This is a genomic window from Frankia gtarii (genome assembly GCF_025403375.1).
In the GTDB taxonomy this organism is placed as follows: domain Bacteria; phylum Actinomycetota; class Actinomycetes; order Frankiales; family Frankiaceae; genus Frankia; species Frankia gtarii.
Genome location: NZ_JAMPTM010000022.1, coordinates 1 through 44,859 on the forward strand (window position 1 = coordinate 1; position 44,859 = coordinate 44,859).

Sequence of the window (44,859 nt, forward strand, 5' to 3'; positions counted from 1 at the left end):
GACCTGGACGCCGGCCCGGGGCCGGCGTCCAGGTCGGAAATGAGGGGCGCGGCGCGGCGGTGAGCCGGTAGAAGGTTGAGTCATGCCGTCTCTCGAACCGGTGGAGATCACCGCCGGCCGCCTCCATCTACGCCCCTGGCGCCCCTACGACGTCGACGCCGTCCACCAGGCCTGCCAGGATCCGGAGATCCCCCGGTGGACGAGGTTGCCCACCCCGTACGGACGCCACCACGCCGAGGACTTCGTCACCCGAGAGGCCCCCCGGACCTGGGCAGACGGGACCGGAGCCGCGTTCGCGGTGGTCGACGCGATGACCGAGCAACTGCTGGCCTCGGTCGCACTGCTTCGGATAACCGCCCTCGGCGACGCCGAGATCGGCTACTGGTGTGCGGCTCCGGCGCGCGGCCAGGGCGTGATGTCACAGGCGGTGGCGACGCTGACCCGGTGGGCCTTCGGGGCGCTGGGACTGGCCCGGATCGAATGGCGGGCCGCGGTGGGCAACGTCGCTTCCCTCCGGGTGGCCGAGAAGAACGGATACACCTTGGAGGGAACCCTGCGACACGCCCTGGTGGTGGGCGGCGGCCGGCGGGTCGACTGCTGGGTGGGCTCGCGGCTCCCGGGCGACCCGCCCCCGCCCGGGGACCCACGGCGAGGACTCAGGTGATTTCGAGAAGTTTCTCCCGCACCGCGTAGACCACCGCCTCCATCCTGGAATGCAACTGCAGCTTCTCCAGGATGTTGCGGATGTGGTTCTTGACGGTGTTCTCGCTGATGTAGAGCTGCTTGGCGATGTCGCGGTTGTTCATGCCCTTGGCGACGAGACGCAGCACCTCCATCTCCCGGTCGGTGAGCCGGGGGGTGGGTAGCTGCGGCCGGTCGTCCTTGTTCTTGATCATCGCCGCGAACTCGCTGAGCAGCTTCGACGCCATCGACGGGCTGATCAGGCTCTGCCCGCCGTAGACGGCGCGAATGTCCGCGGCGACCTCGTCGATGGAGATCTCCTTGAGCAGGTAGCCCATGGCCCCTGCCTTGATCGCGTCGTAGAGGTCGGCCTCCTCGTCACTGATCGTCAGCATGACGATCTTTGCGCTCGGCACCGACTCCTTGATGGCGCTCGTGGCGTCGATCCCGCCGCGGCGCGGCATCCGCACGTCCATGAGCACGATGTCGGGAGCCATCTCCTTCGCCATGATCACGGCCTCGGACCCGTCCGCAGCCTCCCCGACGACCTCGATGTCGACCTCCTGGCCCAGCACCATCTCCAACCCGCGCCGGAACAGAGCATGGTCGTCGACGATGAGCACCCGGATGGGGTTCGCCTCCGATGGCGTCGGCAGCACCTCCTCAGAGCGCTGCTCCTCCACCGTCATCTGACCTCCTAAGGACCATTTTCACCCGGGTCACGCCACCCCGCGCGACTACACGCGGGGTGGCGTGCCGTGCACTCCGACACCCGAGGCAAATGGTCCCACGTCAGCCGGTCGACGTGACCTGCAGATCGTCTAAAGAGCGGCCGAGCTCGCGAACGCGCCGCGATCCTGCACCGATCGGCTCACCTCACGGTGCGCGTCCAGTGACGCGGCGACCGCCGCCCCGGCCGAGCCCGCGAGCCTGATCACGCCGTAGTCGTAGCCGACGCGGCGGTAGACGACGCTGGGCAGGCCGAGGTCGACGTCCAGGAAGAGGTAAAAATCATGCCCGACCAGCTCCATGTTGGACAGGGCATCCTCGAGCGTCATCGCGTCGGCCTCGTGCGTCTTCTCCCGCACGACCAGCGGTGCCTGGTCCGCCGCCTCTCCCTGGCCGGCTGGGCTGCCGGCGGCGGCGAGCGCGTCGGCGGGGGCCGCGACGACCGGGCGCGCCGAACTTCCCGCGGACGGTTGCGCCTCGGCGGCGGGACGCAGGTCGGCCGGCCGAGTGCCCTCGAGGGGCATCAGGCTCTCCAGGGGCACGGAAGTGATGCCGGCCGGCTTGGCGCCGGCGTGGTTGGCGTGGTGGCGGACCCGCCGGTCGGCAGCGCGACGCAGGCGCTCGGCAAGCTTGCCGGTGGCCAGATCGAGGGCGGCGTAGCAGTCGGCGGCGGCGGCCTCGGCCCGGATCACCGGACCCCGCGAGTACACGGTGAGTTCGACCCGGTCGCAGACATGAGACAGCCGGGGGTTGTGTTCCTTCGACAGCTCGACGTCGACACTGATGATGTTCGAGTCCAGCCGCTCCAACTTGGCGAGCTTGGCCTCGACATGGTTGCGGAACCGTTCCGAAACCACGGTGTGCCTGCCCTTGACCACGATGTCCACGCGATCCACCTCCCGTTCGCCATTCCCGGCGACGCGGCTTGCGCCAGCGGCCAGCCGTGCGCCGGCGAGTTGCGGCGTCTCCCGGGATACGCCCGGCCTTGGGCCGAGACGATCCACGGACGCCCTGTCCACGGTTGTCGCACCTTCCGTCGTGCCGTTTGCGGTCAGTCGCCCGCGTTCGGCTCCTTCCCCTCTGCGGCGGTCCTACTCCGCCCGTCAGCCCAGCATCCACACGACACGTGCGCTACGCCGACAGGCACGAGGACCCGCCACCGCCCGTTCCTTCGCCCCTTGCGAGCAGACCCGGACGGTGCGTACCGGCAGTTTCACCCCGACGGGCCGTGGATCGCGGGTAGGGCGGCTTTTCCGCGCGTCGGATCGACCACGGCGACCACGGCGACCGCAGCGGTGCGCACGGAGGCGGCCCGCAGCGCCCGCACCGCCTCGGCCACCGTCGCCCCAGTCGTCAGCACGTCGTCGATGACGATGACCCGCGCGCCCGCCGGTAATGCCGCGCGCCGAGCCGCCCGCGCAGGATTGGCCAGCTCGAAGGCGCCGGCGAGGTTCGCCGCCCGCGCCGTGGCACCCAGCCCGGCCTGGTCGGCGAGCCGGCGCACCGCCCGCAGCACAGGCGCGACATGCACCCGGTGACCGTGGCGGCGCAGCACAGCGGCTGCTGCGGAACACAGCAGGGCGAGATGATCGAAGCCGCGCCGGCGACGGGCCGCCGCGGTCGAGGGGACCGGCACAAGCACGACCGCAGGCGCGGGTGGCGACGGGACCCAGACGCCGGTGGGCCCACCCGAGGCGGCCGGGAGCGCCCGCGCGACCGCACGGGCCAGTGCGGCCCCCAGCGGCCGGGCGGCATCCACCCGGCCGCGCTCCTTGTAGGCCAACAGCAGCGACCGGACCCGGCCACCGTAGTGAGCCGCCGCCAGGCACGGCGGCAGCCCCCGCCGCCGCGGGGTGGCCATGGGACCCGCGACGGCGAGGAAGGCTGGACCGCGCAGCTCCGCGGCGCATGCCCGGCACACCGACGCCCCGCGACCACCGCAGCCGGCGCAGGACAGCGGCACGATCAGGTCGGCGAGGATCGCCAGGTTCCGGGCGAGCAGGGGCAGGAATGCGCGGGCCATGAAGGGAAGGATCACCGTCGACCGAGGCATTCGCCAGCCCCCGCGGCCGATCTGTGGACAACGCACCCCGCGAATTGCGCGCGGGGTGTGGACACGCATGGACACCCACGCATGGACACCCACGGGTGGCCGAGCCGAGATGCCCGGGCCCAGCGGCATCGGCATCGGCATCGGCATCGGCATCGGCATCGGCATCGGCATCGGCATCGGCAGGTCATCGCACGGCGGCCCGGCGCAGTCTGAGACGATCGGCGCCGGGCGGATCATCCCCCTGAGACGGACCGTGCGAGGTGCAGCCGATCGGAAGCACATCCGGGCAGCCGATTCCGACCGCATCCGGCACCATTCGCGTGCCGGCCTCGGCGCACCCGTCCCAGGGACGGAAACCGGACAACAGCAGAGCAGCCCCGCTCGGCGTCCGTCCCCGGGCAGATCCCTGACCGGAAAAACCTGGAGCCCCGCGCTCTCCACGAGCGACCGTGAGACGTGAGCGACCGCAGGACCGTTGAACGACTGCAGGACCGTTGAACGACCGCAGGATTTCGAACGACCGCAGGACCGATGAGCGGCGCCCGGCCCAGGAGCGACGCCCGAACGACGAGTGGAGACACATCGATGACCGACGGACCCGGCTGGGCCACGCCCGGCACATCGTCGCCCCCGGGCGACGGTTCCGCCGGGCCGTCGTGGGGCACGCCGCAGCCTCACGACGGGTGGGGGCGTCCCGACCAGCCCGTCGACCAGCCGTCGGTGCTTCCCGGCGCGCCCCCGCAGGGCGGGCCGGGGGGATGGCGCGGACCCCCGGCCGGTCCACCGGGACCGTGGCGCTGGGGGGCGGCGGCGCCCAGGCCGGGGATCATCCCGCTGCGTCCGCTGGCACTCGGCGAGATCCTGGACGGCACCTTCGCCACGATCCGCGAGAACCCGGGCGCGACCATCGGGGTGACGCTCGCGTCCGCGACCGTCGTCGAGACGATCTCGACGGTGGTACGGATCAGCACGGAGCACGCCTCGACGACGGTGTCGGTGCTGAGCACCCTCGCGACCGTCGCGCTCGACCTCGTTCTCGGGCTGTTCCTGTCCGGCGTGCTCAGTGTGGTCGTGAGCGAGGCGACGCTGGGCAGCCGCATCGGCCCGATCGAGGCCGTCCGACGGGTCGCCCCGCGTCTCGGCGGCCTGTTCGCCCTCACGATCATCGTTACGGCGGCGGTGGCACTCGGGCTGGTCGCTCTGCTCGTCGGCGCCGTCGTCGTGGGCGTCTATCTGGGGCTGTCGACGCCCGCGTACGTCCTCGAGGGCGGCGGAGTGCGCCATGCCCTGCGCCGGTCGGTGACGATCGTGCGCGGCTCCTGGTGGCGGACGCTGGGCATCCTCGTTCTCACAGCGCTCGTCGCGTTCATGCTCAGTGGGGTCATCGCCTTCGTCACCGCGGTGATCCTGGGGTCGTCGTCGATGTTCGGCGACTTCGGCGACGGCGACCTCACGGTGACCGGCCACATCGTCGAGGGGCTCGGCAACCTGCTGGCCACGACGATCTCGACGCCGATCGTCTCCGGCACGGTCGTGCTGCTGTACATCGATCTACGGATCCGGCGGGAGGGGTTGGACATCGCCCTCGCCGAGGCCGCACGGGCCCGCGCGGCCGGGGTGAGGACGCCCGGATGACACTGGGCGGTCCGGTCACCCGCGACGGTGCCCGGGAGGAGGCGCGCCGCGAGCTGTCGGACCGCGTCTACGGCGACAGCGGGTCGCACTGGTGGAACCGGCTGCTCAGCTGGATCGGCGACCGGGTCGCCGACCTGTTCGACTGGGTACTGCCGCACAGCGGAACCGGCGGCGGCTCGCGCGGGCTCGGAGTCCTCGCGCTCGTGGCGGTACTCGTCGTCGGGGCGATCGCGGTGCGATGGTGGCTGGGTCCGGTCCGGCGGACCGCGCGGGCGCGGCAGACGGCCGCGGACGACCTGTCCAGCCCGCTGACCGCCGCGCAGCTGCGGGTCGAGGCCGACCGGCACGCGGCCGACGAGAACTACGCGCGGGCGGTGCGCTCCCGGCTGCGGGCGATCGTGCGGATGCTCGAGGAGAAGGGCGTGCTCGATCCGCGCCCCGGGCGCACCGCCGGTGAGCTTGTCGCCGAGGTCGCCCGGATCGCCCCGGCCGCCGACCGCGGTCCGGGTGGTCCGGGTGGTCCGGGTGGTCCGGGTGGTCCGGACGGCTCCGGCCATGCCTCGGGCGGCGGGCAGGCTGCCCTGGCCGCCGCGGTAGAGATCTTCAGCGAGATCTGGTACGGCGGGCGCCCGGCCACCGCCGCCGGGTACCAGGCGCTCGTCGATGCGGACACCGCGCTGTCTCACCTGCGGCGCGGCATGGGTGGGCGAGACAGCGCGGCGGGCAGCCTCGCGGTGCCGGCATGACGGCCAGCGGCACCCTGGCCCCCGGCGGCACCAGCGCGGATGGCGTTTCGCCCAGCGCGGTGCGTAGCGGCCCTCGGCCGCCGGCGGTGCGTCGCGGGGTCCTCGTGGTGGCCGTCGTCGGCGCCCTGCTGCTTGGCTTCCTGCTGGTCACCGCCCTGGTCACCCGCCCGGCCGGACGGCCGGCGCTGGACCCGGCATCGGCCGAGTCCGACGGGACCCGCGCGTTGGCCCAGATTTTGCGCTCCCGCGGCGTGGTGGTGTCCCCCGCGGACGCCGTGCCCGCGGGGTCGGCCGGCCAGCAGGACACTCTCGTCGTCGTCCGCCCCGGACGGCTGACCCACGATGCGCTCACCGGTCTGCTCGGTCGCGTCTGGCGGGGCTCCGACGTCGTGCTGGTGGCACCGGGCGACGCCGTACTGGACGCGCTTGACGTGGGCGTCGTCACAGCCGACCGGCAGCCGGCGGACGGCGGGTCCGACCCGCGTTGCGCGATGCCCGAGGCGGCGGCGGCAGGCAGCGTCACGATCGGCGGGAGTCGCGCCTTTACCCGGGCCGACGATGGTGATCTTGGCGACATGAAGTTGACTCTGTGCTACGGCGATCCACCCGGCGCGGCCCAGCTTGCGGTGCTCACCCCCGGCCGGGCCGCAGCGGGGCCCGCGGCCGGGCGGCTGGTTCTGCTCGGCTCCGCGGACTTCCTCACCAATCAGGAGCTGGCCCACTCGGGCAACGCGGCGCTCGCTCTCGGCCTGCTCGCCCGGCATCCCACGCTGTCCTGGATCACCCCGGCCGCGGATGCCAACGGCGGGGTCGGTACCCGCAGCGTGGCCGAGCTGCTGCCCGCCGGGTTTCGCTGGGCCTGCCTGCAGGCCGGAGTCGTGCTGGTGCTGCTGGCGCTGTGGCGGGGGCGGCGGCTGGGACCGCCGGTGCCCGAGCCGCTGCCCGTGATCGTGCGGGCCGCGGAGACGGTGGAGGGTCGCGGCCGGCTCTACGCCGCCGCGCACGCCCGCGACCGGGCCGCCGATGCGCTGCGGGCCGGCACCCGGGTTCGGCTGGCGGAACGCATCGGGCTGCCGGCATTCGCCGGACCAGGCGGGGCACCCGGACCCGATCCCGTAGCCCTCGTGGCCTCCATCAGCGAACGGGCCGGGCGGTCACCCTCGGAAATCGGATCGCTCCTGTACGGTTCGGGCATGCCGCCGCAGACCACCGGCGTGCCCAGCCCGATCGGGCGGGCCCGGGACCGCTACCAGTCGCGCCGCCTCCCGCCGGACGTATCCCGGCCGCCAGCGCAGGCGGCGGACGGCGGGCCCGGCCCCCGCCGCGGCACCGGCCGGCCGGGCGAGCGGGATGCCGCGCTGCTCGCTCTGGCCCGGGCGCTCGACGAACTCGACCGACAGGTAGGTGGACGGTGACCTCCCGCAACATCGACGCGGAGCTGACCGCCACGGCGGCACAGCCCGCCCAGGTGCCCGGGGAGCCCACCAGCCCGGTACCCGCTGTACCACCGGCCCGGGATGACGCGCCGGCCGACGAGACCGCGCCGGCCGACGAGACTCTGCGCCGGCCGGGTTCCGCACCGACGAAGCAGATCCCCCCGGCCCCACCGGCTCCACCAGTGCCGGTGGCCGCCCGGCCGGCCGCCCGGCCGGCCGGTCGGCCCGCACCGCCCGACGCCGACACGGCACGCCGGGCGCTGATCGCGTTGCGCGGTGAGGTCGCCAAGGCCGTGGTCGGCCAGGACGCCGCCGTCAGCGGGCTCGTCGTCGCCCTGCTCTGCCGCGGGCACGCGCTACTCGAGGGCGTGCCGGGTGTGGCGAAGACGCTGCTCGTGCGCACCCTGGCGACCGCGCTGTCACTGGACACCAAGCGGCTGCAGTTCACCCCGGATCTGATGCCGGGAGACGTCACCGGCTCGCTCGTCTACGACAACCGCAGCTCGGCGTTCACCTTCCGCGAGGGGCCGGTCTTCACGAACCTGCTGATCGCCGACGAGATCAACCGGACCCCACCGAAGACCCAGGCCGCCCTGCTGGAGGTGATGGAGGAACGGCAGGTCAGTGTGGAGGGAACGCCCCGACCGCTGCCCACCCCCTTCGCCGTCCTGGCGACCCAGAATCCCGTCGAGCACGAGGGCACCTACCCGCTGCCCGAGGCGCAGCTCGACCGTTTTCTGGTAAAGGTGACGCTGCCGCTGCCACCGCGCGACGACGAGATCCGGGTGCTGGCCCACCACGCCGGCGGCTTCGACCCGACAAATCTGGCCGCGGCCGGCGTGCGTCCGGTCGCGGGCCCGGCGGAGCTGGCCGCGGCGCGGGCCGCGGTGCTCGCCGTCGCGGTGCACCCGGAGGTGCTGGCTTACATCGTCGACCTGGCGCGGGCGACCCGGGTGGCGCCGAGCGTGCAGCTCGGGGTGTCGCCGCGTGGGGCCACCGCGCTCCTGGCGACCACCCGGGCCTGGGCATGGCTGTCCGGGCGCGGCTACGCGACCCCCGACGACGTCAAGGCCCTGGCCCGGGCGACGCTGCGGCACCGGATCAGCCTGCGGCCCGAGGCCGAGCTCGACGGCGTCACCGCGGACGTGGTCCTGGAACAGGTGCTGGCCACCGTCCCGGTGCCCCGGTAGGACCAGTGGCGATCACTGGCCGCGCCGTCGCGCTGGCCCTACTCGGGGTGCTGGTCGTCCTGCTCTCCCCGGCGCCCGGCCTGACGATGCTGCTCGTCGACCTGGTGGTCGTGGGGCTCGTCGCGATCGACCTCACGCTGGCCGGCGGGGTCCGCACCCTGGAGTTCACCCGGTCGGGGCCGACCTCCGCCCGGCTCGACCAGCCGGTCCCCCTCGTGCTCGGGATCGCCAACGACGGCGCCCGGACCGTGCACGCCCGGGTGCGCGATGCCTGGCCGCCGTCCGCGGGCGCCCGGCCGCGGGTGCACCGGGTGGTCGTCCCCGCCGGGGAACGGCGCTTCCTGGAGACGACGTTGTACCCGACGCGGCGCGGCGACCGAGAGCCCTTCCGGATCACGGTGCGTTCCCTCGGCCCGCTGGGCCTCGCCGGCCGGCAGGGCCGCCACCACTGCCCGTGGCGGGTCCGGGTGCTGCCGCCGTTCACGTCGCGCCGGCACCTGCCCGCGGCGCTCGCCCGGCTGCGGGAGATCGAGGGTGAGGTCGCGATCCGCGGGGCCGGCGCGGGCTCGGAGTTCGACAGCCTGCGCGACTATGTGATCGGCGACGACGTCCGTCTGATCGACTGGCGGGGCACCGCGCGGCGCGGGGCGGTCGTGGTCCGGACCTTCCGGCCGGAGCGGGACCGGCGGGTGGTCTGCGTCCTCGACACCGGGCGCACCTCCGCCGGGCGGGTCGGCGACGTCCCCCGGCTGGACCATGCGCTCGACGCCGCGCTACTACTCACCGCGGTCGCGCTGCGGGCCGGCGACCGGGTCGGCCTCATCGCGCATGACAGTGCGCCCCGGGTGACGCTGCCCGGTTCGCACGACCACGCGTTCCTGGCTCGGATGACCGACGCCATGGCCCGGCTGGAGCCTGCCATCGTCGAGGCGGACCACGCCGGGATCGTCTCGACGGTGTTGCGGGAGACCTCGCGCCGCTCCCTGGTCGTGCTGTTCACCGAGCTGGTGCCGGCCGTGATCGAGGAGGGTCTGCTGCCGGCGCTGGGCACGTTGACGGCCCGGCACACCGTCGTCGTGGCGGCGCTGCGCGACCCTCGCGTCGACGAACTGGCCGCCGGCCGCGACGACGTCCGCTCCGTGTATGCCGCCGCAGCGGCCGAACAGACTTTGATGCGCCGCCGCGAGCTCACCGAGACGCTGCGCCGCCACGGCGTCGAGGTCGTCGACGCACCACCCGCCGGCCACGCCGCCGCCGTCGCCGACGCCTACCTCACCCTGAAGTCCCTCGGCCGACTTTGACCCACCCCGAGCCGCCGGAATCACCGGAACCGCCGCGGCGAGTGGGTGCCGCCGGAACCGCTGCGGCGGGCGCCGTCAGGTCGCGGGGACGGGGGTCAGCGCGATGACGGGGATCTTCCGGCCGGCCTTCACTTCGTACTCGGCGAAGGCCGGGTAGTTCGCGGCGTGCCGGGCATAGATGGTGTCACGTTCGGCGCCGGTGACCTCGTCGACGCGCACGGCCAGGGTTCGGGTGTCGATCTCGATCTTCGCCTCGGGATACGCCTTCAGGTTGTGATACCAGGCCGGATCCCTGGGCGCCCCGGCGTACGAGGCGAACACCAGGTATCGGTCGCCGTCCTCGACGTACACCACCGGATTGATCCGCGGGTTGCCGCTGCGGGCCCCGGTGGTGTGCAGCAGCAGGATCGGCGTTCCCGCGAACGGACCACCGGGGTGCCCCTGGGTCGCCCGGAAGTCGGCGATGATCCGGGCGTTGAAGTCGTCGGTGTCTGCCATGGGCGGACACTCCTCTCCTCGGGCTACAGGCCGAGCCCAGACGGTATACGAGAGCCCGACATCGACCTTCGCCGTGGCTCAGGCAGGCAGGACCGCGACGGTTGACTCCTGGATGGGCACGCCGGGCACGCCGGTCGCCACCGGGGGCAGCGTCGGGTAGTCCAGATAGCCGCGGTCGTCGCCGCCGTAGAAGGTGTCCCGGTCGGCCGGGTTGAACGGTCCGCCGGCCGCGAGCCGGGCGGGCAGGTCCGGGTTGGCGAGGAACTCAGCCCCGAAGCTGAGCAGGTCGGTGGTGCCGTCCTCGACGAGGGGAAGGTCCGCGGGCCCGGTCGGCCGGTCACCCGTGGCCGGGTTGAGGATCAGCGTGCCGCCGAAGCCGTGGCGCAGCTGCGCGGTCAGCGCCCGCTCGGCGTTCTCGGCGATGTGCAGGTAGGCCAGGCCGAGCGGGCGCACCGCGTCCACCAGCGCGGTGTAGGTGGCGGGCACGTCGTCGACGACCATGTCGTTGAAGCTGCCGCCGGGCGAGATCCGCAGTCCGACCCGGTTCGCGCCGATCGCCTCGACCACGGCCCGGGTGACCTCGACGGCAAACCGGATCCGGCCGGCGACCGAACCGCCCCAGCCGTCGGTGCGGCGGTTGGCGTTCGTGGCCAGGAACTGGTTGATGAGGTAGCCGTTCGCGCCGTGCACCTCGACGCCGTCGAAGCCGGCGGCGACCGCGTTGCGGGCCGCCGCGGCGAACTCCGCGACGAGCTCGGGAATCTGCTCCTCGGTCAGTTCGGCCGGGGTCTCGAAGTCCGCCACGCCCGCGCCGGTGAACACCTGGCCGGCGGGGCGGACCGCGGACGGGGCGACCGGGACCGCACCCTCGGGCAGCAGGCTCGGGTGGCTGATCCGCCCGGCGTGCATGAGCTGGGCGAAGATCACCCCGCCGGCGTCGTGGACGGCAGCGGTGACCGCCCGCCACGCCTGGACCTGCTCGGCGCTGTGCAGGCCGGGGGTGTTCGGGTAGCCCTGGCCGACGGCGGAAGGCTGGATACCCTCGGTGATGATCAGCCCGGCGCTGGCCCGCTGGGCGTAGTAGGTCGCCATCGACGGCGTGGGGGTGGTACCGGGGCCGAACGCCCGGTTGCGGGTCATCGGCGCCATGGCGATGCGATTCGCCAGACGCAGGCCGGCCAGATCGATCGGATCGAAGGCGGTGGTCACCGGACTTCCTCTCGTCGCCGTCACGCCCCCGCCGAGCGCGGTCGCGGACTACCTGTCCGAACGGCAATCCTGCCGACGACCCTTCCCCGCCGGGCGGAATGTGGCCCGCGGCACAGGCAGGCACCGTCGACCCACGTCGGGCACCTCCTACCGCGGCTGAGGCCGCCGGCCGCGGTAGGAGACACCATGCGACGCCCGGGAATTGTCGGAGCCGCTGGCTACGATGCCGCCATGCTTGATCACATTGGTGTCCAGGTGGCCGACGTCGAGGCGTCGGTCGCCTTCTACCTGCGAACCTTCAAGGCCATCGGCATCCGCGAGGCGAAGCGCTTCCCAGTCGGCGATTCCGTGGTGGTCGGCCTGTCCGGGCCGGACGGGTTTTCGTCGTTCTGGCTCAGCCCGGCGGCCGGCACCGAGACGCGGGAGCTGCACGTGGCCTTTCGTGCCCCGGACCGGGCGGCCGTCGACGCGGTGCACGAAGCCGCGGTGCGCGACGGCGTCGAGGTGCTGCACGCGCCGCGCGTCTGGCCCGAGTACCACCCCACCTACTACGGCGTCTTCCTGCGCGACCCCGACGGCCACAACGTCGAGGCCGTTCATCACGGGTTCTAGGCACGCGGAGGATCGGCGATGGCCACCACCACTGCCCGCACCGAGATCCTGGACATCTCCGTCGAGGTGACGGGGCCCGCCGACGGGCCGCCGGTGGTGCTGCTGCACGGCTGGCCGGACGCCGCCCGCGGCTGGCGCGGCGTGCAGGCCGGGCTGAACGGGCAGGGGTGGCGCACGATCGTCCCGGACCTGCGGGGCAGCGGGGCGACCGGGTTCCGCCACCCCGGCACGCCGCGCGACGGCCAGGCCGTCGCCCTGGCCCAGGACGCACTCGACCTCGCCGACGCCCTCGGGCTGGAGCGGATCGCCGTGGTCGGCCACGACTGGGGCGCCCGCGTCGCCTACACCCTCGCCGCCCTGGTCCCGCAGCGCCTCACCGCCATCGCCGCGCTCGCCCTGGCCTACCAGCCGCGCGGGAGCTTCACCATGCCGGGCTTCGAGCAGGCCAGGGCGTTCTGGTACCAGTGGTTGATGTTCGTCGACGCCGGAGCGCAGACGGTCCGCGCCAACCCCGTCGGCTTCGCCCGCATCCAGTGGGACACCTGGAGCCCGCCCGGCTGGTTCGACGACGACGAGTTCGCCGCCACCGCGCCGGCGTTCACCAATCCGGACTGGGCGGCGATCACTCTGAACGCCTACCGGGCGCGGTTCCGCGCGGACGAGCCGCGGGACGCCCGCTACGACGACCTGCGCCGCCGCCTCGCCGAGGTCGAACGGATCGAGGTGCCCACCCTGATGATCCAGGGCGGCGACGACCGCTGCGACGAACCGGCCGCGTCCGCGGGCCAGGCGGGGTACTTCACCGGCGGGTACCGCCGGGTCGTCCTCGACGGGGTCGGCCACTTTCCCCACCGCGAGGCCACGGCGGCCGTGGCGGAGCTGGTCGGCGACCATCTCCGGGCGGCGGACGGCCGCGCGCAGGCCCCCGGGCCGGGCTAGCCCTCGTCGGCCGGGGCGAGCAGTCGGGCGGGGAAGCCGCCGCGGCTGATCGGCCCCCACCGCTCGATCCGCAGCCGGAGAAGCACCTTCTCCTGGCGGCGCATCGCCTCGCGGTACTCGTCCCAGTCGGGATGCTCGCCGCTGATGCAGCGGAAGTACTCCACCAGCTCCTCGACCGCGGCGGGCTGGTCCACCACCGTGATCGTGCCGTCGACCTGAACCCAGTCGCCGCTGAACTCGTCGGACAGCACGCACATCGACGCCCGCGGGTCGCGGCGCGCATTGCGGGTCTTCGCCCGCTCCGGGTAGGTCGACACGACGACGTCGCCCGCGGTGTCGACTCCCATCGTCACCGGGGACAGCTGCGGGCCGCCGTCGCGGCGAGTGGTGACGAGGATGCCGCGGTGGCGGGGGCGGACGAAGTCGAGCAGGCCCGCGCGGTCGACGCTGACATCCCTGGCTGCGGTCGGACTCATCCTGGCAGCCTATTGCCGTCCTGGCGGCGTGGTACGGCCGGGGAAAGCGGGTGCGGCCACCGGCGGTGGGTTCAGACCACGGGGGCCAGGTCGACACCGCCGTGGGCGGTATCAAGGTCGGCCGTCTCACCGGCCGCGGCCGCGCGGGCCCCGAAGCCCCAGATGTAGGCGATGAAGCCGGCCCAGGCCAGCGCGCCGATCCCGATCCGGACCGCCGTCGGCAGTCCAGAGGGCGTCACGAACGCCTCGATGAAGCCGGAGACCGCCAGGGCCAGCGCGCTACCGAGCGTGATCGGCACCGCCGCCCGCCCCTCCGCGGCCAGCGCCTCGACACGGCGCCGCGGGCCCGGCGCGATGATCGACCAGCCCAGCCGCAGCCCCACCGCGCCCGCGAGGAACACGACCGTGAGCTCCAGCAGGCCGTGCGGGAGGATCAGGCTCCAGAACTGGCCGCTCTGCCCGCAGCTGGCCATGTACCCGCCGACCACCCCGGTGTTCAGCGCGTTCACCAGCAGCACCAGCAGGGTCGGCAGGCCGAGCAGCGCGCCGGTGGCGACCTCCGTCGCGGATACCCAGGCGTTGTTCGTCCAGACCTGGCCGGCGAACGAGGAGGCCGGGTTCTCCGTGTAGTAGGACGCGAAGTCGGAGCGGCACAGCTCGGCGACGGCGCTCGGTGTGTGCAGGTTGGCCTGCGCGTCGGCGTCGTGGAAAATCCACAACCCGGCGGCCAGCGCGACCAGCAGCGACCCGAACGCCGTGACGATCACCCACCACCGGCGCTCGTAGACGGCGAGCGGGAACGTCACGGCGAAGAACCGGCCGACGACATGCCAGCCGGGGTCGGGGGCCCCGGCGACCACCGCGCGGGCGCGAGTCACCAGATTGGTGAGGTCGTCGACGAGGCTGGTGTCGTAGGAGCGGGTGCGGATCACCGACAGGTGGGTCGCGGTCCGCTGGTAGAGCTCGACCAGCTCGTCGAGCTCGTCGGCGCTCATCCGGCGCGGCCGGCCAGCCCGGTCGACGAGCCGGCCGAGGCGGATCCACTCCGGACGGTGCACGGCGACGAACGCATCGAGATCCATCAAAGACCTCCGGAGGGGACTAACGCCTTCAGGCGTCGGGGGGACCCGGTACGGATCCGTACCGGTTGGACCAGCAACGCTGGTATAGCCAGCTGCATGTTCCGTCGGGTGATGGTCGGTGTGGGTGGCGCCTACGACCTCGACTGTCACGTCGTGTGGTGCCCGCAGTACCGCCCGCCCCGTCCTGGCCGGCGCCGTCCGGGATCGCTGCGACGAGCCGGTCCGTGCCGAGTGCGCCGAGCACGAGTGGCTGGTTGTCGCGTTGGGGATCGAACACGATCGGATCGGTGGTGGCTACCACCAGCCGGGTCCGCTCGTCCGGTCCCCATCCGCCCAGCCGGGCTTCCGCCGCCCACCACAGGGTGGTGTGTCCGTCGCGGAAACGGCGGACGACCGGCGTCCAGACTCCCGGGCGCGCCGAGCCGCCCCAGGGCAACACGCCGGCGGCGTCGGTCGGGGTGCGCGCGTCGCGGCCGGACGCCCAGCTACCCCGGTGCGGGCGCAGGGCCAGCACGAACGGCAGACCCGCGGCCCGCAGCTCGGTGCGCAACGCATCGTTGTCGCCGTAGGCGCAGTCGGCCGCCACCGCCCGAAACATCACCCCGGCCTCCTGCGCGTGGCGGGCCAGGGCGACGGCGAGCTGTGGTTTCGTGCGGAAGTCCGGGTCGTTGTTCCCTCGGGGAAAATGATGGGCCGGGGTGTACGGGCGGGCGTGCAGCGGATAGTAAAGCCGTTCATCCGCCCACACCGTACTGACGCTGACGACAGCGTTGTCGGTTTTCCCCAGCCGGCCCAGCCACTGGCGGCCTACGTGCGTTGGCTGTCTCGGGGTCCCACACCGATTCCGACAGGAAGAACTGCAGCCGTTGGACCGCCGGGTGCTGCGCACCGAGGCCGGGTTCGGCGCCAGCCAGGCAGGTCAGCGTCTTGTTCCAGTCGCGGGCGGCGAGCAGACCGGTGAGGTACTCCCGGAAGCCCCGTCGCTGCGCGACCGCGGAGAACAGGTCATCGAACCGGGCCGCGTAATCCTCCAACGGGCCCGGTGCGGGTGGGCAGGGCAGGTGTCTGGTCATCATCGGCTCCTTCCCCACGAACAGCCGACGATCAAGGAAGACCCACCACAACCTTGATCTAAAAAACTACCGGTAGTCCGGGCCTGCGCGGTAAGCAACGGCAGTGTGCCAATGCGGGCCGTTCTGCCACCGCTGGCGGGCGCCGGACCCGCTCCGGATCACCCGGACGGGCCGCCCTGGGTACCCGACAGACACCATATGGTGAGATCCGCACGCACATCGAGATCCCGGGGGCCCCATGGACCAGGTCGTCCGGAGCGGCCCCCCGGGGACGGGGCACGCCGGCATGGCGCCGGGCGCGGAGTCGATCATCGCCGGCGAGGCGGTCGCCATCGACCTGCGGGTGGCCCGGCTTGGTTCGCGTCTGGTCGCCGGGCTGATCGACCTGCTCGCCCAGCTCTACATCCTGTACGTTCTCGGCGCCCTCGTCGTGCTCGTCGTGCGGCCCGACGACGACGCGCTGGTCGCCACGATCTTCCTACTGATCTACGTCACCATGGTGCTGGGCTACCCGGTGGCGTGCGAGACGCTGAGCCGTGGGCGAACCCTCGGCAAGATGGCGTTGGGCCTGCGGGTGGTTCGCGACGACGGCGGGCCCATCCGGTTCCGGCATGCCCTCGCCCGCGGGCTCATCGGCGCGATCATCGAACGCCCCGGGATGCTGCTCGGCCTGCCCGCCATCATCAGCATGATCGCCTCACGGCGCGGCAAGCGCCTGGGGGACGTGTTCGCCGGGACGGTCGTGCTGCAGGTGAGTGTGCCGCGCACGGTCGGCGCCGCGCCGTTCGTCCCGCCGCCGCTGCTCGGATGGGCGGCCCTGCTCGACCTGACCGGACTCGACGACAGCCTCGCCCTGCGCGCCCGGCAGTTCCTGAGCCGTTCCCACGCCCTGTCACCGCAGGCGCTGGACCGCCTCGGGCGAGGCCTGGTCAACGAGGTGCGCGCGGTCGTCACGCCGCCGCCACCCCCCGGCACGCCGGGTTGGGCCTACCTGTCGGCGGTGCTCGCGGAGCGCACCCGCCGGGCCTACGCACGGCTCGCCGGGCAGCGCCGGTCGTGACCCCCGCACTCGGCTTCGAGGCGCAGACGGCTCGCCGGCCGTGGCACCTGGGGGGATCCGTCCGGCCCGCCGGATTCGGGCCATCGGACCCCCACGCCCTTGACGGTCGCTAAACAATCCGAGGCGTACCGCTCACACCTGGCCCGCCGGCTCACCCGGACGGGAAACGCTCGTCTACCGTTACCAGCGGTATAGGACCGTCCATGCCAACTGCCGTGAATCGGCGCCCGTCCACAGCCAGGTTCGCTTCGCCCGAACTGCTCCGTCAGCCCGCGAGCGCCCGGTGCCGATGAGCGACCAAGCACCGGGTCACGCATGCTGGTTGAGGTCCCACGAAGATCCCGGCGGTTCCGCCGGCCCACCGAGGGGGTGACGTCGACGTCTGGCGGACGGGAGTCGAGCACTCCATCCCGACCCAGCCCGCCCGCACCCGCGGGTGGCTCGTCGCGAGGGGGATCCACCGGGGTACCGCCCCGCGCCGACGGCACGCCCCGCGGGGTCGCGGCCGAACGCGCAGCCACCCCGCCACGAGCAGCGGCGGGCGAGGCCGGGCCGGCGGGCAAGCCTGGACCGACGGGCAAGCCTGGACCGACGGGCAGGTCTGGACCGACGGGCAAGGCGGTGCCGACGGGCAAGGCGGTGCCGCGAGGCGCGGCGGGACCGGCAGCCAAGGCCGGGCCGGCTGCCGCCGGCGCGCAGATCCGTGAAGGCGCGGCGACCCGCTCGGAGCCGGCCGCAACGCGCTCGACCACGACCACTCCGACGGCGACGACCGACCGCCCGGCGACCGACGAAGCCCCGGTGACACCGGCCGGCACCGCCACCAACGGGCAGGACCGGGCCGCAGTCGGGCCGGGGCGCGGCGACACCCTCGACTCCCAAACGCCGGCCGCAGGCGCGGCGGGCGGCGGGCCGGGGGCTCGCGTCCTGCCGCGGCCGCCGGTGGACCGCCGCCGTGTGCTGAAGAAGATGGCGCTGACGGCGAGTGCCCTCGGCGTGGTCCTCGCCCTCCTGTCGCTGCCGTTCGTCGGGGCAGTGGGCCTGTTCGCCAAGGGCAGCGCGGACCACTTCCTCGGGCTGCCGAACGAGCTCATCACCCCGCCGCTGCCGCAGAGCTCGACGATTCTTGCCTCCGACGGCTCGGTGATCGCGACGCTGCGGGGGGCCGAGAACCGCATCGTCGTCCCGGGCAGCGACATCCCGAAGATCATGCGGGAGGCGATCGTCTCCATCGAGGACGCCCGTTTCTACGAGCACGGCGGGGTCGACCCGCAGGGCGTCGTCCGGGCGGCGCTGCGCAACAGCGAGGCCGGCGGGGTGGCCCAGGGCGGGTCCACGCTGACCCAGCAGTACGTCAAGAACGTACTGCTGCAGAACGCGCGCACGACCCAGGAACGTGAGGTGGCCGCCGGCGACTCGCTGGACCGCAAGATCCAGGAGCTCCGCTACGCCCTCGACATCGAAAAGCGCTTCTCCAAGGACGAAATTCTGGAGCGCTACCTGAACATCGCCTACTTCGGCGACGGCGCGTACGGCATCGGCACGGCCGCCGAGCACTACTTCGGGGTGCCCATCTCCCGGGTCACCCTCGAGCAGGCAGCCCTGCTCGCCGGGCTGGTGCAGAGCCCGTCGCGGTACAACCCGGCCGCGCACCCGCAGGCGGCGACGGTCCGGCGTAACACCGTGCTCGCCAAGATGGCCGAGAACAAGTACATCTCGCCGACGCAGGCAGATGCGGCGGAGCAGATGCCCCTGAACGTGGTGCCGGCCCCGCCGCCGGCCGCGGACTCCTGCGAGACGTCGACCGCGCCCTTCTTCTGCGACTACGTCCGTTCACAGCTACGGGCGAGCCCGGCGCTCGGCACCACCGTCGAGGAACGCAACCGACGCATCTACGAGGGCGGTCTGGTGATCCGCACCACCCTGGATCCGCTGGTCCAGGAGGCGGCGCAGGACGCGGTGAGCTCGACGATCGCCCCGGACAACCGGGTGTCCGCGACCGAGGTGGTCATCCAGCCCGGCACCGGCAACATTCTCGCGATGGCGGTCAACCGGGTGTACGGGTCGAACGCCGGCCTGAACCAGACGGTGGTGCCGCTGCCCACGAACGCGACGTTCCAGCCCGGGTCGACGTTCAAGACGTTCGTGCTCGCCGCCGCGATCGAACAGGGCTACGGCACGTCGACGGCCTTCTACTCACCGGCCTGCTACGTCAGCCCGAAGTTCCCGCTGGACCGCGGCGAGGGCGACTGCGCCAAGGGCTTCTCGAACTCCGACCCGGCCGAGGCGGGCATCTACGACATCCCCCGCGGCACCTGGGACTCGGTGAACACCTTCTACGTGCAGCTCGCGGAGAAGACCGGCATCGGCCCGGTGCTGGAGATGGCCAAGCGGCTCGGCGTCGTCCCACCGAAGGCCGACAAGATCGGGCCGACGGATGGTGCGACCGCCATCGGCGGCGGCCAGTACATGTACGTCTCGCCGCTGCAGATGGCCGACGCCTACGCGACGATCGCCGGCGGCGGCCTGCGCTGTGCCCCCCGGTTCGCCACCGGAGCCATGGACTCCAGCAAGGACCCGATCGACATCGCCCGCCCGCCGCAGTGCGAGCAGGTGCTGGCGAAGGGCGTCGCCGACACGGTGACCAGCGTGCTGGCCGGCGTTCCGATCAACGGCACCGGGACCAACGCCGCGATCGGTCGGCCGTCGGCCGGTAAGACCGGCACCACCGACGAGTACTCCGCGGCCTGGTACGTCGGCTTCACCCCCCAGATGACCGCGGCCGTGTCCGTCGGCGACCCCACCGGCGCCGAGACTCACCCGCTGCGCGGCGTCGTCGCGGACGGCCGGACCTGGCCACGGGTCTTCGGCGGTGACCTACCGGCCATCATCTGGGGCAAGTCGATGCGGGCGGCGTTGGCCAACCAGCCGGTGGTCGCGCTACCCGGCGCCGACCCGACCGTGGCCCGTGGCACCAAGGGCGGCCTGCAGAACACCCCGCCGCCTCCACCGCCCGCGCCGTCGCCGGCCCCAGGCCTCGGGGACACCCTCCAGAACCTCGGCCAGCAGCTCCTACCCGGCGTGTTCGGCCAGCCGCAGGCGCGCAACGCCCCGCTTGGCAGCCAGAACGGCGGGCAACCGACCACCCCGAACGGCGGCCAGCCGAACGGGGGCCAGCCGAACGGGGGCCAGAACGGTCAGAACGGCGGCCAGCCGAACGGCGGCCAGCCGAACGGCGGTCAGAACTAGGGGGCCGGGAGGCGACGGCCGCTGAGCCGGCGGGGGCACGGTGGCCGCGCGGCCGCAGCGGCGGCCCCAGGCGAGGTCGGGGCGGCGTGAGCCGGGCGACTCACCGGTGGTCGGTCGCCTCCACGAGGACGAGCGCGACGTCGCCGGCGGCCCCGTGGGCCGCGGCGAGCAGACCGTCCGCGACGTCGCCGATGGACCGTCGGACCCGCCGCGGCCCGGTGCCGCCGAAGCCATGCGCCGCCGCGACGGTGCCCGCGAGGGTGGTGAGGCTGACCTCGATCGGCTCCGAGCGCCGTTCCACCAGACCGTCGGTGAACAACAGCAGCCGGCTGCCCGGGGGAAGGGGCATGGTGTCCGCGACCTGGGCGCCGGCCTCGATGCCGAGCAGCACGCCGGCGCCGCCCTCCCAGTAGGACAGCCGGTCCGGTCCGGTCCGATCAGCAGCGGCGGCAGGTGCCCGGCGTTGACGATCGACACCCGGGAGCGGTCGGGCGGGAAGGCCAGGATGCACACTGTCGCCGTCGCCTCGGGATGGGACAGCAGCATCAGCCGGTTCAGCCGGTCCAGCACCGCCGCCGGCCGGTGGCCGTCGAACGCGTAGGCCCGCAGCGCGTAGCGCAGCTCGGCCATGATGATCGCCGCCCCCAGCGAGTGGCCCTGGACGTCGCCGATGACGATGAAGGCGTCACCGTCGGGGGTGTCGAAGGCGTCGAAGAAGTCCCCGCGGACCTCCGCCTGGGCGGCGGAGGCGTGGTAGCGCGCCGCCACCCGCAGGCCGGCGAGGTCGGGCAGGGTCGCCGGCAGCAGGCTGCGCTGCAGAGTGAGCGCGATGCGGTGTTCCTCGGCGTAACGGCGGGACTGCCGTAACAGCGCGCCGACGGTGGACAGGAACTCGCGCGGCTCGATGGGGTCGACGAGATAGGCGTCGGCGCCCTCGTCCAGCCCGATGCTGCGGTCGGCGGCGTCGACGGCGATCGCGGAGACGTGCAGCACCGGGACGCCGGCGGACGCGCGTTCCCGCTTGATCCGCCGGCAGACCTCGACGCCGCTCAGGTCGGGCAGGTGCACGTCGAGCACGACCAGGTCGGGCGGATGGTCGTGCATCTCGCGCAGCGCCCCTTCACCGGAGGCCGCCTCGAACACTTCATAGCCAACCCGACGCAGCCAGCTACCGAGCACGTAACGCTTGCTGACGCTGTCGTCCACCACCAGGACACGGGCGCGTTCGACGGTCACGGCCGCAGGGCGTCCACTCGGGCGAGCACGGCGTCGATGGCCCGCTGGCTCAGGGTCAGCTTCGCCAGGACGGCGACAGCCGATCCGGGACCGCGCCCCCGGCGCGCGTCATGATCACTCCAGGTGACGATGACGACCGGGATGTCGCGCAACGCCGGGTCGGCGCCCATCGCCGCGATCACCTCGCCGCCGTCCATCCTCGGCAGCATCAGGTCAAGGAAGACGATGTCGGGCGGGTCCGCGCGCACACTCGCGAGGGCCTCGTGGCCGTCGCCGGCCTCCAGGATGCGCTCCGCCCGGTCGACCAGCAGCCGGCGCATCGTCACCCGGAACGCGGGGTCGTCGTCGACCACGAGGACAGTGCCCACCCGGACAGCCGCCTCGTCGGTCGTGAGCGGCGAGTCCGCGCGTTCCTCAAGGTCGTTCTGCGAGAAGGCGCCCGAGTCCCGGGGCAGTGTCACCGTGAACGTCGAGCCCTGACCGAGCTCGCTGACCAGGTCCAGGCGCCCGCCCAGCAGCTCGCATACCCGGCACGCGTAGGGCAGGCCGAGCCCCGTACCGTCGCGCCCCCATGGCTAGCCTGCTGCCTGCGGCGGACCGGCCACCACCACCGAGGCGTCGTCGCGGCGCAGACCCGCGTCGCGCAGGATCGTCGCCGCGACGAGCAGCGGGTCGTGGCTGGCGACACCGGGATGGTCGGCGAGGTTCCAGCGGGAGCCGACCCCGTCGCTGTGCAGGACGACGAGCGCGTCCGGCGGCAGGGGGTGACGCGTCTCGGACAGGCCCCGAGCCTGATGACCGGCGATGCCCGGCCGACTGAGCAGGCCCGCACGTCGCACCCCGCCGAGGATCACCCCGGCGACGTTGCCGAGCCCGGCGAACCGCAGAACCTCCGCGGCCGGCTCCAGCACCGCGACCGCGACGGCCGCGCCGCGGGTATGGGAGATCCCCTGGTGGATCCGGCGCACGAGCTCCACCGGCCCGCTCGGCGGGTCGGTGGCCGCCAGGAAGATCCGCACCGCCTCGCCGGCCGCCCTCGCGGCGAGCTCCCCGTGCCCGAGCCCGTCGCACAGCAGCAGCGCGAGCCCGGTGTCGGTGGCGCGCACGGCGTAGGCGTCGCCACAGACGGTCTCGCCGGTGATCGGGCGGGTCAGGCCGCCGGCCCGTCGGGCGCCGGGCCCGCCGCGCGGGAGACCGGGCGAACCGGCACGGTTCGTCGGACGAAAGGTGACGACCATGGCCGTCCCGCGGCCCGGGGTCGAATGGATGTCCAGTTCGTCGGAGAGCCGGGCGATCGCCCCGAGCCCGACACCCAGGGTTCCCGCGGACGTCGCCCCGTCGCGCATCGCCGCCGAGACGTCGGCCATGCCCGGTCCGCTGTCGATCGCGACGAACTGGACCGCGGCGGTCGGACCGTCCGCGGTCGGGCCGGTCCGCCCGCTGTCCCAACGCAGCACCCGCAGGAGCAGGCGGCCGTCGTCGGAGTGGCGGACCAGGTTGGTCATCGTCTCGGTGACGGCGATGCCGAGCTCCGCACCGCGGGTCGGGGGGAAACCCAGTCGATCGGCCAGGCTGACGGCCGCCCGCCGGGCGGCCCCGGCCGAGGAGGCATCCGCCGCGCCGAACCATGCGACGTCCTCCGCCCACGGGAACGCACCGGACGCAGTCAGCGCGACCACTTCACGACCCGCACGGTGGTGCCCACCCCCGGACTGCTGTCGATCGTGAACTCGTCGACGAGCCGCCGGCTGCCCGTCAGGCCAAGACCGAGACCGGAACCGCTGGTCCACCCCTCGGTCAGGGCCAGGCCGAGGTCGGGGATGCCCGGCCCCGTGTCGGTGAACACCGCTCGCACCCCGTGGCGCCGACCGTTGTCGACGATGTCGATCATCATTTCGCCGCCACCGCCGTAGACCAGCGTGTTGCGCGCCAGCTCGCTCGCCGCCGTCACCATCTTCGTCTGATCCACCAGGGACAGCTTCGCCGCGACGGCGAGGGCGCGCACCACCTGGCGGACGCGGCGGACGCGGACGACGTCGGACTCGGTCACGATGGGATGGCGCTGCGGGTCCGTGCCCGTCATCTCACGACCGGGCAGGCTCCCACCAGGGTTACCGATCACCCGTCCGGCCCCCGTCGCCGCGACCTGCGGCGCCGGTCGCGGCCGGTTCTGCGCCACCGCGCCCTGCCTGCGCCGCGGCATATCCGGCGAGCATGTCGGGCTCCCCGTCCCCGTCGTCGTCGTCGATCTCGTCCTCGTCCGACCGGCTCACCCGGACCTCGGCACCGAGCAGGGTGAGCCCGTGCTCCAGGGTCAACGCGGTGCGCACCCCGGGCATGTACAGCCCGAGCTCGACGAGGGTGATCGCGACGGCGGGACGCATCCCGACGACGACGGTCTCGGCGTCGAGCAGCCGAGACAGCGACGCGATCGTCGACAGCATGCGGCCGATGAAGCTGTCGACGATCTCCAGCGCCGAGATGTCGATCAGAACGCCGCGGGCGCCGGTCGCCACGATCCGCTCGGACAGGTCGTCCTGCAGGTCGAGGGCGAGCTGATCGTGCAGATCCACCTGGATCGACACGAGCAGCAGGTTTCCCATCTTCAGGATGGGGATGCGATCCATCAGCGGCTCTCGGCCCCGGCCGCGCGGCGGACGAAGCGGAACCCGTCCCGGCGCAGCGCGAGCGCCTCGGCCAGCGTGGCCTTGGTGACGATCTCCCCGAACTCGATGCCGAGGCTCACCACCGTCTGGGCGATCTGCGGGCGAATACCGGAGATGATGCAGTCCGCCCCCATCAGTTGGGCGGCCATCACGGTCTTCAACAGGTGCTGGGCGACCTGGGTGTCGACCGCGCCGACCCCGGTGATGTCAATGATGGCGTGCCGGGAGCCGGTGCTGACGAGCGCCTCCAGCAGGCTCTCCATCACCATCTGGGTGCGGGCGGAGTCCAGGGTGCCCACCAGCGGGACAGCCAGCACTCCCTCCCACAGCTTGATCACCGGGGTGGACAGCTCCAGCAGCTGGTTGGACTGCTCGACGATGACCTGATCCCGAGTCCTGACGTACGTCTCGAAGGTGAACAGGCCGAGTTCGTCGACGAACGCCGGAATCTCGGCCCATCCGTATCGGATGGAACGGCACGAAACGGTCTTTTAGCTCGGTGTGGGGACTACCGACCGAGATCGCGGGCCGCAGGTACCTGGGCCGGGTCGAGCCCGAGCACCAGCGCAAGATACACGGCCGTGAAGTCGAACAGGCCGATCAGGGAGGCCAGCCGCTCCAGCGGGCCGGACCCCTCGGTACGCAGCTCGGTGACGCCGACCCCACGCTCGGCGGCGACGGCGACGGCGACCTCCGCCTGGCGGGTGACCTCGGCCCGCTCGGCGTCGGGGTCGCGCAGCAGGATCAGTCGCAGCCGGGTCGACTTCTCCTCCTCGGCCCGGTCGCGGAAGAAGTTCTCGAGTTCGTCCCCGCCGCCCGAGTCGGCGACGCCCAGACCGGCACCAAAGGGGCCGTCGAACAGCGCCACCTGATGATGGCCGGGATGCGGCAACGCGCCGACGAGAACCGGATACTTCGCGTTCGTCGCGAACTGGGCGGCGGCGTGCTCGGCCGCGACCGCCGTCACCACCGAGGTACCCCAGATCACCGGCAGCGCGCCGGCCAGCTCCAGGGCCAGGGTCTTCGCCGGGTTGACGAAGGACTCACTCGACGACCGGCAGCGGGTCGCCACCTCCTCCAGCCGGGCGGCGGCGGCCTCGACGGCGTCATCGCCGAGCCGGACGACGCCCAGGGCCTGGGCGGCGACAAGCAGCGGCACCGCCAGCGACCAGAGCATGGCCCGGGCCGGCCGCTGCCCGACGAGCGGGACGAACGACGCCCCGGCGAGCGCGGCCAGGTGGGCGAGCGGGGTGTCCGCCGGCGCGACGACACCGATCCGCGCGCCGCGCCGATGAGCCTCCTCCACGACGGAGCACGTCTCCGTCGAGGTGCCGGAGGCGGACACGGCGAGGACGACGTCGGACACGCCGACCCAACCCGGCAGACCGTGGGCGTGGTGGCCGATGACCGGAACGGGGCCCGCCGGCCCGGCGACCGCGGCCAGGATGCCGGCGGCCAGCGATGAGCCGCCGACCCCGGCGACAAGGACCGCGCGTGGTCGGCCGTCGGCGCCCAGCCGCGCCACCCCCGCCTCCTGGGCGAGAACGGCACTCTGGCGCACCTGCAGAGCCGCCGAGGCGATGTGCGGCAGCAGCGCCGCGGCGTCGCCGGTGTCGATCCGGGCCGTGTCGTCGAGGATTGCCTCGTCGAGGTACACGCCGACGCCGCGGGGTGTCAGCTCGACGCCGACGCGGCCCGGCCGGAGAACGGCACGGCCTCGTCGAGCAGCATCACCGGAATGTCGTCCCGGACCGGGAAGGCCAGGTCGCAGGCGAGACAGACCAGCACCGGAGCACCGTTCAGCTCGTCGGAGCGCAGCTCACCGTGCTTGCTGCACGGGCAGGCGAGAATCTCCAGCAGCAGCGGGTCGAGACTCATCAGGATTCCCTTCCGCCCCGGACGCGCACGAGGACCTCGTCGCGCAGCCGGCGCATCGTGGCCACGTCGGGGCCCTCGACGTTGAGCCGCAGCAGCGGCTCGGTATTGGATGAACGCAGGTTGAACCAGGACCCGTCCGCGAACGAGACGGTAAGACCGTCGAGATGGTCGACATCGGCGGCGTGCGGGGCGTAGGCCTTCTCGACCGCCTGCATCGCGGCGACGGCATCCGCCACCTCGGAGTTGATCTCGCCGGAGGCGCTGTAGCGGGCGTAGCCGGCGAGCAGGTCGGACAGCGGCCGCTGCTGGCCGCCGAGCGCGGCGAGCACGTGCAGCGCGGCGAGCATGCCGGAGTCCGCCCGCCAGAAGTTCCGGAAGTAGAAGTGGCCGGAGTGCTCGCCACCGAAGATCGCGCCGGTGCGAGCCATCTCGGCCTTGATGAACGAGTGACCCACGCGGGTGCGGACCGGAACCCCGCCGCGCTCGATGACGAGCTCGGGCACGCCCCGGCTGACGATGACGTTATGGATGATCGTCCCGCCCGGTTCGTGGGCGAGCTCGCGATCAGCCACCAGCGCCGTGATGGTCGACGGGGACACGATTTCCCCACGCTCGTCGACGACGAAGCAGCGGTCGGCGTCGCCGTCGAAGGCGAGCCCGAGGTCGGCCCCGGAGCTGCGGACCGCGGCCTGCAGGTCGCGCAGGTTCGCCGGCTCGATCGGGTTGGCCTCGTGGTTCGGGAAGGAGCCGTCCAGCTCAAAGTAGAGCGGGATCACGGTCAGCGGCAGGCCGGCGAAGGTCGCCGGGACGGTCAGCCCGCCCATGCCGTTGCCGGCGTCGACCGCGACGGTGAGCGGCCGGATGCCGGCCAGGTCGACCAGAGTGTGCAGGTAGCGCACATAATCGGCGAGGAGGTCACGTGTGGTGACCGCGCCGACGCGGCCGGAGACTGCGGGCACTCCGTCCTCGACCATCGCCCGGATCTCGGCGAGCCCGGTCTCCTGGCCGATCGGCGCCGCACCCGCCCGGCACAGCTTGATGCCGTTGTACTTCGCCGGGTTGTGCGAGGCGGTGAACATCGCGCCGGGGATGTCGAGCGAGCCGGCGGCGAAGTAGAGCAGGTCCGTCGAGCCGAGGCCGGCGGCGATCACGTCGGCGCCCTGGCTGGCCGCACCCTCGGCGAAGGCCGCGGCCAGCGGGATGGACGACTCGCGCATGTCGTGGGCGGTGACGATCCGCTCCGCGTCGAGCAGCCGCACGAACGCGGCGCCGGTGCACCGGGCGATCTCGGCGTCGAACTCTGCCGGCACGACACCCCGGACGTCGTACGCCTTGAAGATCCGCGACAGGTCGCGCATCCGGTCCCCACCCTTCTGGCTGGTGTCCCCCGCACCGGGCGAACGATCCCCCCGGGGCCCGCACGGCACCACTGCGGCCGCACTCGGTCGACCCTATCCGCCGGGTCCGACAGACCCTGGACCGCGTCCGAACAAGCCCACGCGGGACACATCGCGCCGCTCCCGCCACCTCCGGGGCCGGCCCGACGGCCACCCGGTCCCGGGGGTGGGTGGCCGGGGCCGGCACCACTCACGGGAGCAGGGACGCCGGGTCCGCCTCAGGAAGGGCTGGGCACCGCCCGCAGGTGACCGCGACGGCCCCCCGGAGGCACCTGAGGGCCGCCCTGAGAGCCCTGGGGGCCCGGGGGAGGCTCGGGACCACGCCGAGGCGTCTCGGGACCACGCCGGGAGGCCTCGCGCACGGCGTCCGCCAGCGCCTCCAGGTCATCCCCGGCAACCTCACGGCCACCCTCACGCGACGCTTCGGCCTCGAGCCGGACGACCGCCCAGCCGAGCGGCACGGTGAGCCGATCGGCGTGCGGGCCGCACAGGTCGTACGAGTGCGGCTCGACGTACGGGGACAGCGGGCCCAGTACGGCTGTCGACTCGGCGTAGGCATACGTGAGCGTGGCGACCGCGGCTGCGGAACAGGCCGAGCGGGAGCAGCGCCGAGGCTTCACGTTCCGGACGGTAGCCCCCGGAACGGGCGACGGCCACCACCTATCGTCGTGTCGCGTGACGCGAGGCTGAATAGTCACGCGTTGTCGACCATATCGTTGCGCCGCGCGTCCGAACTCCGGCGTGGCAACGGCATCCGACGCGACATCGAGATCATCAAGATCGTGGAACCTCCTCGGGCTGGGAGGGAAAACCGGGGTCAGTCGCCGGGACGGTGGGGTGTTGGTGGGGCGACCGGATCGCTACGGCCGCCGGGGCCGATCGCCCGGCGATCGGCGGGCGCGCGACACCCCGAATAGTGCCGGGGTGGACACGCGCCCGTCGATCGCCGGCCGGAGCCCCTGCCACGAACGCTACGCTCACAGGGTGACCGAGCTCGAGCGGTTCCCGGCGGCGGCCCGCCCGATTCCCCCGCGCCGGCGCCGCGATCGCCGGGGTCGGGGCATCCGCGGGGCGCTGCTCCCGTCCGACGTGCCCGCCTACGCCACCCGCGGGGATCGCTTCGACGACTTCGTGCTGGACGCCGTCGAGCATCTCGACCATCGATGGTCCGCGGAGCTGTCCGACGTCGAGTTCGCCGTCGAGGACGTGCCACCGGTGGCGGTGGCCGACACGGAGATCCCGCTCGCCCGGTACCAGCCAGCCACCGGAAAGGGCCGCTCGAGCACTCCCCGCCGCATTGTGGTATATCGCCGGCCCATTGAGGCCAGAGCGGTGGACAACGAGGACCTGGCCGAACTCGTGCTGGACGCGATCATCCACGAGGTGGCCGAAATGATGGGGGTCGATCCAGCCGTGATCGACCCGGAAGGCCACGGCTGGGGCGAGGAGGAGTAGGCCGCCCACCGCCCGCACCAGACGGCGGCCACCGCCCGCGCCCCGGGAGCACGACCCCACCCAGGGAACACGCCCGTCCGAGGGAGACCGTGACCAGGAACCCCGCGTCCACGCAGCCCGCCGGCGAATCCTCCGGTGCGGGCCCACAGGTGCCGGTGGGGTCCCCCCGCCTGCTCGCGCTGCACGGTGCCGAGCAGCCCTACGCGTGGGGGTCGGCGACGGCCATCCCCGAGCTGCTCGGCACCCCCGCGGCCGGTGGTCCGGTCGCGGAGTTGTGGCTCGGGACCCATCCGGTGGCACCGGCGCTCGTCGAGGCGGACGGCGCCCGCCGCCCGGCCGCCGACCTCGTCGGCCCGCTGCCGTTCCTGCTCAAGGTCCTGGCGGCGGACAAGGCGCTGTCGCTGCAGGTACATCCCGACCGGGCGCAGGCCGCCGCGGGCTTCGACGCGGACGACGCCGCCGGCCTCGCCGTCGACGATTCCCACCGGCGCTACCGCGACCGCAACCACAAGCCCGAGCTCATCGTCGCCCTGTCGCCGTTCCGGGCGCTCGCGGGAGTCCGGGATCCGGCGCGCACGCTCGCGGTCGCGGACGGGCTGGGGACCCCGGCACTGGTGGCCGCCTTCCGCCCCCTCGCCGACGATCCTGCCGCCGGCGCGGCCACGGTGCTGCGAACCCTGCTGACCATGCCCGCCGGCCCCGCCGGGGAGCTGATCGACGCGCTCGTCGCGGCGGCCGAGCGGCTGCGCCGCGCGTGCGGCCGGGGCTCGGCCGGTGGCGGGAGCCACGGCGGACCGGCTCTCGACAACCCGCGCGATGGCGGCGAGGACGACCTCGCTCGGGCGGCGGACCTGATCGGGCGGCTCGCGGCAGCGCACCCGGGCGACGTCGGCATCGCCGCGGCGTTGCTGCTCAACGACGTGACCCTGCGCCCCGGCGAAGGGCTGTTCCAGCCGGCCCGGATGCTGCACGCCTACGTCGCCGGGCTCGGCATCGAAATCATGGCCACCTCGGACAACGTGCTGCGCGGCGGACTGACTCCCAAGCACATCGACGTCGACGAGCTGCTGCGGATCTTCGACCCCAGGCCGAGCGACGCACCGGTCCAGACCCCCCGCACCATCGCGACCTCTCCCGGCGGGCTGCTGCGCGGCTGGGACGTCCCCGTCGCCGACTTCGCCCTCACCGAGGCCGTGTGCACCGGCGGCGGCGGTGTGTCGGTGGGCTGCCCGACGGTGCTGCTCGCGGTCGAAGGACGGGTCAAGGTCACCGCGACGGCTGACGACGGGACCGTCGTCGCCCCGCTGGAGCTGCGCCGCGGCGGATCGATGCTGGTCACGGGCCGCGCCGCGGTCACGCTGACCGGTGCCGGCCGGGTCTTCCTCGCCGCACCGGGCCACTGACCGACAGCTCGCCGCCGCTACTCAGGGTCCGCCGACGGCGGGCCCCTCAGCGGTAGGGCAGGGCCGGGTCGGCCACAGCCGGCGGGGCGTCGAGCAGCCGAGGCGCTCCCTCCAGCGGGACGACCGCGGACAGGATTTTCGGCAGCACCAGCGGGGGCGCGGCCTGCCCGCTGCCGACGCCGGCGCCGGCTGGCGCGTCCTGAGGCGGCGCGGCGGACGGGACCAGTGCCTGCTCGGTGTCCACGGCCCCGGCCGGGCCCGGTGGCTGGGCGGTGCCGACGACCGCGGTCGCGACCAGCGGTCCGCCAACCGCGACGAGGCGTCCCCCGGCCGGTCGCGACGGCCCGCGGACCAAGGCGACCGTCCCGGCCCGCAGCCACACGGGATCACCGTCGAGCCAGGCCGTCACCGGCCCGGCCGGCGCGGCGAGCACGACGGCCCCGGCGGCTCCCGCCGGCGGCGACGGCACACCAACCGCCGCGTCGGGCGCGGTGCCGGCGCCGGCGGTGGGTCCGGCCGCGTCGGACAGCCCGATGCCCCGACCGAACGCATCCAGACCGCGGCGTCCCGACGCGGCGTCGAGCCGAACGGCGCCCGCCCAGGTCGACACGCCAGCCCAGCCCGAGGCCACGCCCAGCTCGGCGACCACCGGGGCGGCATCTGTGACCGACTCGACGAGAACCGCCGACGCCCCGCCCGGTGGCAGCGGCACCGGCATGGTGATCGCGCCGGTGGTCGGCACCCGCACCGCTTCCAGACCCACCGGGGTGTGCCGGCCGGACGCGGTCAACACGCTGACGCGCACGGTGGCCGCCCGGTCGGGCGCGGCAAGCACCAGGCGCGCCGCCGGGCCGGGTGGTCCCGCCGGGACGACCACCCCGCCGAGTAGCAACCGGCGGGCCGGCGGGGCGGTCACCGGCACGAGTCGGGGTGCGGTGAAAGGGCCGCCGATGCTCGACCGATCCACCATCCAGGCGAGCACCCGACCGGAACGCACCTCGACGGCGAGTGCCGTCACGGCGGCCTCCGGCGCGAGCGCGGCGAGCCGGCGGGTCACCGCGTGCCCGGGCGGCACGGAGATGTCCTGCGGCGCGGTGGCCGTGCCGTCCGTGAACACCCGCACACCGACCTGCGCGGGCTGATCGGCCAGGTTCGACAGGATCACGATCGGGTCGCGGCCGGCCATGGTCGACGGTCCGGCGAACCAGCTACTGGCCTGCGGCGGGGTGCAGCGCGCCCGCACCGGGCCCGCGCCGTCGCCGGTTCCCGTGACGATTGCGGACAGACCCGGCGCCGAGGTGCCCCGGGCGGACACGAGCAACGAGCCGCGGTCACCCCTCGTTGCGGCGGACGGCAGGGTCAGCGCCGCGCCGCCGAGCCGGGTGCGCAGCTCGGCGGGCCGGGTGGCGACCCGTACCCGACCGTCGGCCGTCCCTGCGGTGCGCACGGCGAGGTCGAGGGGGCCGGCCAGCACGGGGTCGCGAGCACCGAACGGCGTCGTCGTCAGCTCCGGGCAGGCCAGCAGCGCGGCCGACACCGGCCAGTTACCGGCCGGAGCGGGGCTGACGCCCTCGTCGGCGAGGAAGGCCCCGCCGATCCCAACGACGGCCACCGACACGAGCACGCGAGCGGCGGCGCGGCGGCGCAGCGGCGACCTGGCGGCGCTGGGCCCACCGGGTGGGGACGTCATGGGGCCTCCTCCACCGATCCCGATCCCGATCCGCGACCGGTGCGACCGGCGCGGCCGAGGTCACGCCCGGACGGGCCCGCGGTGGGTGGCACGTCGGTGTCCAGTGGAGAGCGACGCGGCCGGCGCGCGATCGCAATGCCCGACAGCAGCAGCGCGCCGAGCGCCGCGGCCTGCGCGAGCACCAGCTCGTGTGCGCGACCGTCGTCGCGGTGAAGACGAACCGTGCCGCCCTGCGCGGGTAGGCGGAAGCCTGCCGCCCAGCCCCAGGCGGCGAACGGCCGCAGCGGTCGGCCGTTCAGCCAGGCGCGCCAACCGGCCCCGGCCGGCGCCGCGAGAATCAGGTCCCGTTGCGGGGCCCGCGCGGCGCCGGACAGGGCCGCAACACGGCCGCCAGGCGGCAACCGGCGGGCCGTGGTCGGGGCCGCCGGCAGCGGCTCGACCACCGGCGTTACCGGCGTCACCGGCGTCACCGGCGGCGTGGAACTCCCGGTGGGATCCGGTGGAGCCGTCCGCGGCTGGAGGTCCGAGTCCACGACGAAGGCCGGCGGGACGGCGGCGGTGGCTCGACGGGACGCTGGCGTCGGCGCCGTCTGGTCGGAAGTCGCCGGGCGCCAGAGCAGCACGCCCGGACGGGCCCGGTCCCGCAACAGCGACGGGGTCGCATCGAGGCGGGTGACTAGGTCCGCCGGCGCGTCCATGGCGGGAACGGCGATCGCGGCGACGCCGAGCAGCGGCAGCCAGCCGGCCGCCTGGTCACCGCCGACCGCCAGATCGGCGACGACGTCGGCGAGGAAGGTGGCCGCCCGTCGAGGCGGGCGAGCCTGGCCGGCCGGGAAGCGGGGACCGTCGGCTGCGGCGAGGATGTACCGGATCAGGCCGGACCGATCGGACCGGTACAGGACGAGGAGGCTGGACCCGGCCGGCTCGGTCCGGGTCTCGGCCTGCACCGCCCGCACCATCGCCGACGGGCCGGTGCCCGACCAGGGGACCTCGGTCGCGGTGACCTCGGTGGCCGCTCCCCCGCCGTCGTCTCCCCCGGCGTCATCGGCGGCCCCGGCCAGGTCCAGGGAGCCGGCCCGGTCCGCAGGGATAGCGGAATCCCGGCTCCAGGCGGTCGGGCTGGCGCGCCACCCCGGGCCCACGGCGAGATGACCGGCGGCGAGCCCGGCGGAGCCGGCGAGGATCAGCGCCGTCACCGGGAAGGCGACGATCCGGGTCAGCCGGCCGGTGCCCGGGCCCGCCCCGACCCTGGGGGCTTCTCCCCGACGACGCGGGGCGCGGACCGGACGGCACGCGCTTGCCGCCGCGAGCAGGGCACCGCCGAGGGCCAGGCCGTACTGCGGGCCGGCCCACCAGCCCTCGCCGCCCGCGATCCGCTGGTCTGCGTCCCCGGCGAGGCGCGCGGTGAGCAGTACGGCGAGCAGACCCAGTGCGGCCAACGACCAGCCGATCCGGCCGGCCCGGTCCGACCCGTCCCGACCGGACCATCGGCCCAGCAGCCAGCAGATCAGGCAGCCGGCCAGGAATCCGACCACGGCGGCCTTCGGGCGTTCCCCCGCGCCCGCCACCAGCGCGATGGAGTCCTGGGGGAACCGGGCCAGTGCCGCCGGCGGCTCGGCGCGGATCCCCGCGCCGCCCGCGTACAGCGCCGGGATCAGCGGGATGATCGTCGCTGGGAGCGCAGCGGCGACGTCGGGCAGCCGCCGGCGGACCGCAAGCAGCGCCGCGGCCGGGAGGCCGATCCACACCAATGGCGTCATCGACGGAGCACAGGCGACGAATCCAGCCAGGCAGACGGCCAGAAGCCAGATCGCCCGCAGGCGTCCGCCGGCCAGCCCGGCGCGGCCGCGCAGCACCGAGTCGGTGGCGGCGAGCACGGTCGGGAGCAGGATCAGCGCTGCGACGGTGTCGCCGCGGCCAGCGGCGACCGCGCCGGTCATCACCGGGCTGGCTCCGTAGGCGGCGGCAAGCCCGAAGCGGGCGGCTGGACGCGGACCGAGCCGGGCGAGCGCCCGGTGCGCGGTCAGACCGGCAAGCGCCGGCCCGGCGGCGAGCAGGAGCCAGCCCGCCGCCGCGGGCCGGCCGCCGAGCAGGCTCGCGGCGGCGGCGAGCAGCGCGGTCCACGGCGGGGGCGGCCCCGTACCGTCGAGCGGGGCGCCGGCGGTGCCGACCCGGCCGGACCAGATCATCGTCCACAGGTCTCGGACGCCGGCGGGCAACGGCAGGCCCGCGCCGAGCACGTCCGCGGGTAGGTCGCGCAGCGCGACCACGCCGACGACGCCAAGCAGGCACGCGAGCAGGACCGCCGCCCGGGTCGATCGCCGGCCGGGCGGGATGGCCACCACGCCGCCAACCCCGGCCGGGACGTGGTGGCGCGTGCCGAACTCGCCAGCCCCGACGTCGGGGAGGCCCACTGCGGGGCTCCGCGCAGCCGATCCGGGTCGGCGCCGCAGTCGGGCGGGAAACAGGGAACGGATGGCGTGGTGCGAGACCGCGCGGGTGCGCCCGGCGCGCCGACGCATCCGCGCCAGCTGGCGGGGCCGGCTCAGCACGGCGAACGGCAACGCCACCTCGATGACCGCCGACCGCAGCCGCCCTCGCGACACCAGGCCAAGCGCCCGCGGAAGCGCCGCGACGAGGATGGCGACCCCGGCCCCGGGCAACAGCGGCCACGCCGTGTTCGCCAGGCGGACCCGGAGCGCACCGGCTCGGTCCGCCGGCACCCACGCCCGCCGAGCCCGCAAGTCCCGCCGGCTCTGCCGATGCCGCGAGCCGGCCGAAGCGCCGGCGACGGCCGCGGGAGCGCCAGCCGAAGCTCCGGCTGAGGCGGAAGCCGAGCCGGGAGCGGGAGCGGCCACTTCGGCGGGGGGGACAACCTCGGCGCGGGCGGTCATCGTCGCCATGGGGACGACGACGACCCGCAACCCGGCGCGGGCGGCCCGCCAGCCGAAGTCGATGTCGTGGCCGCCGTCGAGCTCAGGGTCGAGACCGTCGAGCAGCCGCCAGGCGGCCGCCCGGATGAGCATGCCGGAGCTGGCCACGGTGAGCACGTCGCGCACCCCGTCACGCTGGCCCCGGTCGATCTCGCCGGGCCGCACACCGGTGTACCGGCGGCCCGCGCGGTCGACGCTTACCCCCGCCTCGAGCAGGATCGACCCCGGCGGCGAACCGGATGACGACGGCCCTGGGTGCCCGACGCGGAGCTTGGGACCGAGCACGGCGGCGCCGGGGTCGAGCCGCGCGCAGGCCAGCAGGGTGCGCAGGGCGTCGGGAGCGGGCAGGGCGCCGTCGTCGAGCAGCCAGACGTAGCCCTCCCGCGGCGGCCCGCCGATGTGCGCCAGGCCCGCGGCCACCGCCACCCCGAGGCGGGTGCCGGCGGCAAGCTGGACGACGGTCGCCGGGCCAGAGCCCGCCGTTTCTCGCAACACCCCGGACGCCGACGGCGCGCCGGCCCCGTCACCTGGGATGGCTGCGGGGACCGTCACCGTTTCAGTAGGGGATGCGCCGCGCGGCCGTGGAAGGTGGACGGCGGCTGGCGGCGCGGCGTTGGCACCGCCGCCGAGGCGGACCTCGACGACCTGCAGGTCGAGGGCCTGGTCGGGCGGCGGCGCCTGAGTCGACACCGCCGAGCGCAGGGTCTGCGCGGCGCCCGGCCGGCCGCCGTGCACGCAGACGGCCACGACCCGGGTCGTGGCCGCCGGCAGACGCGGTCCGGGCGGGGACGCGAGTGCACGCGGCGCGGCCGGGCCGCCCACACCCTGCCGGACGCCACCCACCGCCCGGGTTCAGACCGCTCGACGCCGTTGCTTGCGTCGCTCCCGTTCGGACATGCCGCCCCAGATCCCGAACCGTTCGTCGTTCTCCAAGGCGTACTCGAGGCACTCGGCCCGAACCTCGCAGCCCGAACAGATGCGCTTTGCCTCCCGGGTCGAACCACCCTTCTCAGGGAAGAACGCCTCGGGATCCGTCTGCGCGCACAGGGCGCGCTCCTGCCACTCCATCACCTCGCCGAGCAGGTCACCCAGCCCCAGATCGATCACTGGGGCGAGGGCGTCCGGCACGTCGCCGATGGGGTCGCCGACGGCCTCGACGGCCAGGTCGTCGGCGTCGAGATCGTCGACGGCCGGGTCGGCGTCGACGTCGACCTCATCGCCCGCGCGAACGATGACGTCGACATCTGCCTCGGCCCTCGGGCCGGAGGCAGTCGGGGTGGCACCGCCGGCCAGGTCGGGCGAGCCCGACCTGGCCGGCGGAACGCTGGTCGCGGCCAGCTGGGACCGCAGGTACGGCTCCGGTGTGGCCTGGGTGGGCCGTTCGGCATGCACCCGCTCGGAGTGGTCACCGAACGGGTCATGCTCAGCGGGACGCTCGACGTCCGCGAGGACGGTGTGGACGCCCGCGTCGGTGTGCTCCATGGGGACTCCTCCAAACCCGTCGCGGTGCGGTCGGCCACCCCCTGGGCGCCGGCGCGCAGGTGACTGGTTCCACACCGGTCAGGCGACGCACTACCGCACGAACCTCGCCAGCGAGGGGAATGACACGCCGGTAATTACACGCTTCCGAGTCGGTCGCGTCAACCCCACCAGCGCAACATCTTCTACAACCAGCGATGAAACCATAGCTCACAGTCACTGCGCACCATCGCCGAGGGTCTGGGCAGCCTTCCAATCAGTAACTGTGTGCAATCGGTCCGACGGCGATGACCGCATTATGCCGTCTGAAGCTAACGGACATAAAGGGCCTAAACGGGCAAGGACGCAATCAGACAACCGTTGTGAACCTATACCGGCCAGGCATCACATCCGGCCAAGCCGGCCCTCGCGACTACTTAGAGTAGTTTCTGCTGGCGCCGACTTGGCGGGTGTCAGGACACCACCGGCAGCATGGTCCGGACGGGGCCGCCCCGGGCAGCGTGAAAGCGCTCGTCCGGGACCCGCCCATACGTCGTGGTCCGTTGCCGAGCGGGACGACCCGCCCCTGCGGCCACCTCCTCCAGCTCGGCCACGGATCGCCGCGAGCCGTGCTGGGAGCCGGCCATCCGACTGATCGTCTCCTCCATCAGCGTCCCGCCGATGTCGTTCACCCCACCGGCAAGCACCGAGCGGCAGCCGTCGACGCCGAGCTTCACCCAGGAGCACTGGATGTTGTCGATCGACCCGTGCAGCAGGATGCGCGCCATCGCGTGCACCGCCCGGTTCTCCTGCACCGTGGGGCCCGGCCGGGCCACGCCGGCCAGGTAGATCGGCGAGCTGTGGTGGACGAACGGCAGCGCGACGAACTCGGTGAAGCCCCCGGTGGAGTCCTGGATGCGGCGCAGCAGCCGCAGGTGCGCGACCCAGTGCGCCGGGGTATCCACGTGGCCGTACATCATCGTGGCCGTCGAGCGCAGGCCCACCCGGTGCGCGGTGCTGACCACCTCGACCCAGCTTGCCGTCGGCAGCTTGCCCTTGGTCAGCACCCAGCGGACCTCGTCATCGAGGATCTCCGCCGCGGTGCCCGGAATGGTGTCGACGCCGGCCTCCCGCGCCGCGGTGAGCCAGTCCTCGATGGACATCCCCGTCCGGGTTACCCCGTTGAGGACCTCCATCGGGGAGTACGCGTGCAGATGCAGACCCGGCGCCGCCCGCTTGATCTCACGGGCGAGCTCGAAGTAGGCGGTGCCGGGCAGGTCCGGATGGATGCCGCCCTGCATGCAGACCTCGGTGGCGCCCACCGACCACGCCTCGGCCGCCCGGCTGCCCACCTCCGACAGCGACAGCGTGAACGCGTCGGCGTCGCTGCGGCGCTGCGCGAACGCGCAGAACCGGCAGCCGGTGTAGCAGACGTTCGTGAAGTTGATGTTGCGGTTGACGATGTAGGTCACGTCGTCGCCCACCGCGTCGCGGCGCAGCCCGTCCGCGAGCAGGCAGAGCTCCTCCAGCGCCGCCCCTTCGGCCCCGAACAGGATCAGGGCCTCGCTGTCGGTGATCCCGGCCGGGTCGTTGCCGGCACTGCGCAACGCGGCCCGCAGCTCGGGCTCGACCCGCTCCGGCACACCAGCACCGGCACGGGCCGCGACGGCGCGACTGCCGGTGCCGACGACGCCGTCGACGCCGGTGCCGGCCGCGCTGACCTCCGCCCGCAGCGACTCCCAGTCGCCGTAGACGGTGTCAAAGTCGGCCCGGGTGGCGCTGTGGCGTCCGACGGTGTCCACCGCGGTGTGCAGGTCGACGCGGCCGGTGTCACCGAGACCGCCGTCGGGCTCCTGCCAGGGCCGCCCGGCAGGCCGGGCACCATCGGCGAGCAGCCCGTCCGGGCCGGTCAGCGCGCGCACATGCCCGGCGACCCGCGGGTCGAGCCACGGCTCTTCCAGGTGCGACGGGTACACCGTGAGCCGGGGGCGCAGCGTGAAGCCGGCCCGAGCCGTCACCTCGCGCAGCACGTCCAGGTCCGGCCAGGGCCGCTCGGGGTTGACGTGATCCGGGGTGACGGGCGAGACGCCGCCCCAGTCGTCGATGCCGGCGGACAGCAGCAGGGCGCACTCTGCCGTGTCGATGAGGTTCGGGGGTGCCTGCACCCGCATCGTCGGGCCGAGCACGAGCCGGGTCACCGCGACGGCCGCGGCCAGCTCCTCGGCGCCGACGTCGGGCGCCGAACGCATCGCGGTGTCGTCCTTGGCCCGGAAGTTCTGGACGATCACCTCCTGAATGGAGCCGTACCGGCGGGCCAGCCCGCGCAGTTCGAAGATCGTCTCGGCCCGCTCGGCCCGGGTCTCGCCGATGCCGAGCAGCAGGCCGGTGGTGAACGGGATCGACAACCGGCCGGCGTCGGTGAGCACCCGCAGCCGGACCGCCGGCTCCTTGTCGGGCGAGCCGAAGTGCGCCTCGCCCGGCTGCGACCACAGCCGGGTCGCGGTCGTCTCCAGCATCATGCCCATCGATGGGGCGACCGGCTTGAGTCGGGCGAGTTCGGCCCAGCTCAGCACGCCCGGGTTCAGATGCGGGAGCAGGCCGGTCTCTTCCAGCACGGCGATCGCGACAGCGCGCAGGTAGCCCAGCGTCGAGTCGTAGCCGTGGGCGTCGAGCCACTCCCGGGCCGCGGGCCAACGATCCTCCGGGCGGTCGCCCAGGGTGAACAGTGCCTCGGCGCAGCCGGCCGCCGCGCCCGCCCGGGCGATGTCGAGCACCTCGTCGACGGTGAGGTAAGGCGCGGCCAGACGGTGCGGCACGGTGGCGAACGTGCAGTAATGGCAGCGGTCCCGGCACAGCCGGGTCAACGGGATGAAGACCTTCGGCGAGTACGTGACGACGCCCGGGCGGCCGAGGGAGGCCAGGCCCGCGTCGCGCACCCGAGCGGCCGACGCGCACAGGTCGGCGAGATCCTCGCCGCGTGCGGCCAGCAGCACCGCCGCCTCGACGGCGTCGAGGGTGGCACCGTCACGGGCCCGGCGCAGCGCCCGGCGCAGCGCCGACGCGGACGGCACGACGTCGGCGCCCGGCGACGGCCGGGGCAGGCCCGGGTTGGGGCCGGGCTCGGTCGTCGGACCACCCACTCCATCGGGTGTCGTCGCCGTACTGGTCATCGGGTTTGCGGCGTGGAGACCCCGCCGTTCGCGGCGGGGAGGAAACGCCGCTCCCTCATGGTCGGCATTGTCGGTCCTTTCCGTAGAATCGGGCATTTCCCGTTTCCGGCTCTATCCGACCGATGTGCAGGCGTCGGTGTTCGGAGTCGCATTGCGGGCATGCGCGGCACGTGTGAAATCTGGCGGTGCCGGCGGCCCTGTCGACCGGGGAGTCGCTGTCCTGCCCGGGGTTGCGGCCTGCTGAGCGGGTTCGGCTGCGGCGGCGACGCCGGCTCGCGCAGGCGAAACCCGGACCGCATCGGCGTGCCCGGCTCCGCGGCCAGATCGCCCGCGCGAAAAGCCGGGAGGCGGACCGACGCAAGGACTGGGTGCGGAAGATCCCGGCCGCGTATACCAGTTCAGTGTTACTCGTCCTGCGGGCGGGTGGCGGCACAATCGCGTGGGAGCCAGGCGCGGTTCCGCTGCGTCGCCTGCGGGTACACGGTCAACGCCGCCCGGAACACCGCGCCCGGACGGGCCGTGGCCGCTCGGGGCGGCACCGGAACGGCGGAGCCCGTGGACCGCGAACCTCACCATTCCACACCTCCCCTTCCGACGAAGGATATGTAGGAGTTGGAATCCCTCACCTGCAAGTGAGGGAGGACGTCGAGAATTCCTCTGGTTCTCTGGTGGCGCCGGGCCTGCCGCGGCCCGGTGGGTCGGTGGGTCGGTGGGCCCGGCCCGATCCGGCACCGGTGTCGAAGGCATACGTGGTCGCGGACATCAGCAGAAACGACCACGGGACCACGGCGGTGCCGGAACGTGGAACATCTCGACGATGGAGGGGTGGAGTCGCCGGGTGGCCGAGGGTGGACCCGGGGACGGGCGCCGGAACGCCGGCGGTGGGGGGACGCCGGCGGCCCGGGCGCCCGTCCGGGTCAGGGAGTCGCGCGGCCGGCGGCGCGCCATCCGGTGCCCGGCCGGCGCAACCGGTCGAGCGTGCCGATCAGCATGTTGGTCCGGCTGCGGGCGGCGAGTACGTCGGTCTCCGCCTCTGCACGGCGATGTGGCTGGTCAGCCCCACCGGGGACGGGCGGCTCGGCGGCCATCCCCGCGGTCCGCCGCATCTGCGCCCGGCGGGCGGCGACGACCTGAGGAGCCCGCGCTCCGGCAAGTGCGCGGTTGAGGGAGGCGGACAGGGCTTCGAGGCTCTTGGTGGTCCTGATCTCGGACATGAGGGTCCTTCCAGCGACGTGGAGAGCTCACGTTCACTCTCACAGCACTCTCTAACCGGAATCAAGAGAAACCGGGTGAGGGACGACACATCCCGGCCGGTGCCCTGGCACAGGCAGCGGGACGACGTTCCGGTCATCCCCGGACGACCGCCCAGTTATCCCGGAAGTCCGCCCACGGCGGGTCCCTGACCTGTGCGGATGACACTCGGCGTCGGATACGCCCGCCACCGGCCACCCCGCAAAGTGATATAAGTCACTCACGGTCTGTCGGCGTTTGCCTGCCGAACCACCTGGGTATCGCAGCCCAGCTCGGTGTGCTCTCATTCGAATCACTCCTCTCCCGGCACCGAAGTCGTTACGCTGATCAGGTGCCACGCAACCGCCAGGAAGTTCCCCGCGAGGAACGGATCGACGCGCTGCTCGCCGTCGCCGAGGAGCAGTTCCTCGCCCGCGGTTTCGCCGGGACGTCCATCGCGGAGATCGCCCGCTCGGCCGGGATCGAGCCCGGCTCCGTCTACTGGTACTTCCGGTCGAAGGACCACGCGTTCGCGGCCGTGCTCAACCGCCTGCTCGACGCCGAGGTGGACCGGATCTCCGGCCTGCCAGGCAACCCGGCGGACAAGCTCTTCCTCGCCCTCGACTCGGTGGAGCAGCGGCGCACGCTGCATCCCTGCGTCGCCGAGCGCGCCCCGCACGCCGAGCCGGTGATGGAGTACCACGAGCGGTTGCACGCCTGGCTGCAGGGCCTCGCCCTGGCCGCGGTCCACGACTACGTGCCCGAGGCCGATCGGGCGTTGGCCGCGGACGCGGTCGTCGCCACGATCGAGGGCGGCCTGGCCAACCCTGCTCCCAGCCGGCCGACCAGCCACCTCGTGCACTTCCTGCTGGCCTCGTTCTCCCGGGACACTTCGCTGACCGGCCGGCCGGAGCCGGGCGGCTGGGTCGCGCCGCTGTTCGCCCGCCCGCGGCTCGGCTGACGCACCTCCGCCTGGCCGGGAACCCACATTGTCGGCCGACCGCCGCCCCCGTCGGGCCATGGAAGCGGCCGGTGACCCGTCCGGCGGGCGTCGGTGCCAGGATCGCTTGCTGTGAGAGTGACAGCCCTGGCCGGCGGGATCGGTGGCGCCCGCTTCCTGCGTGGCGTGCTCGCGGCGCTGCCCGACGCCGACGTGACGGTGATCGGCAACACCGGCGATGACATCACCCTGCATGGCCTGCGCATCTGCCCCGACCTTGACACGGTGATGTACACCCTCGGTGGCGGCATCTCCGCCGAACGTGGGTGGGGCCGCGAGGACGAGTCGTTCGTCGTGGCCGAGGAGCTCGCCGCCTACGGGGTCGGGCCGGCCTGGTTCGGGCTCGGCGACCGGGACCTCGCCACCCATCTGGTTCGCACCGAGATGCTCGACGCCGGCTACCCGCTGTCGGACGTGGTGCGGGCGCTGTGTGAACGCTGGCAGCCGGGGGTGCGGCTGCTGCCGATGACGGACGACCGGGTGGAGACACACGTGGTCATCGCCGACGACGACGGCCAGCGGGCCGTGCACTTCCAGGAATGGTGGCTGCGGCTGCGAGCCGCCGTACCCGCACAGGCGATCGTGCCGCTGCGGGCCGAGACCGCGAAGCCGGCGCCGGGGGTGCTCGACGCCATCGGCGAGGCGGACGTCGTGTTGCTCCCGCCGTCGAACCCGGTCGTCTCGATCGGCACGATCCTGGCCGTGCCGGGTGTCCGTGACGCCGTGCGGGAGACCGCGGCGCCGGTCGTCGGGGTCTCGCCGATCATCGGCGGGGCGGCGGTGCGCGGGATGGCCGACGCCTGCCTGACCGCCATCGGCGTGGAGACCTCCGCGCAGGCCGTCGGGGTGCACTACGGCGGCCGCGGACGCGCGGCGGTGCCGTCCGCGGCGGCCGACGCGGCGGCGCCCGCGGGGCTGCTCGACGGCTGGCTGGTCGACACGGTCGACGCCGGGGCGGTCGTGCCCGGCGCCACCGTGCTCGCCCGGCCGCTGCTGATGACCGACCTGGCGGCGACGGTGGCCATCGTCCGGTCGGCGCTGGAGGTCGCCGGTGTCTGAGCGGCAGCAGCTCGGGGGATCCGCGGGGGTGCCTCCAAGCGGGACGTTGACGATGTTCGGGCTGACCGGGATCGGGGAGATCCGGCCGGGTGACGATCTCGCCGCCGCCGTGGCCGCGGCGGCGTCGGCGACCGGCCGGCCGCTCGCCGACGGCGACGTCCTCGTCGTCACCTCTAAGATCGTTTCCAAGGCCGAGGGACGACTGATCACCGTCGTCGGTGATCGGGAGGCCACCCGGCAGGCCGCGATCGACGGTGAGTCGGTCCGCGAGGTGGCCCGCCGCGGGCCGACCCGGATCGTCGAGACGCATCACGGCTTCGTCCTGGCGAGTGCCGGGGTCGACGCGTCGAACATCGCCAAGGACTCCCTCGCCCTGCTCCCGATCGATCCGGACGCCAGCGCCGCCCGGCTGCGGGCCGGCGTCGCCGCGCTGCTCGGAGTGGACGTGGCGATCGTGATCACCGACACCGCGGGGCGGCCGTGGCGGCGCGGCCTGACCGACATGGCGATCGGCGTCGCCGGCATGGCCGCGCTGCGCAGCCACATCGGCGACATCGACGGCTACGGCAACGAGCTGGGCATGACCGAGGTCGCCGAGGCCGACGAGCTGGCCGCCGCGGCCGACCTGGTCAAAGGCAAGCTCGGTGCCACCCCGGTGGCGGTCGTGCGCGGCTACGGCCGGCTTCCCGACGACGGGATGGGGGCGCGCTCGCTGCTGCGGCCGAGCGGCGAGGACATGTTCCGCCTCGGTTCGTTGGAGGCGCGGCGGGCGGCGCTGAGTGAGCGGCGCACCGTGCGGGAGTTCACCGCCGACCCGGTCGATCCGGCCGCGGTCGAACGGGCGGTCGCAGCGGCGCTGACCGCCCCGGCTCCGCATCACACCACCCCGTGGCGATTCGTGCTGGTCACCGCGCGGCGTGCCGCGCTGCTCGACGCGATGGCCGTCGCCTGGGCGGAGGATCTACGCCGCGACGGATTCGACGAGGCCGCGGTCGACCGGCGGCTGCGGCGCGGGGACGTGCTGCGGCGGGCGCCACTGCTCATCGTTCCGATCATGGTGCTGGACGGGGCGCATCCCTATCCCGACGCCCGCCGGGCCGCGGCCGAGGAGCGGATGTTCACCGTCGCCGCCGGCGCCGGGGTGCAGAACCTGCTGGTGGCGCTGGCCACCGAGGGACTCGGCTCCTGCTGGGTCTCCTCGACGCTGTTCTGCGCCGAGGTGGTCGGCGAGGTGCTGGACCTGCCGGCCGGCTGGATGCCGATGGGCGCGGTGGGCGTCGGGCACGCCGCCGCGCCGGCCGCCGCACGCCCGCCACGCGATCCGGAGGCGTTCCTGCTGCACCGTTGATCTCCCCGCATCCCCGGTCCCCACACTACGGAACGTGATGGCGTGGAGGTGACTGAGGGCGCCGGAGCCAGGCGGTCCGGGTGCCCACCGGCGAGTCGAGTGCATCCTGCTTGGCGGAAGTGGTTCGACAGTTCGTAGGATCAGGTTTCGTGGGTAAGAAAAGCGCCGAGCGCAACGTCCGGCTCGAACAGTTGCGCCGCGAGCAGAAGCGCAAGGAACGTCGGCGCGCGCTGCTCATTTACGGCACGTCCGGGTTCGTCGTGGTGGTGCTCCTGATCGGGATCATCATCTACAGCGTCGCCGACACCCATTCGAAGAACAAGACTCGCGAGGTCGGATACACCGCGGCGGCGTCCTCGGCTGCCACCGCGGCCGGCTGCACCGGCACCGTGAACGACGCGTCCCAGGGCTCGTCGCACGTCAGCACGACGGTGAGCTACAAGGCGTCGCCGCCGACCTCGGGCAGCCACAACCCCGACCCGCTGCCCGACGGCATCTCGTTCTACAACCCGGCGTCGGGCATCCCGGTCGAGCGCGCCGTCCACAACCTCGAACACGGCTTCATCGTCGGGTGGTACGACAAGAGCCTCCCTGCCGCCCAGGTCGAGAAGCTGCGGTCGCTGGCCGCCAACGCCGGTCCGCGTTTCATCGGCGTCCCCTGGACCCGGTCGGCGTTCCCGGACGGCAAGCACTTCGTGCTGACCGCCTGGGACCGCACCCAGCGCTGCACCACCGTCTCCGCGGACGTCGTCAAGGACTTCGTCGCCAAGCACGCCAACCCGGATCCGACCGGGGCCACCTGGGACTCGCCGACCGCCCCCGAGTCGGGCGCACAGGGCGGCACCCTCGACGTGTCGGCCGACGGCCCACTGACGGCCCAGGGCGGCGCGACGACCGCCACGCCCACGCCGGGCGCCGGCACCATGTCGCTGGCCCCCACCAGCCCGACCCCCGCCTGTCTCTTATA

Annotated in this window: 41 protein-coding genes and 2 pseudogenes; 17 read left to right on the forward strand and 26 right to left on the reverse strand. The window is 73.6% G+C overall.

The window, feature by feature from the left end:
- Positions 1–82: 82 nt before the first annotated feature.
- A complete protein-coding gene (locus tag NBZ83_RS05945) occupies positions 83–664 on the forward strand; it encodes a GNAT family N-acetyltransferase (RefSeq protein WP_261574493.1) in 582 nt (193 codons plus the stop codon).
- On the opposite strand, the gene NBZ83_RS05950 is transcribed toward NBZ83_RS05945, so the two are convergent.
- The 3 genes from NBZ83_RS05950 to NBZ83_RS05960 form a co-directional block, all read right to left on the reverse strand.
- Positions 657–1,370 carry a response regulator gene (locus NBZ83_RS05950; RefSeq protein ID WP_261565277.1) on the reverse strand — a complete coding sequence of 238 codons (714 nt, stop codon included), beginning with the start codon at positions 1,368–1,370 and terminating at the stop codon, positions 657–659. The two genes, NBZ83_RS05945 and NBZ83_RS05950, sit on opposite strands and share 8 nt — an antisense overlap.
- 132 nt (positions 1,371–1,502) lie before the next feature.
- Positions 1,503–2,297 (reverse strand): ribosome hibernation-promoting factor, HPF/YfiA family, encoded by a 795-nt coding sequence (hpf, locus tag NBZ83_RS05955; protein WP_261565276.1) that lies wholly within the window; start codon positions 2,295–2,297, stop codon positions 1,503–1,505.
- Positions 2,298–2,623: 326 nt separating this feature from the next.
- Positions 2,624–3,433, reverse strand: a complete 810-nt coding sequence (locus NBZ83_RS05960; protein WP_261574494.1) for a ComF family protein — start codon at positions 3,431–3,433, stop codon at positions 2,624–2,626.
- Between the two features lie 139 nt (positions 3,434–3,572).
- Here NBZ83_RS05960 and NBZ83_RS05965 point away from each other — a divergent pair, with 139 nt between their 5' ends.
- From NBZ83_RS05965 to NBZ83_RS05990, 6 genes are all read left to right on the forward strand, one after another.
- Entirely contained in the window at positions 3,573–3,923 is a 351-nt protein-coding gene (locus NBZ83_RS05965; protein WP_261574495.1) for a hypothetical protein, read from the forward strand.
- 125 nt (positions 3,924–4,048) lie between these two features.
- Positions 4,049–5,098, forward strand: a complete 1,050-nt coding sequence (locus NBZ83_RS05970) for a hypothetical protein (protein ID WP_261574496.1) — start codon at positions 4,049–4,051, stop codon at positions 5,096–5,098.
- Positions 5,095–5,844, forward strand: coding sequence for a DUF4129 domain-containing protein (locus NBZ83_RS05975; RefSeq protein ID WP_261574497.1), 750 nt, complete (start codon positions 5,095–5,097; stop codon positions 5,842–5,844). The genes NBZ83_RS05970 and NBZ83_RS05975 overlap by 4 nt, the downstream gene beginning before the upstream one ends.
- Positions 5,841–7,259, forward strand: a complete 1,419-nt coding sequence (locus NBZ83_RS05980) for a DUF4350 domain-containing protein (protein WP_261574498.1) — start codon at positions 5,841–5,843, stop codon at positions 7,257–7,259. Before NBZ83_RS05975 ends, NBZ83_RS05980 begins: the two co-directional genes overlap by 4 nt.
- 203 nt (positions 7,260–7,462) lie before the next feature.
- The gene (locus NBZ83_RS05985) at positions 7,463–8,470 is read left to right on the forward strand and encodes an AAA family ATPase (RefSeq protein ID WP_261574510.1); all 1,008 of its coding nucleotides are present in this window, start codon (positions 7,463–7,465) and stop codon (positions 8,468–8,470) included.
- A gap of 5 nt (positions 8,471–8,475) precedes the next feature.
- Positions 8,476–9,771 (forward strand): DUF58 domain-containing protein, encoded by a 1,296-nt coding sequence (locus tag NBZ83_RS05990; protein WP_261574499.1) that lies wholly within the window; start codon positions 8,476–8,478, stop codon positions 9,769–9,771.
- Between the two features lie 75 nt (positions 9,772–9,846).
- Here the strand turns inward: NBZ83_RS05990 and NBZ83_RS05995 are convergent, their stop codons facing one another.
- On the reverse strand, positions 9,847–10,269 hold the full coding sequence (locus tag NBZ83_RS05995; RefSeq protein WP_261574500.1) for a nitroreductase family deazaflavin-dependent oxidoreductase: 423 nt from the start codon (positions 10,267–10,269) through the stop codon (positions 9,847–9,849).
- A gap of 78 nt (positions 10,270–10,347) precedes the next feature.
- Positions 10,348–11,478, reverse strand: coding sequence for an alkene reductase (locus tag NBZ83_RS06000; protein ID WP_261574501.1), 1,131 nt, complete (start codon positions 11,476–11,478; stop codon positions 10,348–10,350).
- A gap of 231 nt (positions 11,479–11,709) precedes the next feature.
- On the opposite strand from NBZ83_RS06000, the gene NBZ83_RS06005 reads away from it, so the two are divergent.
- Positions 11,710–12,090 (forward strand): VOC family protein, encoded by a 381-nt coding sequence (locus tag NBZ83_RS06005; protein ID WP_261565268.1) that lies wholly within the window; start codon positions 11,710–11,712, stop codon positions 12,088–12,090.
- An 18-nt stretch (positions 12,091–12,108) separates the two neighbouring features.
- Positions 12,109–13,029 carry an alpha/beta fold hydrolase gene (locus NBZ83_RS06010; protein WP_261565267.1) on the forward strand — a complete coding sequence of 307 codons (921 nt, stop codon included), beginning with the start codon at positions 12,109–12,111 and terminating at the stop codon, positions 13,027–13,029.
- Here the strand turns inward: NBZ83_RS06010 and NBZ83_RS06015 are convergent.
- The 4 genes from NBZ83_RS06015 to NBZ83_RS34480 all read right to left on the reverse strand — a co-directional run bounded on the left by NBZ83_RS06015 (position 13,026) and on the right by NBZ83_RS34480 (position 15,660).
- A complete protein-coding gene (locus NBZ83_RS06015) occupies positions 13,026–13,505 on the reverse strand; it encodes a PPOX class F420-dependent oxidoreductase (RefSeq protein ID WP_261565266.1) in 480 nt (159 codons plus the stop codon). The genes NBZ83_RS06010 and NBZ83_RS06015 overlap by 4 nt on opposite strands.
- Before the next feature lie 71 nt (positions 13,506–13,576).
- Complete coding sequence (locus NBZ83_RS06020) at positions 13,577–14,587, reverse strand: stage II sporulation protein M (protein ID WP_261574511.1); 1,011 nt, start codon at positions 14,585–14,587, stop codon at positions 13,577–13,579.
- Positions 14,588–14,615: 28 nt separating this feature from the next.
- Positions 14,616–15,383, reverse strand: coding sequence for a transposase (locus tag NBZ83_RS34475; RefSeq protein ID WP_368861804.1), 768 nt, complete (start codon positions 15,381–15,383; stop codon positions 14,616–14,618).
- The gene (locus NBZ83_RS34480) at positions 15,322–15,660 is read right to left on the reverse strand and encodes a hypothetical protein (RefSeq protein ID WP_368861806.1); all 339 of its coding nucleotides are present in this window, start codon (positions 15,658–15,660) and stop codon (positions 15,322–15,324) included. Before NBZ83_RS34480 ends, NBZ83_RS34475 begins: the two co-directional genes overlap by 62 nt.
- 286 nt (positions 15,661–15,946) lie before the next feature.
- Here NBZ83_RS34480 and NBZ83_RS06035 point away from each other — a divergent pair, with 286 nt between their 5' ends.
- Together NBZ83_RS06035 and NBZ83_RS06040 are read left to right on the forward strand one after the other, a co-directional pair.
- Positions 15,947–16,720: an RDD family protein gene (locus tag NBZ83_RS06035; protein WP_261574502.1), complete on the forward strand. Its 774-nt coding sequence runs from the start codon at positions 15,947–15,949 to the stop codon at positions 16,718–16,720.
- A 315-nt stretch (positions 16,721–17,035) separates the two neighbouring features.
- A complete protein-coding gene (locus tag NBZ83_RS06040; RefSeq protein WP_438803293.1) occupies positions 17,036–19,969 on the forward strand; it encodes a transglycosylase domain-containing protein in 2,934 nt (977 codons plus the stop codon).
- Between the two features lie 100 nt (positions 19,970–20,069).
- Here NBZ83_RS06040 and NBZ83_RS06045 read toward each other — a convergent pair whose 3' ends face one another.
- The 12 genes and pseudogenes from NBZ83_RS06045 to NBZ83_RS06095 form a co-directional block, all read right to left on the reverse strand.
- Positions 20,070–20,318 (reverse strand): SpoIIE family protein phosphatase, encoded by a 249-nt coding sequence (locus NBZ83_RS06045; protein WP_261565323.1) that lies wholly within the window; start codon positions 20,316–20,318, stop codon positions 20,070–20,072.
- A gap of 131 nt (positions 20,319–20,449) precedes the next feature.
- Positions 20,450–21,073: pseudogene (locus tag NBZ83_RS06050) on the reverse strand (PP2C family protein-serine/threonine phosphatase); the annotation flags it as partial.
- Positions 21,074–21,201: 128 nt separating this feature from the next.
- Positions 21,202–21,666 carry a response regulator gene (locus NBZ83_RS06055; RefSeq protein ID WP_261574503.1) on the reverse strand — a complete coding sequence of 155 codons (465 nt, stop codon included), beginning with the start codon at positions 21,664–21,666 and terminating at the stop codon, positions 21,202–21,204.
- Between the two features lie 39 nt (positions 21,667–21,705).
- A pseudogene (locus tag NBZ83_RS34245) lies at positions 21,706–21,750 on the reverse strand (hypothetical protein); the annotation flags it as partial.
- Positions 21,751–21,780: 30 nt separating this feature from the next.
- A complete protein-coding gene (locus NBZ83_RS06060; RefSeq protein ID WP_261565264.1) occupies positions 21,781–22,884 on the reverse strand; it encodes an ATP-binding protein in 1,104 nt (367 codons plus the stop codon).
- Positions 22,872–23,288 carry an ATP-binding protein gene (locus NBZ83_RS06065; protein ID WP_261565263.1) on the reverse strand — a complete coding sequence of 139 codons (417 nt, stop codon included), beginning with the start codon at positions 23,286–23,288 and terminating at the stop codon, positions 22,872–22,874. Before NBZ83_RS06065 ends, NBZ83_RS06060 begins: the two co-directional genes overlap by 13 nt.
- Before the next feature lie 28 nt (positions 23,289–23,316).
- Positions 23,317–23,832, reverse strand: a complete 516-nt coding sequence (locus NBZ83_RS06070) for an STAS domain-containing protein (protein ID WP_261565262.1) — start codon at positions 23,830–23,832, stop codon at positions 23,317–23,319.
- Positions 23,832–24,209, reverse strand: coding sequence for an STAS domain-containing protein (locus NBZ83_RS06075; protein WP_261574504.1), 378 nt, complete (start codon positions 24,207–24,209; stop codon positions 23,832–23,834). Before NBZ83_RS06075 ends, NBZ83_RS06070 begins: the two co-directional genes overlap by 1 nt.
- A gap of 170 nt (positions 24,210–24,379) precedes the next feature.
- On the reverse strand, positions 24,380–25,528 hold the full coding sequence (locus tag NBZ83_RS06080) for an SIS domain-containing protein (protein WP_261574505.1): 1,149 nt from the start codon (positions 25,526–25,528) through the stop codon (positions 24,380–24,382).
- A gap of 17 nt (positions 25,529–25,545) precedes the next feature.
- Positions 25,546–25,749 carry a Trm112 family protein gene (locus NBZ83_RS06085; protein WP_136448926.1) on the reverse strand — a complete coding sequence of 68 codons (204 nt, stop codon included), beginning with the start codon at positions 25,747–25,749 and terminating at the stop codon, positions 25,546–25,548.
- Positions 25,749–27,107, reverse strand: a complete 1,359-nt coding sequence (locus NBZ83_RS06090) for a phosphomannomutase/phosphoglucomutase (RefSeq protein ID WP_261565259.1) — start codon at positions 27,105–27,107, stop codon at positions 25,749–25,751. The genes NBZ83_RS06085 and NBZ83_RS06090 overlap by 1 nt, the downstream gene beginning before the upstream one ends.
- A 257-nt stretch (positions 27,108–27,364) precedes the next feature.
- Positions 27,365–27,766, reverse strand: coding sequence for a DUF3499 domain-containing protein (locus NBZ83_RS06095; RefSeq protein ID WP_261565258.1), 402 nt, complete (start codon positions 27,764–27,766; stop codon positions 27,365–27,367).
- Between the two features lie 364 nt (positions 27,767–28,130).
- Here NBZ83_RS06095 and NBZ83_RS06100 point away from each other — a divergent pair, with 364 nt between their 5' ends.
- A complete protein-coding gene (locus NBZ83_RS06100; RefSeq protein WP_261565257.1) occupies positions 28,131–28,601 on the forward strand; it encodes a metallopeptidase family protein in 471 nt (156 codons plus the stop codon).
- An 89-nt stretch (positions 28,602–28,690) separates the two neighbouring features.
- On the forward strand, positions 28,691–30,004 hold the full coding sequence (locus tag NBZ83_RS06105; protein ID WP_261574506.1) for a type I phosphomannose isomerase catalytic subunit: 1,314 nt from the start codon (positions 28,691–28,693) through the stop codon (positions 30,002–30,004).
- A gap of 46 nt (positions 30,005–30,050) precedes the next feature.
- Here the strand turns inward: NBZ83_RS06105 and NBZ83_RS06110 are convergent, their stop codons facing one another.
- From NBZ83_RS06110 to NBZ83_RS06130, 5 genes are all read right to left on the reverse strand, one after another.
- Positions 30,051–31,694: a DUF5719 family protein gene (locus tag NBZ83_RS06110; protein WP_261565255.1), complete on the reverse strand. Its 1,644-nt coding sequence runs from the start codon at positions 31,692–31,694 to the stop codon at positions 30,051–30,053.
- Complete coding sequence (locus NBZ83_RS06115) at positions 31,691–35,374, reverse strand: glycosyltransferase (protein WP_261574507.1); 3,684 nt, start codon at positions 35,372–35,374, stop codon at positions 31,691–31,693. The genes NBZ83_RS06110 and NBZ83_RS06115 overlap by 4 nt, the downstream gene beginning before the upstream one ends.
- Before the next feature lie 105 nt (positions 35,375–35,479).
- The gene (locus NBZ83_RS33675; RefSeq protein ID WP_368861802.1) at positions 35,480–36,109 is read right to left on the reverse strand and encodes a WhiB family transcriptional regulator; all 630 of its coding nucleotides are present in this window, start codon (positions 36,107–36,109) and stop codon (positions 35,480–35,482) included.
- Positions 36,110–36,558: 449 nt separating this feature from the next.
- Complete coding sequence (locus NBZ83_RS06125) at positions 36,559–39,255, reverse strand: bifunctional FO biosynthesis protein CofGH (RefSeq protein WP_261565253.1); 2,697 nt, start codon at positions 39,253–39,255, stop codon at positions 36,559–36,561.
- Positions 39,256–40,172: 917 nt separating this feature from the next.
- Positions 40,173–40,469 (reverse strand): hypothetical protein, encoded by a 297-nt coding sequence (locus NBZ83_RS06130; RefSeq protein ID WP_261574508.1) that lies wholly within the window; start codon positions 40,467–40,469, stop codon positions 40,173–40,175.
- 368 nt (positions 40,470–40,837) lie between these two features.
- Here NBZ83_RS06130 and NBZ83_RS06135 point away from each other — a divergent pair, with 368 nt between their 5' ends.
- The 4 genes from NBZ83_RS06135 to NBZ83_RS06150 all read left to right on the forward strand — a co-directional run.
- The gene (locus tag NBZ83_RS06135) at positions 40,838–41,446 is read left to right on the forward strand and encodes a TetR/AcrR family transcriptional regulator (protein WP_261565251.1); all 609 of its coding nucleotides are present in this window, start codon (positions 40,838–40,840) and stop codon (positions 41,444–41,446) included.
- Between the two features lie 111 nt (positions 41,447–41,557).
- Positions 41,558–42,544, forward strand: coding sequence for a 2-phospho-L-lactate transferase (cofD, locus tag NBZ83_RS06140; RefSeq protein WP_261565250.1), 987 nt, complete (start codon positions 41,558–41,560; stop codon positions 42,542–42,544).
- A 52-nt stretch (positions 42,545–42,596) separates the two neighbouring features.
- Positions 42,597–43,892: a coenzyme F420-0:L-glutamate ligase gene (locus NBZ83_RS06145; RefSeq protein WP_261565321.1), complete on the forward strand. Its 1,296-nt coding sequence runs from the start codon at positions 42,597–42,599 to the stop codon at positions 43,890–43,892.
- A 149-nt stretch (positions 43,893–44,041) separates the two neighbouring features.
- Positions 44,042–44,859, forward strand: an 818-nt coding sequence (locus NBZ83_RS06150; RefSeq protein ID WP_261574509.1) for a thioredoxin-like domain-containing protein, incomplete at its 3' end; no start/stop codon positions are given.

Bases quoted from the DNA above. Each gene is read 5' to 3' on its own strand.
- NBZ83_RS06065 (WP_261565263.1), bottom strand. From the start codon at position 23,288: ATGACGGGCACGGACCCGCAGCGCCATCCCATCGTGACCGAGTCCGAC.
- NBZ83_RS06040 (WP_438803293.1), top strand. From the start codon at position 17,036: ATGCTGGTTGAGGTCCCACGAAGATCCCGGCGGTTCCGCCGGCCCACC.
- NBZ83_RS06090 (WP_261565259.1), bottom strand. From the start codon at position 27,107: ATGCGCGACCTGTCGCGGATCTTCAAGGCGTACGACGTCCGGGGTGTC.
- NBZ83_RS06125 (WP_261565253.1), bottom strand. From the start codon at position 39,255: ATGACCAGTACGGCGACGACACCCGATGGAGTGGGTGGTCCGACGACC.
- NBZ83_RS05980 (WP_261574498.1), top strand. From the start codon at position 5,841: ATGACGGCCAGCGGCACCCTGGCCCCCGGCGGCACCAGCGCGGATGGC.
- NBZ83_RS06035 (WP_261574502.1), top strand. From the start codon at position 15,947: ATGGCGCCGGGCGCGGAGTCGATCATCGCCGGCGAGGCGGTCGCCATC.
- NBZ83_RS05965 (WP_261574495.1), top strand. From the start codon at position 3,573: ATGCCCGGGCCCAGCGGCATCGGCATCGGCATCGGCATCGGCATCGGC.
- NBZ83_RS06110 (WP_261565255.1), bottom strand. From the start codon at position 31,694: ATGACGTCCCCACCCGGTGGGCCCAGCGCCGCCAGGTCGCCGCTGCGC.
- NBZ83_RS05945 (WP_261574493.1), top strand. From the start codon at position 83: ATGCCGTCTCTCGAACCGGTGGAGATCACCGCCGGCCGCCTCCATCTA.
- NBZ83_RS06020 (WP_261574511.1), bottom strand. From the start codon at position 14,587: ATGGATCTCGATGCGTTCGTCGCCGTGCACCGTCCGGAGTGGATCCGC.
- NBZ83_RS05975 (WP_261574497.1), top strand. From the start codon at position 5,095: ATGACACTGGGCGGTCCGGTCACCCGCGACGGTGCCCGGGAGGAGGCG.
- NBZ83_RS06010 (WP_261565267.1), top strand. From the start codon at position 12,109: ATGGCCACCACCACTGCCCGCACCGAGATCCTGGACATCTCCGTCGAG.
- NBZ83_RS06045 (WP_261565323.1), bottom strand. From the start codon at position 20,318: ATGCCCCTTCCCCCGGGCAGCCGGCTGCTGTTGTTCACCGACGGTCTG.
- NBZ83_RS06130 (WP_261574508.1), bottom strand. From the start codon at position 40,469: ATGTCCGAGATCAGGACCACCAAGAGCCTCGAAGCCCTGTCCGCCTCC.
- NBZ83_RS05950 (WP_261565277.1), bottom strand. From the start codon at position 1,370: ATGACGGTGGAGGAGCAGCGCTCTGAGGAGGTGCTGCCGACGCCATCG.
- NBZ83_RS05995 (WP_261574500.1), bottom strand. From the start codon at position 10,269: ATGGCAGACACCGACGACTTCAACGCCCGGATCATCGCCGACTTCCGG.
- NBZ83_RS06070 (WP_261565262.1), bottom strand. From the start codon at position 23,832: ATGGATCGCATCCCCATCCTGAAGATGGGAAACCTGCTGCTCGTGTCG.
- NBZ83_RS34480 (WP_368861806.1), bottom strand. From the start codon at position 15,660: ATGACCAGACACCTGCCCTGCCCACCCGCACCGGGCCCGTTGGAGGAT.
- NBZ83_RS06015 (WP_261565266.1), bottom strand. From the start codon at position 13,505: ATGAGTCCGACCGCAGCCAGGGATGTCAGCGTCGACCGCGCGGGCCTG.
- NBZ83_RS05970 (WP_261574496.1), top strand. From the start codon at position 4,049: ATGACCGACGGACCCGGCTGGGCCACGCCCGGCACATCGTCGCCCCCG.
- NBZ83_RS33675 (WP_368861802.1), bottom strand. From the start codon at position 36,109: ATGGAGCACACCGACGCGGGCGTCCACACCGTCCTCGCGGACGTCGAG.
- NBZ83_RS06085 (WP_136448926.1), bottom strand. From the start codon at position 25,749: ATGAGTCTCGACCCGCTGCTGCTGGAGATTCTCGCCTGCCCGTGCAGC.
- NBZ83_RS06005 (WP_261565268.1), top strand. From the start codon at position 11,710: ATGCTTGATCACATTGGTGTCCAGGTGGCCGACGTCGAGGCGTCGGTC.
- NBZ83_RS05960 (WP_261574494.1), bottom strand. From the start codon at position 3,433: ATGGCCCGCGCATTCCTGCCCCTGCTCGCCCGGAACCTGGCGATCCTC.
- NBZ83_RS06145 (WP_261565321.1), top strand. From the start codon at position 42,597: ATGTTCGGGCTGACCGGGATCGGGGAGATCCGGCCGGGTGACGATCTC.